The sequence below is a fragment of the Nonlabens sp. genome, assembly GCF_047636915.1.
Lineage (GTDB): Bacteria > Bacteroidota > Bacteroidia > Flavobacteriales > Flavobacteriaceae > Nonlabens.
Window position 1 is genome coordinate 1 of sequence record NZ_JBLIGN010000002.1, and the last position, 57,671, is coordinate 57,671.

At 36.1% G+C, this 57,671-nt stretch carries 57 protein-coding genes and 1 tRNA gene (1 of these 58 running past the window's edge); 26 read left to right on the forward strand and 32 right to left on the reverse strand.

What is annotated here, in order from left to right:
• On the reverse strand, positions 1–1,134 hold a 1,134-nt coding region (locus ACJAT0_RS00490; protein ID WP_415180067.1), incomplete at its 3' end, for a pyridoxal phosphate-dependent aminotransferase.
• Entirely contained in the window at positions 1,131–1,943 is an 813-nt protein-coding gene (locus ACJAT0_RS00495) for a prephenate dehydratase (RefSeq protein ID WP_415180068.1), read from the reverse strand. The genes ACJAT0_RS00490 and ACJAT0_RS00495, both read right to left, overlap by 4 nt.
• Positions 1,944–2,755: 812 nt before the next feature.
• On the opposite strand from ACJAT0_RS00495, the gene gldA reads away from it, so the two are divergent.
• Entirely contained in the window at positions 2,756–3,667 is a 912-nt protein-coding gene (gene gldA, locus ACJAT0_RS00500; protein WP_415180069.1) for a gliding motility-associated ABC transporter ATP-binding subunit GldA, read from the forward strand.
• A 37-nt stretch (positions 3,668–3,704) separates the two neighbouring features.
• Here gldA and ACJAT0_RS00505 read toward each other — a convergent pair whose 3' ends face one another.
• From ACJAT0_RS00505 to ACJAT0_RS00525, 5 genes are all read right to left on the reverse strand, one after another.
• The gene (locus tag ACJAT0_RS00505) at positions 3,705–4,109 is read right to left on the reverse strand and encodes a hypothetical protein (RefSeq protein ID WP_415180070.1); all 405 of its coding nucleotides are present in this window, start codon (positions 4,107–4,109) and stop codon (positions 3,705–3,707) included.
• A 28-nt stretch (positions 4,110–4,137) separates the two neighbouring features.
• Positions 4,138–4,389: a DUF6364 family protein gene (locus ACJAT0_RS00510; protein ID WP_415180071.1), complete on the reverse strand. Its 252-nt coding sequence runs from the start codon at positions 4,387–4,389 to the stop codon at positions 4,138–4,140.
• Between the two features lie 61 nt (positions 4,390–4,450).
• The gene (locus ACJAT0_RS00515) at positions 4,451–5,155 is read right to left on the reverse strand and encodes a TIGR04283 family arsenosugar biosynthesis glycosyltransferase (RefSeq protein ID WP_415180072.1); all 705 of its coding nucleotides are present in this window, start codon (positions 5,153–5,155) and stop codon (positions 4,451–4,453) included.
• A 253-nt stretch (positions 5,156–5,408) separates the two neighbouring features.
• The gene (locus ACJAT0_RS00520; protein WP_374002512.1) at positions 5,409–6,230 is read right to left on the reverse strand and encodes a purine-nucleoside phosphorylase; all 822 of its coding nucleotides are present in this window, start codon (positions 6,228–6,230) and stop codon (positions 5,409–5,411) included.
• Positions 6,227–6,844, reverse strand: coding sequence for a TIGR04282 family arsenosugar biosynthesis glycosyltransferase (locus ACJAT0_RS00525; RefSeq protein ID WP_415180073.1), 618 nt, complete (start codon positions 6,842–6,844; stop codon positions 6,227–6,229). Before ACJAT0_RS00525 ends, ACJAT0_RS00520 begins: the two co-directional genes overlap by 4 nt.
• Positions 6,845–7,189: 345 nt before the next feature.
• Here ACJAT0_RS00525 and ACJAT0_RS00530 point away from each other — a divergent pair, with 345 nt between their 5' ends.
• From ACJAT0_RS00530 to ACJAT0_RS00540, 3 genes are all read left to right on the forward strand, one after another.
• A complete protein-coding gene (locus ACJAT0_RS00530; RefSeq protein WP_415180074.1) occupies positions 7,190–7,603 on the forward strand; it encodes a hypothetical protein in 414 nt (137 codons plus the stop codon).
• 281 nt (positions 7,604–7,884) lie between these two features.
• Positions 7,885–8,154 (forward strand): 30S ribosomal protein S15, encoded by a 270-nt coding sequence (gene rpsO / locus ACJAT0_RS00535; RefSeq protein WP_374002514.1) that lies wholly within the window; start codon positions 7,885–7,887, stop codon positions 8,152–8,154.
• A 338-nt stretch (positions 8,155–8,492) separates the two neighbouring features.
• On the forward strand, positions 8,493–10,727 hold the full coding sequence (locus ACJAT0_RS00540) for a polyribonucleotide nucleotidyltransferase (protein ID WP_415180075.1): 2,235 nt from the start codon (positions 8,493–8,495) through the stop codon (positions 10,725–10,727).
• A gap of 305 nt (positions 10,728–11,032) precedes the next feature.
• Here the strand turns inward: ACJAT0_RS00540 and ACJAT0_RS00545 are convergent, their stop codons facing one another.
• Positions 11,033–11,194: a hypothetical protein gene (locus ACJAT0_RS00545; RefSeq protein ID WP_415180076.1), complete on the reverse strand. Its 162-nt coding sequence runs from the start codon at positions 11,192–11,194 to the stop codon at positions 11,033–11,035.
• Positions 11,195–11,242: 48 nt separating this feature from the next.
• A complete protein-coding gene (locus tag ACJAT0_RS00550) occupies positions 11,243–11,776 on the reverse strand; it encodes a hypothetical protein (RefSeq protein ID WP_415180077.1) in 534 nt (177 codons plus the stop codon).
• A 466-nt stretch (positions 11,777–12,242) separates the two neighbouring features.
• On the opposite strand from ACJAT0_RS00550, the gene rpe reads away from it, so the two are divergent.
• From rpe to ACJAT0_RS00565, 3 genes are all read left to right on the forward strand, one after another.
• Positions 12,243–12,905 carry a ribulose-phosphate 3-epimerase gene (gene rpe, locus ACJAT0_RS00555; RefSeq protein ID WP_415180129.1) on the forward strand — a complete coding sequence of 221 codons (663 nt, stop codon included), beginning with the start codon at positions 12,243–12,245 and terminating at the stop codon, positions 12,903–12,905.
• Positions 12,906–13,188: 283 nt separating this feature from the next.
• Positions 13,189–13,791 carry a MarC family protein gene (locus ACJAT0_RS00560; RefSeq protein WP_415180078.1) on the forward strand — a complete coding sequence of 201 codons (603 nt, stop codon included), beginning with the start codon at positions 13,189–13,191 and terminating at the stop codon, positions 13,789–13,791.
• A gap of 664 nt (positions 13,792–14,455) precedes the next feature.
• Positions 14,456–14,656: a hypothetical protein gene (locus ACJAT0_RS00565; RefSeq protein WP_374002518.1), complete on the forward strand. Its 201-nt coding sequence runs from the start codon at positions 14,456–14,458 to the stop codon at positions 14,654–14,656.
• A 219-nt stretch (positions 14,657–14,875) separates the two neighbouring features.
• Here the strand turns inward: ACJAT0_RS00565 and ACJAT0_RS00570 are convergent, their stop codons facing one another.
• The 3 genes from ACJAT0_RS00570 to ACJAT0_RS00580 form a co-directional block, all read right to left on the reverse strand.
• Positions 14,876–16,459 (reverse strand): S41 family peptidase, encoded by a 1,584-nt coding sequence (locus ACJAT0_RS00570; RefSeq protein WP_415180079.1) that lies wholly within the window; start codon positions 16,457–16,459, stop codon positions 14,876–14,878.
• Entirely contained in the window at positions 16,456–16,887 is a 432-nt protein-coding gene (locus ACJAT0_RS00575) for a deoxycytidylate deaminase (protein ID WP_415180080.1), read from the reverse strand. The genes ACJAT0_RS00570 and ACJAT0_RS00575 overlap by 4 nt, the downstream gene beginning before the upstream one ends.
• 166 nt (positions 16,888–17,053) lie before the next feature.
• Positions 17,054–17,644 (reverse strand): HupE/UreJ family protein, encoded by a 591-nt coding sequence (locus ACJAT0_RS00580; protein ID WP_415180081.1) that lies wholly within the window; start codon positions 17,642–17,644, stop codon positions 17,054–17,056.
• A gap of 481 nt (positions 17,645–18,125) precedes the next feature.
• On the opposite strand from ACJAT0_RS00580, the gene ACJAT0_RS00585 reads away from it, so the two are divergent.
• Positions 18,126–20,276: a response regulator gene (locus ACJAT0_RS00585; protein ID WP_415180082.1), complete on the forward strand. Its 2,151-nt coding sequence runs from the start codon at positions 18,126–18,128 to the stop codon at positions 20,274–20,276.
• Here ACJAT0_RS00585 and ACJAT0_RS00590 read toward each other — a convergent pair.
• Positions 20,273–20,737: a CBS domain-containing protein gene (locus ACJAT0_RS00590; protein WP_415180083.1), complete on the reverse strand. Its 465-nt coding sequence runs from the start codon at positions 20,735–20,737 to the stop codon at positions 20,273–20,275. The genes ACJAT0_RS00585 and ACJAT0_RS00590 overlap by 4 nt on opposite strands.
• Positions 20,738–21,148: 411 nt before the next feature.
• Between ACJAT0_RS00590 and ACJAT0_RS00595 the strand changes: the two genes are divergently transcribed.
• Together ACJAT0_RS00595 and ACJAT0_RS00600 are read left to right on the forward strand one after the other, a co-directional pair.
• The gene (locus ACJAT0_RS00595; RefSeq protein ID WP_415180084.1) at positions 21,149–21,625 is read left to right on the forward strand and encodes a ferritin-like domain-containing protein; all 477 of its coding nucleotides are present in this window, start codon (positions 21,149–21,151) and stop codon (positions 21,623–21,625) included.
• A gap of 156 nt (positions 21,626–21,781) precedes the next feature.
• Positions 21,782–22,195 carry a BLUF domain-containing protein gene (locus ACJAT0_RS00600; RefSeq protein ID WP_415180085.1) on the forward strand — a complete coding sequence of 138 codons (414 nt, stop codon included), beginning with the start codon at positions 21,782–21,784 and terminating at the stop codon, positions 22,193–22,195.
• A 769-nt stretch (positions 22,196–22,964) separates the two neighbouring features.
• On the opposite strand, the gene ACJAT0_RS00605 is transcribed toward ACJAT0_RS00600, so the two are convergent.
• The gene (locus tag ACJAT0_RS00605) at positions 22,965–24,137 is read right to left on the reverse strand and encodes a mechanosensitive ion channel family protein (protein ID WP_415180086.1); all 1,173 of its coding nucleotides are present in this window, start codon (positions 24,135–24,137) and stop codon (positions 22,965–22,967) included.
• An 818-nt stretch (positions 24,138–24,955) separates the two neighbouring features.
• On the opposite strand from ACJAT0_RS00605, the gene ACJAT0_RS00610 reads away from it, so the two are divergent.
• Complete coding sequence (locus ACJAT0_RS00610) at positions 24,956–26,071, forward strand: NAD(P)/FAD-dependent oxidoreductase (protein ID WP_415180087.1); 1,116 nt, start codon at positions 24,956–24,958, stop codon at positions 26,069–26,071.
• A gap of 38 nt (positions 26,072–26,109) precedes the next feature.
• On the opposite strand, the gene ACJAT0_RS00615 is transcribed toward ACJAT0_RS00610, so the two are convergent.
• Both ACJAT0_RS00615 and ACJAT0_RS00620 read right to left on the reverse strand, forming a co-directional pair.
• Positions 26,110–26,286, reverse strand: coding sequence for a hypothetical protein (locus tag ACJAT0_RS00615; protein WP_415180088.1), 177 nt, complete (start codon positions 26,284–26,286; stop codon positions 26,110–26,112).
• 643 nt (positions 26,287–26,929) lie between these two features.
• Entirely contained in the window at positions 26,930–27,445 is a 516-nt protein-coding gene (locus ACJAT0_RS00620; protein ID WP_374002338.1) for a DUF4402 domain-containing protein, read from the reverse strand.
• Positions 27,446–27,647: 202 nt separating this feature from the next.
• On the opposite strand from ACJAT0_RS00620, the gene ACJAT0_RS00625 reads away from it, so the two are divergent.
• Both ACJAT0_RS00625 and ACJAT0_RS00630 read left to right on the forward strand, forming a co-directional pair.
• Positions 27,648–28,052, forward strand: coding sequence for a hypothetical protein (locus ACJAT0_RS00625; RefSeq protein ID WP_415180089.1), 405 nt, complete (start codon positions 27,648–27,650; stop codon positions 28,050–28,052).
• Between the two features lie 206 nt (positions 28,053–28,258).
• Positions 28,259–28,480, forward strand: a complete 222-nt coding sequence (locus ACJAT0_RS00630) for an IS30 family transposase (RefSeq protein WP_415180090.1) — start codon at positions 28,259–28,261, stop codon at positions 28,478–28,480.
• 139 nt (positions 28,481–28,619) lie between these two features.
• Here ACJAT0_RS00630 and ACJAT0_RS00635 read toward each other — a convergent pair whose 3' ends face one another.
• The 8 genes from ACJAT0_RS00635 to ACJAT0_RS00670 all read right to left on the reverse strand — a co-directional run bounded on the left by ACJAT0_RS00635 (position 28,620) and on the right by ACJAT0_RS00670 (position 37,849).
• Positions 28,620–31,145 (reverse strand): hypothetical protein, encoded by a 2,526-nt coding sequence (locus ACJAT0_RS00635; RefSeq protein WP_415180091.1) that lies wholly within the window; start codon positions 31,143–31,145, stop codon positions 28,620–28,622.
• A gap of 79 nt (positions 31,146–31,224) precedes the next feature.
• A complete protein-coding gene (locus tag ACJAT0_RS00640; protein ID WP_415180092.1) occupies positions 31,225–31,698 on the reverse strand; it encodes a DUF4402 domain-containing protein in 474 nt (157 codons plus the stop codon).
• Between the two features lie 11 nt (positions 31,699–31,709).
• The gene (locus ACJAT0_RS00645; RefSeq protein WP_415180093.1) at positions 31,710–32,534 is read right to left on the reverse strand and encodes a molecular chaperone; all 825 of its coding nucleotides are present in this window, start codon (positions 32,532–32,534) and stop codon (positions 31,710–31,712) included.
• A 116-nt stretch (positions 32,535–32,650) separates the two neighbouring features.
• Complete coding sequence (locus tag ACJAT0_RS00650) at positions 32,651–33,160, reverse strand: DUF4402 domain-containing protein (protein WP_415180094.1); 510 nt, start codon at positions 33,158–33,160, stop codon at positions 32,651–32,653.
• Between the two features lie 1,363 nt (positions 33,161–34,523).
• Positions 34,524–34,608, reverse strand: a tRNA-Ser gene (locus ACJAT0_RS00655).
• A gap of 53 nt (positions 34,609–34,661) precedes the next feature.
• The gene (locus tag ACJAT0_RS00660; RefSeq protein WP_374003120.1) at positions 34,662–35,765 is read right to left on the reverse strand and encodes an asparaginase; all 1,104 of its coding nucleotides are present in this window, start codon (positions 35,763–35,765) and stop codon (positions 34,662–34,664) included.
• A gap of 148 nt (positions 35,766–35,913) precedes the next feature.
• A complete protein-coding gene (locus ACJAT0_RS00665; protein WP_415180095.1) occupies positions 35,914–37,041 on the reverse strand; it encodes a 1-acyl-sn-glycerol-3-phosphate acyltransferase in 1,128 nt (375 codons plus the stop codon).
• Between the two features lie 40 nt (positions 37,042–37,081).
• Positions 37,082–37,849, reverse strand: coding sequence for a TatD family hydrolase (locus tag ACJAT0_RS00670; RefSeq protein WP_415180130.1), 768 nt, complete (start codon positions 37,847–37,849; stop codon positions 37,082–37,084).
• Positions 37,850–38,001: 152 nt separating this feature from the next.
• Between ACJAT0_RS00670 and ACJAT0_RS00675 the strand changes: the two genes are divergently transcribed.
• A complete protein-coding gene (locus ACJAT0_RS00675; RefSeq protein WP_374003118.1) occupies positions 38,002–38,442 on the forward strand; it encodes a TIGR02281 family clan AA aspartic protease in 441 nt (146 codons plus the stop codon).
• 50 nt (positions 38,443–38,492) lie between these two features.
• On the opposite strand, the gene ACJAT0_RS00680 is transcribed toward ACJAT0_RS00675, so the two are convergent.
• Entirely contained in the window at positions 38,493–39,326 is an 834-nt protein-coding gene (locus ACJAT0_RS00680; protein ID WP_415180096.1) for a DUF6252 family protein, read from the reverse strand.
• Between the two features lie 126 nt (positions 39,327–39,452).
• Between ACJAT0_RS00680 and ACJAT0_RS00685 the strand changes: the two genes are divergently transcribed.
• The 6 genes from ACJAT0_RS00685 to ACJAT0_RS00710 all read left to right on the forward strand — a co-directional run bounded on the left by ACJAT0_RS00685 (position 39,453) and on the right by ACJAT0_RS00710 (position 44,183).
• The gene (locus ACJAT0_RS00685; RefSeq protein ID WP_374003116.1) at positions 39,453–39,956 is read left to right on the forward strand and encodes a 30S ribosomal protein S16; all 504 of its coding nucleotides are present in this window, start codon (positions 39,453–39,455) and stop codon (positions 39,954–39,956) included.
• A gap of 10 nt (positions 39,957–39,966) precedes the next feature.
• Positions 39,967–40,494 carry a ribosome maturation factor RimM gene (rimM, locus tag ACJAT0_RS00690; RefSeq protein WP_374003115.1) on the forward strand — a complete coding sequence of 176 codons (528 nt, stop codon included), beginning with the start codon at positions 39,967–39,969 and terminating at the stop codon, positions 40,492–40,494.
• Between the two features lie 24 nt (positions 40,495–40,518).
• Positions 40,519–41,259 (forward strand): tRNA1(Val) (adenine(37)-N6)-methyltransferase, encoded by a 741-nt coding sequence (locus ACJAT0_RS00695; protein WP_415180097.1) that lies wholly within the window; start codon positions 40,519–40,521, stop codon positions 41,257–41,259.
• A gap of 127 nt (positions 41,260–41,386) precedes the next feature.
• A complete protein-coding gene (locus ACJAT0_RS00700) occupies positions 41,387–42,571 on the forward strand; it encodes an acyl-CoA dehydrogenase family protein (protein WP_415180098.1) in 1,185 nt (394 codons plus the stop codon).
• Positions 42,572–42,752: 181 nt separating this feature from the next.
• A complete protein-coding gene (locus ACJAT0_RS00705; RefSeq protein WP_415180099.1) occupies positions 42,753–43,250 on the forward strand; it encodes a hypothetical protein in 498 nt (165 codons plus the stop codon).
• Between the two features lie 147 nt (positions 43,251–43,397).
• Positions 43,398–44,183: a DUF3050 domain-containing protein gene (locus ACJAT0_RS00710; protein WP_374003112.1), complete on the forward strand. Its 786-nt coding sequence runs from the start codon at positions 43,398–43,400 to the stop codon at positions 44,181–44,183.
• 249 nt (positions 44,184–44,432) lie between these two features.
• Here the strand turns inward: ACJAT0_RS00710 and ACJAT0_RS00715 are convergent, their stop codons facing one another.
• The 7 genes from ACJAT0_RS00715 to ACJAT0_RS00745 form a co-directional block, all read right to left on the reverse strand.
• Positions 44,433–44,714, reverse strand: a complete 282-nt coding sequence (locus tag ACJAT0_RS00715; RefSeq protein WP_415180100.1) for a NifU family protein — start codon at positions 44,712–44,714, stop codon at positions 44,433–44,435.
• A gap of 2 nt (positions 44,715–44,716) precedes the next feature.
• Entirely contained in the window at positions 44,717–45,859 is a 1,143-nt protein-coding gene (locus ACJAT0_RS00720) for a P-loop NTPase (protein WP_374003110.1), read from the reverse strand.
• 291 nt (positions 45,860–46,150) lie between these two features.
• A complete protein-coding gene (locus ACJAT0_RS00725) occupies positions 46,151–46,663 on the reverse strand; it encodes a GreA/GreB family elongation factor (RefSeq protein WP_415180101.1) in 513 nt (170 codons plus the stop codon).
• Positions 46,656–47,042, reverse strand: a complete 387-nt coding sequence (locus ACJAT0_RS00730) for a DUF2237 family protein (RefSeq protein WP_415180102.1) — start codon at positions 47,040–47,042, stop codon at positions 46,656–46,658. The genes ACJAT0_RS00725 and ACJAT0_RS00730 overlap by 8 nt, the downstream gene beginning before the upstream one ends.
• 150 nt (positions 47,043–47,192) lie before the next feature.
• On the reverse strand, positions 47,193–48,593 hold the full coding sequence (locus ACJAT0_RS00735) for an alpha/beta hydrolase family protein (RefSeq protein WP_415180103.1): 1,401 nt from the start codon (positions 48,591–48,593) through the stop codon (positions 47,193–47,195).
• 109 nt (positions 48,594–48,702) lie between these two features.
• Positions 48,703–48,996 carry a thioredoxin gene (trxA, locus tag ACJAT0_RS00740; protein WP_374003106.1) on the reverse strand — a complete coding sequence of 98 codons (294 nt, stop codon included), beginning with the start codon at positions 48,994–48,996 and terminating at the stop codon, positions 48,703–48,705.
• Between the two features lie 623 nt (positions 48,997–49,619).
• The gene (locus ACJAT0_RS00745; protein ID WP_415180104.1) at positions 49,620–50,591 is read right to left on the reverse strand and encodes a type I phosphomannose isomerase catalytic subunit; all 972 of its coding nucleotides are present in this window, start codon (positions 50,589–50,591) and stop codon (positions 49,620–49,622) included.
• Positions 50,592–51,005: 414 nt separating this feature from the next.
• On the opposite strand from ACJAT0_RS00745, the gene ACJAT0_RS00750 reads away from it, so the two are divergent.
• From ACJAT0_RS00750 to hppD, 6 genes are all read left to right on the forward strand, one after another.
• Positions 51,006–51,380: a hypothetical protein gene (locus ACJAT0_RS00750; RefSeq protein WP_415180105.1), complete on the forward strand. Its 375-nt coding sequence runs from the start codon at positions 51,006–51,008 to the stop codon at positions 51,378–51,380.
• Between the two features lie 112 nt (positions 51,381–51,492).
• Positions 51,493–53,292 (forward strand): excinuclease ABC subunit UvrC, encoded by a 1,800-nt coding sequence (gene uvrC / locus ACJAT0_RS00755; protein ID WP_374003216.1) that lies wholly within the window; start codon positions 51,493–51,495, stop codon positions 53,290–53,292.
• The gene (locus ACJAT0_RS00760) at positions 53,279–55,516 is read left to right on the forward strand and encodes a patatin-like phospholipase family protein (RefSeq protein ID WP_415180106.1); all 2,238 of its coding nucleotides are present in this window, start codon (positions 53,279–53,281) and stop codon (positions 55,514–55,516) included. Before uvrC ends, ACJAT0_RS00760 begins: the two co-directional genes overlap by 14 nt.
• A gap of 143 nt (positions 55,517–55,659) precedes the next feature.
• Entirely contained in the window at positions 55,660–56,817 is a 1,158-nt protein-coding gene (locus ACJAT0_RS00765; protein ID WP_374003214.1) for a homogentisate 1,2-dioxygenase, read from the forward strand.
• A 25-nt stretch (positions 56,818–56,842) separates the two neighbouring features.
• A complete protein-coding gene (locus ACJAT0_RS00770) occupies positions 56,843–57,439 on the forward strand; it encodes a CCC motif membrane protein (protein ID WP_415180107.1) in 597 nt (198 codons plus the stop codon).
• A 124-nt stretch (positions 57,440–57,563) separates the two neighbouring features.
• Positions 57,564–57,671: the start of a 4-hydroxyphenylpyruvate dioxygenase gene (gene hppD, locus ACJAT0_RS00775; RefSeq protein WP_415180108.1), read on the forward strand. Its footprint extends 1,056 nt past the window's final position; the window shows 108 of its 1,164 coding nt (coding positions 1–108); its start codon is at positions 57,564–57,566; the stop codon falls past the right edge of the window.

Sequence of the window (57,671 nt, forward strand, 5' to 3'; positions counted from 1 at the left end):
GATCATTTCTTTTATTTGCTCCTCATTCACACAAAGCGAAAACCGCACATATCCAGCTCCATTCTTACCAAAAATACTTCCTGGAGCAATGAATATATTCATCTCGTAAAGCAACCGATCCACAAATACTTCGTCGTCTTGCTGCCCTTCAGGCAATTTACACCAGACAAATAAACCACCGGTTTGTTCTTGTGGTTGGAGCCCTAAGCTCTTTGCTAATTCCACGATTAAGGTTCTACGCTTTTTATAGATGTTGTTTTGGCTTTCTAGCCAATTATTATTTGTTTCCAAAGCGGCAATCGCTCCTTTTTGTAACCCATAAAACATCCCGCTGTCCATATTGGTCTTTACTTTTAAAACTTCTTTCAATACCTCAGCCTTTCCTGTGAGCATTCCTACTCGCCAGCCCGCCATGTTATAAGTTTTACTTATGGAGTTCAATTCCAACGCCACCTCTTTTGATCCAGGTACTTGATGGATGCTTATTTTATTTTCATAACCTACACAACTGTAAGGATTATCATTGACAAGCAGTATCTGATGCTTCCTTGCAAATGCTATCAATTTTTCAAAAACATCCCTAGAGCCAGCAGCACCAGTGGGCATGTGCGGATAATTGGTCCACATAATTTTTACTTTGTTTAGATCTAGCTTTTCTAAAGCTTCAAAATCTGGCAACCATTCATTAGAAGCGGTTAGATCATAAGTTATAGGTATGGCTTCACATAAATCTGTCGCGCTTGCATAAGTTGGATAGCCAGGGTCTGGAATTAAAACTTGATCTCCTGGATTTAAAAAAGCCATGGAGATATGCAATATCCCTTCTTTACTTCCCATTAACGTAATAATCTCTGATTCTGAATTCAGAGCCACTTGATATTGCTTGTGATAAAACCTTGCCATGGCATTTCTCAATTCTGGCAATCCTAAATAACTTTGATATCCGTGGGCTTTAAGTTCTTGTAAAGCAGCAGCAAGAGCAGGCAATACATGATCTGGTGGCAATAAATCTGGATTTCCTATTCCAACATTAATAATAGGTTTCCCACTATTCAGGAGGTTTCTTACCTCACGCAGCTTTGTAGCAAAGTAATATTCTTGAACACTATCCAGTCTTCGAGCAGCTTGTATCATAACACATGTGATTTATAAACCCCTAAAACTTCTAAAGATTCTACCAGTATTCCTATTTCTAATTTTGCCAGTTCAAATTGTGATACGCTTTCAAATTCAAGATCTGCTACAAAAGAAAAAAGAAATGGCTTTTCTATAATTGGGACTGATTGAATTTTAGAAAGGTTGATGTTTAAACCTCCTAAAGTGGTCAGTATTTTTCCCAAACTTCCTGGTTGGTGTCCAGCTGTAAAGTTTATGGTTGCTTTATTTGCACCATCAATATTTCGACTTGTTTTTTCTACTACAACAAATCTGGTAGCGTTCTTTTTTACTTGCTGGATGTTATCACTAATTATTTTTAATCCATAAAGCTGCGCCGCCTGAGTAGAAGCTACAGCTGCAACTCCACGTTTTTTCTCTTTGGCTATTCTAAAGGCCGCGGCTGCGGTATCATCCGTTTCTACCAGTTTAATATGTTGGTGTTTTCTAAAAAAAGGCTTGCATTGCAGCAATGCCATAGGATGAGACTGTACCTCTTCAATATTTTTAATGCCCTGCCCGTGCAGCGCCATGAGTTGATGTTTTATATGAAGGTAAAACTCTCCTGTAATCGTTAAGCCTTGCTCCTTTATTAACGTATAATTAGGTAAAATACTTCCCGCTATAGAATTTCCTATGGCCATAATACCTGTGTCTGCATCAGCTTTTGCGACTGCTATGACCAGTTGATCAAAGGAATTACATTCTAATAATGCTACGTCACCATACAATTGACGTGCCACTTGATGGTGGTAAGAACCTTTAATACCTTGGATTGCTACTTTCATTCTTGAGTAAAAAAAAAGTCTTGATTAGATCAAGACTTTATAGTTAATTATATTTTTAAAATATTACCATACCGCCCTTGCTTCCATAAAATAGAAGTGAAATCCGTACCAGAAATAAGTTGTTGTTTTCATAATAATGGCTAATGTAGAATAGATTTTTATAAAACCCTTGTTTTTCAAGAACTTTTATGAAATATATACTACTCTATGGTTGTAGTAGGGTTGTTTGTGTTGTGTTGCTGAACTGTTATTTACTATTAAGACTAATTAATTGCGTTTTTGAAGTTTAAAATGAGATCCTGCCCCACTAAAAAGTAGGAGACCGTTAACTTACATACACACTAAGGTCGTTGACAGAATAAATACTTACTCTTCTCTAAGGATATTTCGATACTTCAACACATGTGCACTCATCACCCAGTAGAAAACTAACAATGAACTATCAATTTAGCTCACTACAAACAGAATGATTGATTACAAAACATTAGAAAAAGCAAGGTGTATGGTCTCCTAAATTTTGAAATACTACGATAGAAAAGACCTACAACCAGCACAGATAATTTCAACTACATGCCCATATTTAAAATCACTACTGGTATCTGGTAACGGATTAGGGATTAAACGATTGAGATTAAAAATCTTCATCTATATATATTAAAGGTATCGAATAATTATTCTGTATCAATTTATTGAAAATTTAAAAGATCTTCTAAAACTTTTGAAATTGCACCGCGCTGGATACAACTTCTTTTAAAAAATGATTTTACCATAGTTTTGTAAATAGGATTCACTTCATTTCATATCTTTACCTGATGTCGATAGAAGTAAGTAAAATTTCCAAATATTACGGACAGCAAAAAGCGCTGGACGAAGTTAGTTTTTCCATAAAATCTGGAGAAATAGTAGGCTTTTTAGGCCCTAATGGCGCTGGTAAGTCTACCATGATGCGTATTCTTACTACGTACCTCAATGCAAATGAAGGAACAGCAAGTGTCAACGGTCACGATGTTGTAACGGAACAACGCGAGGTTCAAAAATCAATAGGATATCTTCCAGAGAGCAATCCGCTGTATCCTGATATGTATGTAAAAGAGTACCTTTCTTTTAGTGCAAGCGTCTATAAACTAATAGATTCTAAAAGCCGAATAGACGAGGTTATTCAAGAAACGGGACTAACTTCCCACGTGGGTAAAAAAATCAACGAACTTTCTAAAGGGTATAAGCAACGAGTAGGACTGGCAAATGCGTTGCTGCACAGACCTAAAGTTCTTATTCTCGATGAACCAACAACGGGACTTGATCCTAATCAATTGGTAGAAATCCGGCAGCTGATTAGAAAAGTAGGTGAAAACACAACCATTTTACTCTCCACTCACATTATGCAGGAAGTAGAGGCCATGTGTGATCGGGTGATCATCATCAATAAAGGGAACATAGTCGCAGACGATTACCTAAAGAATTTAAAAAGTGATGCGGCTCAAGTCATCGAAGTAGAGTTTGATTACAAAGTAGAGCCAGAATTATTAAATCGGATTGATCGAGTAAGAGAAGTTACAGATCTTATACATCTACCAGGCTTTGTTTACAGCTTGCGATTTGAAACTAAACAGGACATGCGCAGCGCTGTTTTTGATTTTGCTCATGATAATGAATTGAAGATTCTATCCCTTAATAAAAGAAATAAGAACCTAGAAACGATGTTTACAGAGTTGACGAGTGATTGATATTTCAAGCTTGAGTCTTTGAGTCGAAATTAAAAATCTACTTCAAAAAGCCCTTCTTCCGGTGCAAAAATTGGAATCGTGGAGTATTTAATTTTTTTTTCCTTTTGATGATACCGTTTATTGCAGTAATAGTGATGGTACATTGAAATTGAACGGCATCTTCATAGTCTTTGAACTGGTTGCTAGTTGCGGCAAATAAAATACTTTTATTTGCCGCAACTAGCTCAACCTGATTTAGCAAAATTGCTGTTTTTTTTCTTGTTTCCAAATTTCCAAAATATCGGGCAGTACGACAGTTTAAAGTCACAATGGAGTGATCTGAAACGTAAAGAACCCAATTTTTACTCTTAACATTACTTAAATCCTCAACCGAAGCTTTGACAAATGGCTCCCTAGCAGCAAAGAGGTCTACTAGGATACTAGTAGCTACAAAGTATTTCATTTCAAATATTTTGCTTACCTAAATTCCCTCATTTTTTCTCGATCTTAACAGGATCAAAATCTATCGAGATGCAACCTACTATCTCCTTCAAATCTTCCGGAATTTTGAATTCCTCTTTTTTCCATTTCTGTTTCCCATAAACAGATGCTGATTCTACAGCATAACTACCATTGGTTATTTTATCCAAATATCTTTCCACGAACTCAGATAAGCTGCGCCCGCTTTCACTTGCATAGCTTTTTGCTCTCTTGACTATTTCCTCCTCTATTGTTAAAGTCAATCTTTTTTATCGCACATGTCTTTAATTCAATGCTACGTATTAAACCATAAACAACTATATATCAGTCACATTTACTCAGGTAATATTGATATAATTCTTCCATACTTGCACCGCGGTATTTTTTCCAATAAATAGTAAGATAAAACCACTGCAAACGCAATACTCCTTTTTCATGATAACGTCTTGCGCTGGTTTTAAGCCATTTGGGTATCACATGATAGTGACCACGGTTGTATAAGCTCGTAATAAGATCGTAATCTTCATAAATCGGAATCTGTGTATTGTAACCGCCTATCTCGTCATATAATTCTCGAGTAATGTATTGGGACTGATCGCCACCACGACTTACTTTCCATGAAAACCTAGTCAACCAACCTACAGCCATCAACCATGGATGCCTGCTTTTAAACTTCATTCTAAAACACCCGGCTGGATGTTCTTGCGCGACCGCATTTAAAATAAGTCGGTCATAATCCTTAGGCGGATAGGAGTCTGCATGAAGGAAATAGAGAATTTCTCCACTTGCAATAGTTGCTCCATAATGCATTTGTTTGCCTCGTCCTTTTGCCGCTGAAGCTGTTATGACTTGAAAACCATTTTTTATGGAAGCAAACGCATTTACTTTTAAAACCGTGTTGTCACGACTACCGCCATCCACAACAATAACCTCCAAACCAGTCGCATCAAAAGCAACCTCCATCAAATGATGCAATAAGCCTTCTATACTGGCTTCTTCGTTAAAAACAGGGATAATAATGCTGAGCATAGTCATTTAATGTAACAAATGTAGACCGTTTAAATTGAATTGATTTTATTGAGAGCTTAAGACATTTAACTATAGCTACGCCTCGTTTTTTTAGGCAAACACGCAACAAACAGTGTAATTTCCGGGGTTTCTGACAAGTTTGCTGTCGCGAAAGCGGAACTATAAGTCTTTTAACGGGCCAGTTGCTGCCCTAGTACGTTTATGCGTTTTCTTTAAGGCTTATATTCTACTAAAAATAATGTACGCATAACCGCTAGAGTACCTCTATCAATCCTTTAAAAAGCGCCACCATTTTAGGCTCTGCTTTTCCTGCAATTTCAATAATTTCATTAATATTTACCGCCGCTAAGTTTTCTGGATCACACTCATCTGTCAACACAGATATGGCACTTACGGGCAACTTCAAATGGTTGGCCACAATAATTTCTGGAACGGTACTCATTCCTACCGCATCAGCTCCCATGATTTTAAGCATCCTGTATTCTGCCCTGGTTTCTAGTTGTGGCCCTATCACACTTGCATAAACTCCTTCTTTTAGATCAATTCCCTGGTTGACAGCAAGAGTTTTCAGCTTTTCGTTCATGTCCTTGTCATACGGCGCACTCATATCTGTAAATCGCTCACCAAAATCACTCACTCCTTTAAACGCTAGTGGGCTACCGCCTTGCAAATTGATATGGTCATCAATGAGCATCAAATCGCCTTTTTTCATATCTAAATTAATCGCTCCAGCAGCATTTGACACCAAGAGGTTTTTAATTCCCAAGCCGGACATGACTCTGATAGGATACGTAATATCAGTAAAATCATAGCCTTCATACAGGTGAAAACGACCTTGCATTACCACCACTTTTTTACCGCCTAGATCTCCATAAATCAACTTTCCAGAATGAAACTCTACCGTCGCCAGGGGAAATGATGGGATTTGATTGTAATGAGCGATCTTTTGGTTTTCTATACTGTCCACTAATTTCCCTAAACCAGTACCTAGAACGATTCCTACTTCTGGAGCGTCAAAACCATGAGCCTTTAAATATTCTATAGATTGAGTAAGTTGTTTCTTGCTAAGCATCATATATGTTTTAAAAATTGTTGAAATACTGGAATGTCTTTTATATCTTCATAATAATCTACATCATTGCGCTCTTCCAGTACCGCATAATTTACATTTTTAAGATTACCCAGTGTTTTTTCCAAAACAGTAGCAGCTCCCCATTCTTTATCTTGAAAAACACCTTGAACTAATTTTTTAGTAAAACCCAAGAGGTAATAACCACCGTCTTCTGCAGGACCTATAACCGCATCATGAGATTCTAATTGCTCAAAAGCCTTTTCAAGATCTGCCTGATTCATATCTTGCAGGTCAGATCCTATAATAATCACATGATCGTGGTTTTTAAATGCCTCTTGAAAAGCGTGTTCCATACGTATCCCAAGATCAGCTCCTTCTTGAACATATTTATCGTAAAGCATGTGATCCCAAGCATCATTTTTATGCACTTGCTCACTGTACCAAACTTGTTTCGTGGCTTTAAGATCTTTAGTGATCTGTCGAGTATGCGCCAAAAGAAATTTATAAATTTCAAAAGCCGCCTCGTCACCTACCGTTTTGGCTAGACGCCGCTTCCCTACCCCTAATTCTGGGTTGCGCGTAAAGATGATAAGACAATTGGAATTTTCTGAAATCAAAAGAATTTATTTTATGGGGCAATATTAAGGAAAACAGATCACGATATTGTGACAGTCATTAATACTTTAACATTGACTTATTGATTACATTTAAATTTACCTAACTAAGATTTAAAATCGATTCTTAAGAACGCTAGCCGCTTTTTACTCAAGGTCAATATTATGAGCATAAAAATCGAGAAGCGTTATATAAGACGATAAGCAATGCTGGATTTTAAATCAGTTTATTTTTAGAATTACTAAGTGATATCAATAACTATTTCAAGTTTAAATTTATACTTAAAAGATTTCATAAAAAGTTTCGACATAGTACTTTTAACTCTATCTTCATGCGAAAATAAATTTATGAAAATTTTAAAAAGAGTTTTGTGTTTAGTCTTAATAATGAGCGTATTTGCTTGTTCTAGTGACGATGATTCTATAGACAACGGTCCCGCTAATGTTATATTTACTGCTGACGGCGTGGAATATAGATTTGGGAATGGGGTATTTGTTGTAGGAAGTGGATCTGACACTCTAGATGCTAGGCAAGATCAAACCAATCGAGCAAGCATCGTAGTTTCAGAAAACTCAATTGGTGATAATGCCATCAATCAGATTTTTATTACAATTGATGGCACTACCTACTTTGGTGACGAAGGCAATGTAGCAATTAACGATGATAACAGACTTGAAGGTACTTTTCAAGGTGACTACAGAAACGCAAATGGAAGTGTCATTATAGCGGTTACTAACGGGACATTTTTTGTTAACAAATAAAGAGGAGTGATTATCATTTTATATTAAAGGATATCTCTTTTGTATTGGTAAATTTTATAAATAATAAAGTTCGTGTTTTATCTGAACTTTTTGGAGCATTGAATCATTAGAATTATATTTAAGCCTGTGCTTTGGAAGTTACAGGCTTTTTTTGTAAGAATATCTTTTTCTAAATCATTGATTTAATAAATTGTGTATCTTTGCAGCCGCTTAGAGAAGGTATCTCAAGGCACCGTCAGAACGACTGACATACATAATATTCATTATAAAATAATTTTGGCATGTATTTAGCACCAGAAAAAAAAGCAGAGATCTTCTCCAAGTACGGAAAAGATACAAATGATACAGGTAACACTGATTCACAAATTGCGTTATTTACGTACCGCATCAACTATTTAACAGGACACCTTAAGAACAATCGCCACGACTACAACACAGAACGTAGTCTAGTGAAGCTAGTAGGAAAGCGTCGTTCTCTTCTTGATTACAAGATGAAGAAAGATGTAGTTGCTTACCGTGAGTTGATTAAAGACTTAGGTATCAGAAAATAATAAATTGGGGACCTCGTGTCCCCTTTTTTCTTTTTTGCGCATCGCGCGTTTGAATCGCATCGCATGCGCTTCACATAACACATTACCGCAGGATCTTGATTCTGTTTACGCTTTCGCGAAAGCGTACCAAAAATATAAATCGTGAAAAGCGCATGCATTGCGCTGTTAACGCCTAGCGTTACAAATCAAAGCTGGTTTCTCATAAAGTACCCAGAACACTAGTTCAAATGGAATCATGAACAGTTAGACTTTACTAGCCTTTAGAATTCGATTTTAACTTCCTGCTCAAAACACCTTCTCTACCGCACACAACTTGAGATTAATGTTTAACTATATTTATGAAACCACAAGTTTTTAAACAAGTGATAAAAATGGCCAATGGTCCTGATATCACTATCGAAACTGGAGCGCTTGCAAAACAAGCACATGGATCTGTTGTGATCACATGTGGAAAAGCAATGCTTCTAGGAACCGTAGTGTCCGGCTACAAATCAACCGGTCTAGATTTCCTACCACTTACGGTAGATTACCGTGAGAAATTTGCTGCTGCCGGTAAATATCCAGGCGGATTCTTCAAGCGTGAAGCACGTCCTAATGATGGAGAAGTACTTACTATGCGTCTTGTAGACCGTGTATTGCGTCCCTTATTCCCAAAAGATTACCATGCAGAAGTACAGGTGATGATTCAATTAATGTCTCATGATCCAGAAGTAATGCCAGACGCTATGGCTGGTCTTGCTGCAAGTGCGTGTTTACAATTATCTGACATTCCTTTTGAATGTGCGATTTCTGAAGTACGTGTAGCACGTGTAGATGGAGAATTTATCATAAACCCAAGTTATGCGCAGCTTGCTGAAGCAGACCTAGAAATGATGATAGGTGCCAGTGCTGACTCTGTAATGATGGTAGAAGGGGAAATGAGTGAAGTATCTGAAGAAGATATGATCGCTGCAATCAAAGCCGCGCACGAAGCTATTAAAGATCAATGTGCTGCTCAAATCGCTCTTGCTGAAGAAGTAGGTAGAAAAGAAGTGCGTGAATACGATGGTGAGGGTCAAGATGCTGATATCGAAGCTAAAATCGCCGATTTTACGTATGATAAAGTGTATGAAGTAGCTAAAAAAGGAAGCGAAAAGAGCGAACGTTCTAAAGCCTTTGGTGAGATCAAAGAAGCTTTGCTTGCCACTTTTGATGAAGAAACGCTAGCAAATCACGGAAAAATGATTTCTAAGTACTTCAACAAATCGCATAAAAAAGCCGTACGTGATGTTCTTCTTAATGAAGGAACACGTCTAGATGGTCGCAAGACTACAGACATACGTGATATATGGTGTGAAGTAGATTACCTTCCATCCACACACGGTAGTGCTATTTTCTCTCGCGGAGAAACTCAAGCACTAGCAACCGTTACTCTAGGAACTTCAAGAGATGCAAATGTAATAGACATGGCATCACAAGAAGGAGAAGAGCGTTTCTACTTACACTATAACTTCCCACCTTTCTGTACGGGAGAAGCTCGCCCATTACGTGGTACTTCTCGTCGTGAAATCGGTCACGGTAATCTTGCTCAACGCGCTTTAAAAAGAATGCTTCCAGACGACCTTCCTTACACCGTAAGAATTGTATCTGAAGTATTAGAATCTAACGGTTCTTCTTCTATGGCAACCGTTTGTGCTGGTACTATGGCTATGATGGATGCCGGTTTACCTATGAAGAAGCCAGTTTCTGGTATTGCGATGGGATTGATCACAGATGGTGATAAATATGCCGTTCTTTCTGACATTTTAGGTGATGAAGATCACTTAGGAGATATGGACTTTAAAGTAACGGGTACGGAAGATGGTATTACTGCTTGTCAAATGGATATTAAAGTAAAAGGCCTTTCTTATGAAATCCTTACCAATGCTTTAATGCAGGCTAGAGATGGTCGTTTGCACATACTAAGAAAACTGACAGAAACTATCGCTGTACCTAATACAGACGTGAAGTCACACGCTCCTAAGATGGAATCTATGGAGATTGAAGGCAAATTCATTGGTGGAATAATAGGACCCGGTGGAAAAGTGATTCAAGAAATGCAAAAGGAAACAGACACCGTAATCAACATCAAAGAAGATGGTGATATGGGTATTATTGAAATTGCAGGTACAGACCGTGCTAAAATTGAAGCCGCTCTAGAACGTATCAGAAACATCATTTTTGAACCAACAGTAGGCTCTGTATATGAGGTGAAGGTTGTGAAAATGCTGGACTTTGGTGCTGTTGTAGAATTAAAGCCTGGTAAAGAAACTTTACTTCACGTAAGTGAGTTTGATTACAAGCGTATTGAAGATCCATCTACGGTTCTTAAAGTAGGAGATATACTTGATGTAAAATACATGGGTATAGATCCACGTACTAAGAAGCAAAAAGTATCTCGTAAAGAATGTTTACCTAAGCCAGAAGGTTATGTGGAGCGTCCAGCTCGCGAGCGCGATGACCGTCCAAGACGTGATAATGACCGTCGTGCACCGCGTCGTGATGACCGTCCAAGACGTCCAAGTACTGACAGTTCTGACTCTAAGGCTGAGTAATTAGTTCTTTTATTCGCTTTGGCGGAAAGTTTATAAATTTAAAATGCCTCTTGAAATTTCAAGAGGCATTTTTTTGTTTTATAAAGAAAAAAATTAACTTGTATTTTTTTTTAAAATATTTTTTATAAAAAGAATCATAAATATGATATAAGTTGGCATCAACAATACCATCATATAAAAATAATCCTAGAATCATATACTATAGAATTAGGATATTTATAAAGTCCATAAAAAATACAAGCAAGTAAAAAACTAGTAATTGAATAAAATAAATATTTGTAAGTTCTCATAATTCTAAATCTAATTTAAACTTCACCTATCAAAACATCACACCTTCCACATTGAAATCCAGCAGCACCTTCTATATTTCCAGATATATAGGCTACGCTACATACAGCATATGCTATCGTATCACAAGGCAACCAATCACACGCAGCATTATCCTCGTCACTATTACTTCCTGTCATAAATTGAACGCATGCGTGATGAGTTGTCCAACAATAAAACTTATCACCTTAGGCGCTATTGCTTCCATCTTGTCCGCTAGGAATGTAAACATTTGGTTTTAACGTTTCATAAGCAGATATACTAATATTCAGCAATTTCCACGAAACAATTTCACTACTTAAAGGACTTACAACTTCCTTAATTACAATATTATCCTTTTCAAGAACACGTAGAATCATATTTCTACTAACTGGTAAACCTTCTTCAGTATTAGTTTTAATTTTAACAATTTTCGTAAAAGATGAGTAACTTAAGTCTTCTAGGGATGAATCATCCACTAATGCATCTAATATTTGATAATTTTGATTTTCAAAAGAAATAAACTTTGCCGTATTGTCTTTTAGTTTGAGAACTTCTCCTCTTTGATTGTGATTGTTAAATGAGTTTATCAAATCATTTAATTCAGTAAGTTCAATATCATTTTCTTGAATATTTTTTCCAATTAAACTATATCCGTTATATTCATAATTGACTAAACTAGTCTTTTTCGTTAGACGTAAACTCTGATCATCCTCTACTTTATCCCCACTACAAGAATTCAAAATTAAAAAAAAACTTAAAAGTAAAAATAAAAACAGTAAAATCTTAAATACTTTTTCAGTGCGTAAAAATTAAAGTTAATACCTGCTCGTAACGCTTTTCGGCTACCGCGTGTTTTTGTTATAACAATGTAAACATACTATAAAAGTGTTAACCTATTATAGCAAATGCGTACAACCATCCTGTGGGTTCCAATTTGATAGCAGTCTATTCCAATTCCAATTCAGTCAGGTCATCAACTCTTTTCAATTCATAGCATTCAAATCATCTATTCACATAAAAGGATGACAACATAAGTGAGATAACAATTGCGCACCTTATCCTGTTCAAGGATAGAGCAGAGTTTTCTTCTTTATTAAAATAATTATTTGCCTTCTCGCTTCCCCTCGAACTACCGCAGTATAAACTTCTATTAAAAAAGCAGAAAGCGAAACCAAAAACCTAAATTTGCCCAATCTTTAAAACCAACTGATGTCTAAATTGATCGCTCCTTCTATTCTCGCCGCAGATTTTGCTAACCTACAACGTGATGTAGAAATGATCAATAGATCTGAGGCTGACTGGTTTCACATCGATATTATGGACGGTGTTTTTGTGCCTAATATTTCCTTTGGGATGCCTGTATTACGCGACATCGTAAAACATGCGACCAAGACTATAGACTGTCATTTGATGATCGTAGATCCAGACCGTTATGTGGAGACTTTTGCGCAGCTAGGTTGTAACATTCTTACCGTGCATTATGAGGCTTGTACCCACTTGCATAGAACACTTCAATTGATCAAATCCCATGGCATGAAAGCTGGTGTGGCTTTGAACCCTCATACTTCAATAGATTTATTAAAAGACGTTATCCAAGATATAGACCTGGTTTGTTTGATGAGCGTCAACCCTGGGTTTGGTGGGCAAAGTTTTATTGAGAATACCTATAATAAAGTAGCTAGGCTTAAAGAATTGATAAATGCCAAAGGTTGTGACACGCTCATAGAAATAGACGGCGGTGTTACGGATAAAAATGCCAAGCAACTAACAGATGCTGGGGCAGACGTACTGGTAGCAGGTAGTTATGTATTCAAGTCTACTGATCAAGAAGCTACGGTAAAAAGTTTGAAAGCTCTGGCTAATAGTTAATAGTTATTGGTTATTGGTTATTGTAATTTTATTATTTCCCAAAAATGTGAGGTGTATTCCTTATTTTTTGATGATTTATTTACAGCTGCCTAACTCTTCTAATTAAATCAATTTAGATATTTTATCTCTTTTAAATTCAGCGTCTGTTTTACTCCTCTTTTCTGGAATATGAATCATTTTATCAGTAAAATAATTTACACAGATTTAATGATATAATAACCACTGTTACTAGCTACAGAATTGTTTATTAGAAGTATTTTTGCACGCTGAAAAAACAGGTGCTATGGACAATAATACTTTTTTAAAATTCTTTACTGACTTTAATTTCAAGGAAACTTTTACAGCTGGAATGATCCTTTTTGCGGTTATCGATATCATAGGCAGTATTCCTATTATTGTAGATCTACGACGTAAGGTAGGTCATGTACAAAGTGAAAAAGCTTCTATAGTTGCGGGTATTCTCATGATCGTATTTATGTTTGTAGGAGAAAGCATGTTGGGCCTTATAGGCATAGATGTAAACTCGTTTGCGGTTGCTGGAGCTTTTATTATTTTCTTTATTGCCCTAGAAATGATTTTAGGAATTCAACTGTACAAAGATGATGCTCCCGAAACTGCGGCTATCATTCCTATTGCTTTTCCACTTATTGCGGGAGCAGGAACTCTTACTTCTGTACTTTCTTTAAGATCTGAATATGCCGCGATTAATATCATCATTGCCATTATCTTCAACATTGTTTTTGTTTATATCGTATTAAAAAACTCTGGACGTTTAGAGAAACTATTTGGTAAACAAGGAATTAATGTGATTAGGAAAATATTTGGAGTTATTTTACTAGCTATTGCCGTAAAGTTATTTACTTCCAACATTAAGGAATTGTTTTAGAAAGAAAAAAATACAGGTGACGCTTTCTTTACTCTTGGACTACCTGCAAGCAAAAACGCTAAGAACGGGTAGATGTAATAATAGGACTCAAAGACATCAGGATTACTTTTTAAAAAGAGGTGTGAAAATTAGTCGTGCCCGACTAAAATAAAAGAGTTCTATCGCTAAAAAGCAAAGGTGAAAGATTTTATCATACCAACAAGACACCCATTTAATTTGATCTGAAGGATTCAACTTAATAGCAGGTGCTTGGTGGTTCTTTATTACCAATCAATTGGGCCATTTTTAACTGGCTTATACAGAATGGAACCTATCCTTATCTAAAGTTTAGACAAGCCAGCTGAACACCAATAAAACAGACGCATTTAAAATAATTTTATAATTTCTATTTTTTGAAAATATTGTTTTAAAAACAAGATTTCTTTAACTTCATATGAGTTTAAAATCTATAAATTGCAGGATATATTATTTGTACTTGTTTTCATCTCATACCAATTTTAATTTACTGTAAAAAAATGATCTCCGATACAGATTTTTATACGACGTATAAAAAATCACTATCTAATTACGGTTTTTTATTGCGCTGAAATAGAAAGGAAAAAGCATTGTTTTATTCCCGTAAATACAAATTATAAATGGTACAATTCCGATTATTATTATTATTATGAAATACGCATTTTACATTATCGCAGTTCTAGCTTTTGCCAGCATTGTTTTTAATATATTTAAGTTGGACTTTAATCACATACTTCGAGGAGACAGCCAAATTGCGGCCATCAGCATTATTGCAGCATTGTGCGTGGTTATTCTAATGGGCATCATGGTCGTTTCTAAAAAGATCAACGAGAAATATGGGGATCATTAAATGCAGCTGAAATTCAACCCATCTGTAATTAGTTATGATTTAAAATACGTCTAGTAATTTGTTTCTGTTTCGTCCTTATTGCAAATCAGAAATAAAACAATATTTGTAGCTAAGCATGGAATAATTTATAATTGGTTTGCCCCTTTTACTGCTTAAATTATTATCACATCATTGGAAGCTACAAATGGGACTCTTTGTAGAGTTAAGCAAACTTTCAAATCATTTTGCCTTACTCAACGCTACTAATTTCTTAATCATCACGTCTTCTTTATTCAACAATTTTACTTTAAGTTCTGTATTAAATAACTGCTCTGCCATAGAAGATTTAATGATTAAAGCGATCTCACGTCTATAACCTGGCAATTTCATACTGGTTTTATCCAGTTCTGCATATTGTATAAATTCTTTCATTATTTTTTCTGATACTTCATAGCTCCCTATGAAATCTGATTGAGACATGAATCTCATAGCACTTCCCTCTTCTTGCAGGAATTTATTCACAAACAAATCTGCAAAACCTGTTCTTCCAAAGTACTCCAGAGTTTGCAAGATATAGCCATCCGGACTAGGGACAAAAACATCTGGAATAATCCCGCCACCGCCATAGACTGTCTTTCCACCAGGCGTGACTCTTTTGAGAGAATCGTTCACCTCAATATTATCTTCACTTTGTAACTCACCATTATTATAGCGATCTATGTATTCCTTAAAATAATCTTCATTACCATTGTCATAAGGTCTTTGAATACTTCTACCAGTAGGCGTATAGTATCTAGCAATCGTTAATCGTACAGCACTGCCGTCGCCCAGTTTTATTTCTTGCTGTACCAATCCTTTACCAAAGCTTCTGCGACCAATAATCGTACCCGTATCGTTGTCCTGCAAAGCACCAGCAACTACCTCACTGGCACTGGCACTATTTTCATTTATAAGTATAAACACATCACTATTTTCATAAGAGCCACGATCTGTAGCATAGCTGTCTTTGCGTTTATTATTTCTATCTTTTTGAAAAAGAATAAGCGTATCATCTTCTAGAAATTCGTCTGCTATTTCTATTGCTGCACTTAAAATACCACCAGGATTATCTCTTAAGTCTAAGGCTATTTGTGTCGCACCGGCTCTCTTTAGACTTTTAATCGCTTTTTTAAACTCGGCTTCGGTGGTTTCAGAAAATCGATTAATTTTTATATACCCTAGTTTAGGGGTCAATAGGTACGCCGCATCGATACTTATAATAGCTACATTACCTCTAGTTACCGGAATGTTTATCACCTCTTCATTTCCAGGCCTTAAAATTCCCAAAACCACTTCAGTACCTTCTTCTCCTTTAAGTGCATTTGTAGAAACTGCATTTAAACCGAACAGCGGTTTCCCATCTGCATATAAAATCTTGTCACCTCCTTTAATTCCAGCCTTATCGCTAGGACCATTTTCTATAGATCGCAATACCGATATAGAGTCTTGATTTACAAAAAAGCGAACTCCGATACCTACAAAGTCACCTCGCAAACTATTTTCCAAATCTTCTGCTTGGTCACTAGAAATGTAAACTGAATGTGGATCTAGATTTTGCATGATCTCGTTTACCGTTGCATCTACTATACTATCCGTATTAATTTTATCTACATAACGCTGGTCGATAAGATCTATCAATCTGTTAAGTTTGCGTTTTTTGGCACCACTGTTAGAGAACACATAGTCGTTACCTATAGTATTTTCATTGAGAACACTTCCCAACCATATGCCTAAGGCAAAGAAAACCCCTAAAAACAATGGATAGTATACATAGCTTTTTTTCATGAATCGATCTGTTCTATTTGTTCTATAACAACACCTGCTTTCTCTAGAAACTGCAACCCACTGTCATCTTTATAGCCTTCTATATAGACGACACGTTTTATACCACTTTGATGTATCAATTTACTACAATCTTTACAAGGAGACATGGTAATGTATAACGTTGCATCACGGCAACTTTGAGTGGATCCCGCCACTTTTAATATGGCATTTGCCTCTGCGTGGAGCACATACCATTTGGTATAGCCTTTGTCATCTTCACAAAAGTTTTCAAAGCCGCTAGGCGTTCCATTGTATCCATCACTTATGATCATGCGATCCCTTACGATAAGAGCCCCTACCTGGCGTCTCTGGCAATGGGAAAGCTTTGCCCATTCTACAGCCATTCTTAAATAGGCGACATCATATCTATGTTGTTTTTCTTTTTTCACTTATCAGTATCAATTGAAGAAACACGCTGGTTTTGGTGCTTGTTTTCTGCTATTTAGTTCCTACGGTATACCTACTAGTTGCTATTTATAAATAACACCTCTTGAAGTGCTGAAGAATCTTATTATTGTCTCGCTTTCGCGAAAGCGAGATAAAAGAAACCCAACCTTAAAAAATCCATCTTACCATCAATAATGGCAGGACCATTCCTAAAATTATAGCAGATATTATTTGCACCCATTCCTTTTTATTAAAACGAAATAGTCCCGTAAAAATAAAATTAAATAAGAGCACTACAAATATAACAAGTAATTGCCCCAATTCTATTCCTAATGCAAATTCTAGAAGCATCAACAGCTTACTTTGTGCTCCCGCTGCGAGCATTTCAAAACCGCTTCCAAATCCAAAACCATGAATCAAACCAAAAAAAAGCGCTACCATTATGGTCATCCAGTTGTGGTTATCACGATGGCGATTTCCCGCTGTAAAAATATTATAAATTGCGGCAATAGCGATAGTAACAACTATCAAAAACTCTATATAAAAAGTGCTAAAAGTTAGCTTACCATAAATCACAAACAGCAATGATACTATATGTCCTGCAGTAAAGGAAAGGCTTAAACCTATAAGCCTTTTCCAGCTTTTGAAGAGAAAAGGAACCGCTATAAGTATAAAAAAGAGCAAATGGTCGTAGGCACCTATATTAAAATTCATGACGTGATTAAAACCTTCGGTCACGTATAAAATAAAATCATCCATTAGAACAGTAGTATTAGAGTAATATCAAAAATAAGGTTTAGAAATAGAGAATGAACATACATTTCAGTGAATTCCTCATAAAAATACTGTATACGGGTTCCATTACTTTTCACTCTTGTTTATAGGATCGACAAACTGCAAGGAAATATAAGAATCTATACCTCTAATAATAAGAATAATAACTAGTCGTGCTAACAAGAACGAAGGAAATAAATTACATAACGCACTCATTTAAAATCAGTTGTAATTACTATGTTTTGTATGAATAAGAATTGATATTTCATGAAGGAAAAAAACACTCCCCTATGAGCTTATAAAAAGTTGGTGTCTTTTATATTTATAGATATTTTTACCTCCCTTATAATTAGACAGATTGATTGATAGATGTAGATTGACAGATAAATCCCCCATATTTTTATTATTCCTTTTTCTGTTGCTCTTTTGCGATCAGCATGCAATAGCTCAAGAACAAGCTTTAGATATGGAAGAAAAGTACATGGATTCCTTATTATCGCTTTCTTACGATCTTGGGACCACAGGACAATATAAAGAAGCTTTTGAGCTTAATATAAAAACCTTGCAAATTGCATTAAATAAAGAAAATGATAACTATACAGGCATAGCTTACGGATATTTAGGATACGACCTTTTGGAACAAGGCGACACCATTGAAGCGATTAAAAAATTTAAACTGGCTCATAAATATGCCTTGCTAGCAGATGACCCAAAACTGATAGCACATACCTATTCAGATCTTGCCACCGTATACTACAATAGGCCGAAAATGAAATCTTTAAGTAGGTTATATACCGATAAGGCAGTCAAAACCTTTAAAGATGTTAAAGACACATTAGCCTTGCAACACTTATATTATAATTATGCTTATGCCCTAGGTGCGAATCATGAGTACGAAGAAATGAAAACTGTTTTAGATGATCTTAACGGCGCCATGTTTATTGATTATACAAACCACATATATCGCGCTATCATAGATAACCTTTCGGCAGAATATCACCTTCATCATGAGAACTACAGAATGGCAGACTCATTACTATTAAGTGTCATAGAGCTTAGTAAAAAAACAAGATTAAGTGGTGAACTTGAAATAGCTTATGAAGCTTATTCTAAAAGTCTCGCTGCTCAAGGAATTCATGAAAAAGCTTTTGAATACCGATTGAAATACGAAAAAGTACGAAATTTAAACCTTAAAGAAAAAAATGCTATAACCAAAAATAGAATAGCTGCAACGTTCCAGATTAACGAGTTCAAAAAAAACCTAGAACGTTCTGAGGTAGAAAATGTGCTACAAGAAAAGAAGATTTACAATAAGACGCTGTTTAACTATGCCCTTACTGCATTATCTATTATTGCCCTTTTAGGGTTTTACTTTAATTTTAACCTTTCTAGAAACAGAAAACAGCTCAATAGAGCTCTTAAGGAAAAGAACAAACTATATCTAGAAGAAAAAACTAAAGCAGAAAAACTAGCGCGTGTAAAAAGTGATTTTTTCAGTACGGTAAGTCATGAGTTACGCACACCTCTTTATGGCGTCATAGGTTTGAGCAATATTTTATTAGATAATAATAAAGACCCCTCCGTAACAGAAGACTTAAATTCATTAAAGTTCTCTGCAGACTATCTTCTGGCATTGATTAATGATGTATTACAAATTAATAAAATTGATTCAAATAAAATTGACGATGAGCAAATAGATTTTAATCTGGATCAATTGATACATAAGATCGTGTCGACTTTTGAATACATGCGCAGGCAAAACAAGAATGAAATTGAAACACACTTGCCACCTGACCTTCCTGAACTGATTCATGGAAATGCGACGAGATTGTCACAAATTCTTATGAATTTAATAGGCAACGCAAGTAAATTTACTGAAAACGGCGTCATACATATAAGCGTGGTCATTAAAAACGTTCGGGAAAATAAAATCACCTTAGGCTTTTCTATTAAAGATAACGGAGAAGGAATTGCTATAAGTAAACAAAATCAAATATTTGAAGAATTTGAACAAGGTGATTCTCTTAGTTATAATTATCAAGGAACTGGTCTAGGACTGCCCATCGTAAAAAGATTATTAACCTTATCAAATTCTCACATACACTTAGACACACAGGTAGGTAAAGGGTCTAATTTCACTTTTGATCTTGAGTATGATAAGGTTGCTTTTGACCCGCTTAATAATCACGCTTCTCAAAAACCATTGCTGTTAGAAACTAGTATCTTACATGGGAAACACATCCTTATTGCTGAAGATAACCGCATCAACCAGATGGTAACTAAAAAAATCCTTGAAAAGGATGGGGTTATTTGCACTGTGGTAGAAAATGGTAGAGACGCTGTAGCCGCCTCTAAAGTAGGTGGTTACGACCTCATTTTAATGGACGTTAACATGCCTATAATGAGCGGTATTGATGCCACAAAAATCATAAGACTAAATTGTAATATTCCCATTATTGCCCTTACTGCTGTTGAAATAGAAGAAATGAGACAAAGTATTCTGGACTCTGGCATGAATGACATAATCATTAAACCTTATGATGTAAATGCTTTTAAACGTGTTATTATCAAAAATATTCTTGATTATCAAAAGACAACGTCCTATCTAGAAAACTAACGCCACTCATCTCCTTTTACCCGGGTAGCTGCGATAATAACATCCATTCTAGAAATTTGACCTATTAACCGACCCGCACTAGTTACTGGAAAACGCCTGTGACCCGTTTTTAAAAATCTAGAGGCTGCTTCAAAAACATCTACTTCTTGATCTATAGTTTCTACTAGTAAGGACATATAATCACGCACCAATCTATTACCTACTGGCATGTTATGATAACTGCTATCGCTTATCACGTTCATTAAATCTGAATCGCTTATAATTCCTACAAGGTTGTTGTTATCATCTACAACTGGACCACCCGTAATTCTTTGCCTGAGCAGTATTTCCATAACCTCTGTAATTCCTTGATTTGGGGAAAAAGTTATCAATTTGCGAGTCATAAAATCCTTTACCTGAAATTTTTGAGGAGTGTTTTTAGAAATTTCCTGACGCTTACCCATAAAGTTTTTGATTCCCATAACAGCTTTTTTTTAATTGATACATATATTCCTTAAGAATTAGTTCTTAATCTAAAAGGTTCCTCTCCATAAAACGCAAGGCTTTTTGCTTGTGCCTTCCGTCTACATACCTCGGGGCAAAATGGAAAATAAGAAATAGTATAAGCTTATTGTTACCTTTAAATTCTTAAAATTTTTTTATAAAAACCCTTATTTAATGAAAATATAGGGCTTTTTATGGAATTATCACAATTTATTTGTCAAAACACCTGTTAAAAACTATTAAAATTACTAGGAGAACCTAGCTCATGCCGTACCTTTAAAAGGAACGCCAAATAGAATTTTAAGCGTTCCACAATTAGCTTTTAAAGCCTATAATTATTACTTACCTAGAATGAATCGGTCAATAATAATATAAACACTAAAACAACTATGGAAACCACCAGAGAAGGGGCAAAAAAAATAGCACATGACTCAACGGTACAGGCATTGAACCAACTATTAGAAAAAAATTATGATGCAGAAAACGGTTATAAAAATGCACTAATCGAAACAAAAAGTGCGCAGCTTAAACCTTATTTCACCAAACAAGCTGCTCGCAGAAGTCGAAATGCTAACGAACTTTACAAGGCCATCAGAAATCTTAATGCGACACCTGTAGAAAAAGGAAGTGCGAAAGCTGCTGTCCATAGAACATGGTTGGATTTAAAAACAGCTATTGTAGGCAAAAATGATGAAAGCATTCTAAAAGAATGTACTAGAGGCGATATAGCTGCTGTAAATGAGTATGAAAAAGTATTAAATGATCCGGAATACCTACTCGATAGTAAAGGCATTATACGCAAACAGCTGCATAGCATTCAACAAACTCTGAAAACTATCAAAAAATTAAAAGATATCGTGGATTAGCGGTCTGGTTCCACTTTCTTTGATAAAAAGACTCATTGATTTTTTATTGACATAATATTAACTTTTTGTTTTCTACCTTCTCCCCATAAATGTTTAAGTTTAGTCTAAATTTCTATTTATTTTACTGAGATAGATTTGAGATCCAACCCATTACATATGAAACAACTATACACTATTTGCTATGTAAGTAAGGCTTCAACAGCTCTTACTAATTCTCAAATAGAAGATTTGTTTGAATACACTGCAGCATGGAATAATAAACACGGTGTCAGTGGTATATTATTACATTCTATTGGGAACTTCTTTCAAGTTTTAGAAGGCACAGAAAAAGTCTTACTTTCTTTATTTACACGAATTAAAGAAGACTCTAGACATGGTGAACTATATGAAATTTTCAATAAGCGTACCTCCCATCCTGTTTTTGAGAACTACAAATCCACTTTTGATATAGTAAAAACTAACGGTGATTTGAAAATGCTCATTACTTATCTCAACCAGGATAATTCTAACAGCACCAATCTCAAATTAAAAAGACTACTCAAACCTTTTGATATACTTGGGGACTTTTAAAAGAATACACCCCAAAAACAAGTCGATTTTCGACCTTTTGAGTCATTCATAGAGCTAGCATTTTAAATAATAGCCGTTATTAAGATTAAAAGTTGTGCCTCAATTAAAAACTCCAAACCTTCAATAAAAACTACATCCATGGAGTCTTTGTATCTCTTTTAGTTATTTAAAGCCCTTTTGAAGCATCCCTTTTTTACAACCGCTGGTAACTGTTTTATTTTTAAACTTAAGCCACAATTAAATTTAAGGCAGCTATTTAAAATAAAAAAAATAGGTGTTTCTTTACATGCTTTGTTTCAAGGAATTGCAAAAAGATGGCAAAGAGCAATGTTTTTATTGAAATAATAAACGATACAATAGGTTATAGTACTGCCAAATAGGGCCTTTTTATTTTCAATTACCTTTATCATTTCATGGAACTGAGATTGGAACTCTTCCTACCTTTTCAAGTTCAGAAAATAGGTCTAACAAGATAAAAATCTTATATATTTATTTAAATAATGGGAATATCACCTTAGTTGATACATGTAAATTATCAAAACAGAAGCCCAATTCTGTCCGGCAGTTTACCACTATTTTTAAACCAAAACTAAGCACGAACTATAAATAGAAGTTAGAAGATCACCATTCTCAATTTTCATTTTAAACAGTTCTTATTATTTGTTTGAAAAGCAAGCTTCATCCGTCTTGTTATTGAAAATGGAGCCAACGTTACAATGACTTATCCTAAATAGGAAGAAGCTCCAAAAGGAAGATATATATATGGAAATTAAAACAAACCAAGTGATTCAATAGTTACTTTTTTTGGTTGCTGTTCTGCTTTTTCGAAAGCGGTCATATGACTTTCTTCTTTTTTTATATAAACAGTACGCGTGGGGTAAGCAAGCACTATTCCAGCAGCATCAAATCGTTCTTTTATGCTCTCATTTACGTCTAACCTGAGTTGAAAAGAATCCAGAAAATCTTTACTCCATGCCCAAGCTCTTATGGTAAGAGTAGAGTCATTGATCTTAGTCAAGGCTGTTTTTACCATAGGCAAGCCATCCTTTAATTCAATCTCTGAGCGGTCGTCAATAATTAGTGGGTGATTTTCACAGACTTCCTGCATAATTTGTTTGGCTTGTTTCACATTGCTGTCATACGAGATACCCATTTCTATATGTTCACAACATTTGCGGTCGCCTAAGTCAAAATTGATCAGCTTTTCCTTATTCATGATAGAATTAGGAATAACGATCATTTTATTTTCAAAATTACGTATCACGGTATGCCGCAGTGTAATATCAGCTACGATTCCTACCATCCCATCAGATAATCTTATAATATCGCCGGTTTTAAAGGGTTTAAACGTAATAATAAATAGGCCTCCTATAATGTTTGAAAGTGCTTCTTGAGATGCGATACCTGCCACTATAGCGATAATACCAGCACCTCCTAATGCCGTTTGTGCGACACCTCGTAAGGATGGAAAAATAAGCAAGCCGAATAAGGTTCCCATAAAATAAATAGCAAATATGGACACATAACGCAAAAACTTATAACTAGTAGGGTCTTCTTGATTTAAAATTTTCCTTTTTACGCTTTGTTTGAACCACATATTAACACTAGCGGCAGTGACTATGGTACTGACCGCTACCATACCTAAATAAAAAACAAGTTTAAAGTTATCGATAATTAAGGGGTCTTGATCTCGTTCAACAAATAAAGAACTTAAACAGATAATTCCCAACACTACCCATAGTGCATTAAGAACACGTTTCACAAGGTTAATAGAAGTAGGCTTATCCTCTGGAAATCTTTGATATTCCTTTTTAACAAACCACTTATGCAATTGGTTCGTTAAGAAACGCAATAACAACACTGAAGCAGTTACCGTTATAATCCAAGTTACTTGGAGGTTGTAGGCATTAAAAATATCTTGAATCATATAGCGTTGTCCCAAACTAGGGATTTAAAAGGATGGTCAAAACAAAAAGAGCAAATTCCCTTACCCAATGCATTGTTTAATACGTCTCTATGCTATTCAAAAAAAGCAATCGATAAGCACATGATTCGTGACGCACCTACTTTACTGACTCGTAACGTTCTGAAACTAACCTCAAACAATAACCAATCTGTTAAAACATTAGGTAAGTTACAAATTTACACAACTGATATCTATAAAGTAAAATTATAAATCTCGCTTTTGGCTTTTTTTCATAATACTACCATTGAATAATCTTATGAACACTGCGCCCATAAACTTGCTTTTCTTCGTGAAGACTTTTAAGATATGCATGCCGAACTACCTAAAATTGTTATCTAACCTATTTTATTTCTTAATTTGCGCCGGCGCGCTTTTTTTTATTACAGATAGCAGCTATAAGCTTTTACTGCATCGCATGATTACATTGGTCGTTCAGTTTTTTAGTTATCAATGTTCTAAAAAAACAATAGCCGTTAAAAGCAGTGCTGTTTTCAAACATTTCATCCTAGCAGGCTATTTGATTTTAAGAAAGCTGCTCACTAATGGAGGATCCTTTACTTAAAATCTCTATCTACATGTATGACACATGCCTGATTAAAAAATAATACATCATGACTAATTCGTTGTAAAAAATTAATGAACTTCTAACAGCAATAAAATAAACATATTAGATCAGGATGTAAACATTAAAAACAAAGGATGAGTAGCGTTTTATACAGCAGTTATAGGGTCACAATATTCATTAACTTTGATTTATTAAGATAAAAATCTTCTTTAAACTCAAAACTCACGCTATGAACTTCTCTTACTGGGAAATTAAGTCTTGGCTTACCAACGTAGATTTTACGATCGTTGGCAGCGGTATTGTAGGTCTTACTTGTGGCTTAGAACTACGAAAAAGGTTTCCGAAAGCTAAAATTTTAATTCTAGAAAAGGGTGTTTTACCTCAAGGCGCAAGCACTAAAAATGCTGGCTTTGCTTGTTTTGGGAGTTTAAGTGAGCTTATAGATGATCTGCAAAATCACAGTCCAAAAGAGGTGTTGCAACTAGTAAAACAGCGCCTCGAAGGTTTGCAATTGTTGCGTTCCACATTAGGAGATAGGGCTATAGATTACCAACAATTAGGAGGCTATGAGCTTTTTTTAAAATCAGATGAAGAGCTGTATGCCACTTGTAAAAGTAATAGAGATGCTGTCAATAAATTATTACACCCCGTTTTTAATGCTCCCGTATTTGCATTAAAGGAAAATAGCTTTCATTTTAAAAAAATTAAAGACAATTACAGCTTTAACCCTTTTGAAGGTCAGATTGATACCGGTAAAATGATGACAGCGCTACTACAGCTGGTGTTGAAGAAGAATATAAAAATTTTAAATAACATCAGTGTTAAGGACATTTCTGAAACCGCCTCTCATGCAAAAATCAAAACCAATCTCTTTGAAATGGATACATCAAAAGTATTTGTAGCGACCAATGGTTTTGCTTCCCAACTTTTAAATGAAAACGTCCAACCAGCTAGAGCGCAGGTACTAATCACCAAACCCATAGAAAACTTATCTATTAAAGGGACCTTTCATCTGGATAAAGGCTACTATTATTTTAGAAATATTGATAATAGGATCTTATTAGGTGGTGGTAGAAATTTGGATTTTAAAGGAGAAGAGACAACAGACTTGAATCAAAGTACACTTATACAAAATAAGCTAGAAGAACTATTAAGAACCATTATTTTACCCAATACTCCTTTAGAAATAGACCACCGATGGTCTGGCATTATGGGAATAGGAAATACTAAAAACCCTGTTGTAAAACAGCTTGGTAATCACATGTTTTGCGGCGTGCGATTAGGTGGTATGGGCGTTGCTATAGGTAGTTTAATAGGAAAAGATCTAGCAGGTCTTTTAGATTGAAAAATAAAGCCAAAAAACTTCTTTAATAAGAAGAAACATCACGGTACTTCCGTTCCACAAAAAAAGGAAGGCCGTGAATGACTTTCCTTTTTATGATGATCATTCTCTTTGCTAATTGCGTACAACGCAAGCGCACCGGTCCCACCAGCGGTATCACCTTGTGCATCTTCTTTTAAAAATTTTGGAATTCCTATACCTTGAAAAGCTGCTCGCATCCCTCATTCACTATAGGATTCTTATAGAAACGGTAAATTTCCTCCAACCGATTTAAAAAACGTGCTAACAACTCATGGGAATCGTACTAATATCAAACTCTTGTGTGTCATGAGTTTCCTTTTTTTAGTCACTTTTAGTTGTAAAAACCGCCTTAAAATATAAATAGGAACGATATTCTTCGGGTTGGAGCTTATTAGTTTTAGTGAGTTATACCTTCACTGCCTGTTCTTCAATAGGAGCAAGAGTAATGTTAGGTGAATAAAACCTCAATTAGGATGAAGCAAATCTCTTATCAGTATCTGGTCATTTGATGGTTTCAAATTGACCCTTAGAGCCCATACGAATCTCCAGATAAGATATTCTATAGGTTTCTATGTCCTTGACGTTGTTACTTAAGTAAAGAGTTTGAGCCATTTTTTTAGTGTCTTCAAAAACAAGGCGTTTTGGAAAAATCATTAAATTTACAAGAGCAAAGGAATTGACAAAAAAAATAATCGACAAAACGACCGTGAATAGCAACCTCATTTTAGTGCCTATCTGAGGATGTTTAAACTTATAAAGCCGTTTTATAAGAGTGAGCAAAAAGATTAAAAAACATGGGTCACAAGAGGGGTGGCAATTGTTTATAAAACGACTAACTTCCTAATTGTAGTTCACCGTAACTGTTAAACCACCACTGTTTCTATAGACTCCGGCGGCTTGTCCATCTGCTACGTTTAGCGTAGCACCCATGTTGATTGTCTGTACGCCACTAGTCAAAGCTCCTGTAGCATCAGGATTGCTGACAAAATTATCAACAGTCATCTGGTTTTGGGTTCCCGCATCATCTTGAAGGATAATTGCACCAATAGTTAGCTCGATAGTATACGTGTAATTTGCTTCACCAGTCACCTCAAAGGCCGCTGCAGTAATTGTTCCTGTATTTGCTGGTAAGGTCAGTCCTCCTGTAATACTGGTGGAACCACCTGTTGTTAAAACGACAGTCCCTCCGATACTATTAGTGGCAACATTTCCAAAATTCATATCGACAGATTGTGCGATTCCAATTGGGGCAACAATCGTTGCTGAAGAACTAGCTGTAGCAGTTTCTTGTGCAACAGCACCAGTAATAACTGCGTTCATAATAATAATCATAAAAAGAGATTTGATCTTTTTCATAATTGTTAATTTTTAGTGTTCTTGAATTCAAGTAATCAATGCAACTTTTAGATTTCCTTTTTAGAGCTGTTTTTCAAAACAAAAAGAGGAAACACCTCCTTCTTCTTTTTTTGACGGGCAACTTATCTTTACGGATTTAAATCGCCAAAAGAATTGGCAAATCAGTCACTCAACCAGTGAACAAAGGTACACAATTATCAGAATGCTGCAAGAAAATTACAAGCAAAGCGCCATGGCAAAAGCCATAGGCAAAGACACATCTGTTATCTATCGTGAGATTAAACCTAACGGCTCTCATCGCAGTGGTGCCTATCGATGTGATCTAGCCATAAAAAAATATCATAACCCTCATAAAGTCAAGCCTAAGTATATAACTTTTATAAGGGAGATTAATCCTGAGGTTGATAAACTCATAAGACTAGATTACAGCACAAAACAAGCAGGTGGAGGTATGAGAAATAAAGGTTTAACTTCGGTAGGAGCAACGTGTATGTACCAACACATATGGAATAACAAGAAAACAGGTGAAAATCTACATAGTCACTTAAGAAATAAAGGTAGACGACCACGCAAGCGCGGCGCACTTAACGACACAAGAGGAATATAATGGACAGAATAGGTATTGAAAAAAGGCGTAGAGAGGTCGATTTAAGAAAGGAGTTTGGAGACCTAGAAGTCGATTAAAGTATAGGAAAAAAATAATTAGTCAATCCTTGCGATAAACGATGGAGCATCTGGGGTGGTGAAAATGAGTAAAGTAACCTCCAAGGAGGCAGATGTAGTTAGTACTGCCCTAATGGAATGCCTAGATGATTGGATACCACACACAAAGCCATCACAGCAGACAATGGTAAAGAATTTGCTGGTCGTAAAATACTTGCTGAAAACCTAGAAATAGACTACTATGTTGCAAGACCGTATCGCTCATGGGAAAGAGATTCTAACGAGAATTTGAATGGATGGATAAGAACGCATTTACCCAAGAAAACAGACTTCACTAAAATAACTAAAGATCACGTTAGAAGTATCAAATAAAAATGAAACACAAGACCTAGAAAGAGATGGGTTTCAAAATCCTATGTTTGTAAGGAACCAATTATTATTTAACTCAGAAGTTGCATTTATGAGTTGAATCCTGCTCATAGATAGCGGGCCCTTCCTCTAAAAGCCAAGTTTATTTTCTAGGCATATCATTTTCGCCTATGGCTCGAAGAGAAAATTCCAAATTATCCACATAATCGCCATTCTTAGTATTTACGATATTAAAATTATAAAAAATATTTGTGCTCTCCAATTGAAGTTCCCTAAGTTGATTTGAATCCACTTGTGCGGTATAAGCTCCGGATTTTAAACCCAAGAAACTAAAATAACCGTCAGGCTCCGATATTAAACTTGTAATGGTTTGCTGTTTATCATCCTTGATAATAATTTTTATGTTCCCTACACCATTCTCTGATGTATACACATAACCTGCCACTTCTCCCACGACACTAATAGGGATTTCGATTACTTTTAATTGATTTGGATTAACAAAAATATTCAGGCTTTTGTTTTCAAGCCTCCAATCAATACGCTCCAGACTGATCGTATTCAGTTTAAAATGATTGCTTACAAAGGGTTCTAGCCCAGTGTATAGGGTAGAGCCATCAATAGTTACCTCTTTAGTTCCACCTTTAGAAGAACGTACATCGACACCTTCTATTTGAGGCTCTGACATGTCTTTTTTTCCATTTTGATTGGTGTCTAAAAAAGGAATAAATTGGATACTGCCTTGTCCTAGGAATGATCTACTATTAAATTTTACACGCTTTTGATCAGGGACAAAAACCATGGATCCTCCCATAGCCTCAGAAAAGGAGGTTCCAGATTTACTTGTGTTGCTAGAAAACCTACCTCTTGTAAAGCCTAATTCAAAATTTAATCCAATATTTAAATTAAACTGATTGTATTTAAAATTTTGATCATAAGAAGCCTGTATGTCAACATTTTTAAATATAGTCTTTCTGAAATTCCCTCTGATGGAATTCACTGTCCCGTCCTTATAATCATACTGAATCTCAGGAGAAAAAACAATACCTGTTGGTAAATTGACAGTGGTAGACAATCTACTGAAAACTTTTGGTTCATTTAAGGAGGTGCTTACATATGCATTGGTGATAAGGTTGAGATTAACTCCAAAAGCTCTTCCAGCTAAAAGCCATTCCGCATTGGTATATCTCATGTTACGAAGAAGATTCTGACGCCATACCAAACGTGAAAATCCAGAAAATTTTCCAAAATGCAACTGCTTGGAAAGAATCACACTGCGCTCCTCGTTGCCGTTAAAAAGAACGGCCTGCTGATCTTTCCTATATTTGACATAATTTACTTCCAGTTGAAAATTGGAAACCGATCTGTAACTGAGGTTTCCTGTGTACCCTACTTGATGTAGATATTCACTAGAAAAGATCATATTATAGGGCAATCGTATAGATGTCTTTGCAAAAGGAATTACAGGGGTTTTCTCAACTGCCGTATTTAATTCAAAGCCACCTTCTAATGTGATTCTAGGGGAGAGTCCGTAATTTAATTGTGCTTGGGCAAAAATATTTTTTTGGCTGTCTTCGATAACACCCGCGTCGATATTGTATTCGAGTTTACCAGCAGGTAAAAAATTGTAGGGTATGTTTAAATGTTCAGTTGTAACCTCTTCCTCACCCCAAGGACCATAATATTTAAGACGCACAGAGGTGTTTCCATAAACAAGCGGGATATCAAACGAAAAAAAGCCCGTAGAATCTGCTTTTGTATAATCTACCAGTACATTATTGATATAAACTTCTACTGTCCAATTAGGCTTTGTGTAATCACTTAACAAATAGGTGCCGAATGAATTTTTAAGGTACGTCGTGCGATTGGAAAGCTGAATACCAACCACCGGACGGAATATGGAAGAAATAGACTGGTTTCCAAGTTTGCCAACTGTAACCTGTTTTACTACATTATTTTCATTGTTTACATAACGCCATTGATAAAATTGATTTCTGAGTGATAGTGATTGTGTGTCATTGTAGTTGAGATTAGCGGTAAATTCTCCACCAGCAACTAAGCCACCCAACCCCAAAGAAGCCCTATTATTTCCAAATCCGTTAGTGTTTTGTTGAGAATTAATATCCCAAGTTGCTACACCTAAGTCCAGTAAAGGCCGTTCCCTAATAATTGTGGTGTCTGCTGTAAAATTCTTTTTTAACCCTTCAATATTGAGCCGCATTTTTTCCCGCCTTGCAGCTTTTACAGCAGGTAGTTCCATATCAGATATACAGGAAACAGATAGGTTTCGGAAGTTAAATGTACATTGAAGACCAAAAATTAAACCAAAGTAATCTTCTTTTAAATACAGATTGTTGGTTGTGGAGATAAGGTCCTTTTCTTTTAACTGAATCTTCTTACCCTTATAGATGATATGATGGAGAGATTGATCCATACTATATGTGTTTTCTTGATTTATAAAAAACCCTTCTATTCCCTTAAAGTCACTCGTAGAAACATTTTGAATTTTTAGATAATCAAAGATTTCAGAAACAGATAAATAAATGTCACCGCCGCATATAACAGAATTAATTTCCGTGGTACCTATTTCGTCAACGTAAAAAGAGATCGATACCTCATCGCATATCGAATCCTGAAAGGCATAGACATCGTTAACAATTAGTAAAAACAAAGGAGAAATAAAAAGTATAAGGGTTTTTGACAGCAACTTGCATGTGGGTAGTTGCTTTTTAGAATGCATTCTTTTACACCTACTCACTATAGACAGTAGCTGTGATAGAAATGCTTCCTTTATAATTCCCCTGATAATTTTTATTTTTTGGTGTTATTCTTAAAGTTCCACCGATGGAAATAGTTTCAGGAAACCCTCTTTTAACTTTATAAAATTGGATTCCAGAATCTTCTGGATGAAGAGAAATAGCATATCCATTTTCATTACTCAAATTTCCTGTTATAACTTCAACTCTAACAGTAACGGGAGTTTTACTTTTGGTTGAAATATTAAAAATCGCTGGTTGCTGATTTGATAATAACTGATGAATATTTCCTGTAGAGCTCCATTCTCCATTATTGGAAAGAGATACCGTTCCACTATCCGTTCCACTAGAAAGGTAGAAATCTCCAAAAAATAAATTCTGTTCTACAGCTATATGAATCTTTTGTGACTGCGCAACAGCACCATCAAGGAATAGTAAAACAAACAGCAATGGCTTTAATAGGTTCAAATCATAAAATTTTATGGATTCTTCAAATTCAATACTGCCGTAGCGTATATGTTTTCATCTTTTTGAGAGGTATAAGTGACTTTCAATATTCCTGAACTATAATCCACCTCTTTGCTATTATTAAGTTCAACACGAACCTTTCTTATGGTACTTGGAAGATAGACTGCAAATCCTTTCATTAGAGCCACCTCTGTTTCTTTCCCTTCTTTGGAGGTATGTTGAATCCTAAAATCCCCGTAAACGGAATAGTTACCCTGACGATTAAAATTCATAGAAATAATCGGGATGCTATCCTGTAAGCCTTCAAAATTGAGATCAGATAGAGATACATCCACCTCAGGCTTTCCTATTTTAATAATATTTGCAATACTAATTCCATACACTGGAGTCAGACTGATATCAAACTCTTGTGCGTCATTAGTTTCTTTGTTTTTTTTGTCACTTTTAGTCTTGGGAACCGCCCTAAAATATAAATGGGAACGATATTCTCCAGGTTGGAGCTCATTAGTTTTGGTGAGCTGTACTTTCACTACCTGTGCCTCATTAGGTGCGAGAGTAACGGTACGCGGATAAAACCTCAAATAAGGTGACGCAAATCTCTGACCGGGATCTGGTTCTTTTATGGTTTCAAATTGACCGTTAGAACCCATACGAATCTCCAGATAAGATATTCTATAGGTTTCTATTTCCTTGCCGTTGTTACTTAAATAAAGGGTTTGAGCTCTTTTTTGAGTGCCTTCAAAAACAAGGCGTTTTGGAAAAATCATCAAATCTCCCTGAGCAAAGGAATTGACAAAAAAAATAATCGAGAAAATGACCGTGAATAGTAATCTCATTTTTGTGTCTATCTAGGGGTTTTAAACTTAGAAAAAGCGTTTTATAAGAGTTGGTAACAAATTAAAAAACATGTGCCACATAATGTGTGACACATGTTTATAAAATAATTAACTTCCTAGTTGTAGTTCACCGTAACTGTTAAGTCAGTAGTATTTGTATATACTCCCGGTTCTTGACCACCTGCTACGGTTAGAGTAGCACCCACGTTTACTGTCTGTGCTCCACTAACCAAAGTTCCTGTAGTGGCAGGATCGCTGACAAAAGTACCAACAGACATTGTATTTGGGGTTCCCGCACCGTCCGAAAGGTTAAAAGTACCTGGTAACGTAATAGTGTACGTATAAGCTCCTTCACCACTTACATCAAAGGCGGCTGCGGTAACTGTTCCAGTTTGTGCTGGTAAGGTAACTCCACCTGAAGGAGTGGTAGTACCATCTGTTGCTATAACAACAGTACCTCCTGCGCCATTAGTTGCCACATTTCCAAAATTCATATCGGCAGATTGTGCGATTCCAATTGGGGCAACAATAGTTGCTGAAGAACTAGCAGTAGCACTTTCTTGTGCCATTGCACCAGTAGTAGCAGCAATCATTATCATCATAATAAGTGATTTAATCTTTTTCATAATAGTTAAATTTTAAGGTTATTTATATTTTCTTTCATGACAAAACTATAGATTACATATAAATAAATCGATAAAAGAATACCTTTAATCGATGTAACGCATCTTTTTTTAACAGAATCTGATTAAAGTGTTTATAAACAGAGCTTTGCGTTTCCTATCCTGTTAAAGAAAATTACCGTTTAACTTTTATGCCTTTCCTACGCCGGATTCATGCGTTTAGTACACCTACTTCTTAGAACTTCAAAAGGGTTATTATACCTGAACCTATTTCTATTATTTTCTTGATTAAAAATTTACTTATATCGGTTTTTTGAAGTGTGCCTGCCGTTTAAGACCACCAATTAAGTTGCGAGGTTTAGAATTAAAAACTCAACCTAAAATCATAAAAAAATGAAAGTTTATATTTTTAAAAAGAGATCGTGTATTTTAACCATGCACGAAGTAGTTTTAATCAACCATGTAGAACCTTAGATCTTCTCATATAATCCCTTACTCGTTTGCTAACCGCATTAAAAAGTATAGGGGACAATTTTTCATAAGAAGAAAAGCCATACTGAACAGAGCAACAAGAAGAAATAGACTCTTTAAAAAACAATCAAAAAGATATGTCAGAAAAACGGGAGGTATTAAAATAGGGAGTGAACATAATAAGAGCAGCAAGTAAGGTTTAAATGCGTCCTACATCGTAAACTTAAATTGTCAGTTGATAATATGTGTACCCCATTAAAATGAATCTTCACCCATATTTAGGCCATGACATAACTTGAGAATCTGGCTATTGCATAGGGCTGTTCTTACCTTCTCATTTAAAGGTTTTTTAATAGCTATTTAATTGCTTTTTATTACTTCTAAATCTACACAGAATTATCCTGCAAAAGGTACAGCTCTTTTTTAGAAAGTTCTTTTACGATGAGCTAAACAGATGGTGCAGTCAACATATGTTCTTACCTTTTGTTTCTTAATCAATTAATAGATTCTTTTCCTATAGTTGTTTATCGCTATGACCAAGACCATTCATTAAGAATGCTTTAAAGGTGATTTTATAAATTTGTCTAACTGGCCAGGTTACCCAGTGATCAAATAGCTGTTGTACAGCTTGTATTTTTAGTTCAATAAAAAATATTTACGCCCCTAAAAAAATAAAACCTCTATCCTCAAGTGATTATAGGGGTAAAAGCATAGAGGAAGGATCATTTGCAATGATCCCGATAGACAAGTCTCCGACAAGCATGTAAATCTTCCTACTGCTGAAAAGCAGGATGCAGTTCTTCAAAAAAAAAAAGAGCCATCAAGCTAATCGCTTGTGACTCTTTTTTTTTGAAGAGCTAAAACTACCGAAAAGGCGGTTTTAGATTCACTTTTGTAGAGAGGAAGGGATTCGAACCCTCGAAACGTTGCCGTTTACACGCTTTCCAGGCGTGCGCCTTCGACCACTCGGCCACCTCTCTAGTTATTTACATAAATGGAATTTATGCCACTGCAAAAATAAGTCAATATCTCGCTACTGGCAATCTTTTTCATTCAAACTCTCTTCGGTTATTTCTCCTCTTAAGGAGGTCTCAAAATACTTTCTAAAACTTGCAAGGCTATCGGTATGTTGCAACAAGTACATCATTTTTGCAATTGCTGCCTCTGTAGTAATATCTTTACCAGAAACCAGACCAATTTTCTTTAGTTGGATACTGGTCTCGTATTTACCCATCGCCACAGCACCTCCTATACATTGTGTTACATTTACTATTCTAATATTATTCTCCAATGCTTCTTTTAAGGTGTTTACAAACCATTTTTTTGTGGGTGCATTTCCACTTCCATAAGTCTCTAGAATGATTCCTTTTAAACCAGGGATAGTACATATCGCTCGCACCACTTCCTTTGTGATTCCTGGAAATAATTTTAAAACCAATACATCATCTATCAGTTGCGGTCGATACCTCATCTGATTCGTATTTGGGACAGATGATTTTTGCTGTTCCGCTTTCGCGAAAGCGGGATCATTAACTGGCCCTTTCCACAGTAAATTTTGATCTATATTCAAATGGACACCACTAATAGCCAGTGACGGATAATTAGGAGAGCTAAATGCCTCAAAACGCTCTGCATTCATTTTTGCAGTTCTATTAGCTCGATACAGCTGGTACTCAAAATAAATACACACTTCCTTTATGATAGGAGTTCCTTCCTTACTCTGTATAGCGAGCTGTAAACTAGTAATCAAATTCTCCTTTGCGTCGGTACGTAAATCACCAATAGGTAATTGGGACCCCGTAAGAATTATAGGTTTAGTTAGGTTTTCAAACATAAAACTAAGCGTGCTGCCTGTATAGGACATTGTGTCGCTACCGTGAAGCACTACAAAACCCTCATAATCATCATAATTCTCATTAATAACGTCACCTAATTTGCGCCATTCTTTTAGATTCATATCAGAAGAATCCATGGGGTTATCAAATGAATAAGTAGCTATCTCACAATCCAATTGTTTTATCTCTGGGATGTGAACCAGCAGCTTAGAAAAATCAAAAGCCCTTAAAGCTTTGGTTTCAGGATCTTTCATCATACCAATGGTTCCACCGGTGTAAATCAATAGTATTTTAGGCTTCATTCGGTATACCGGTTTGGTTTTGAGATATCACATTGATACATGGGATCGTTTTAAAATATTTTTAATAAAATACAGAATCGTATCTAGAGTTAACATTCTATTTAACGACAAAAAGGAAAGGAGACGATTTACAATGGGTGATTTAGTATTAAATAGGTATGCTTGCTAGCTTCTCTTTATTTAACACAGGTCTGGCATACATATTCAAAAAACTTTCCACCGCCTTGCGATCTTCCACATTAACACGCATACGCAACCTTCGTTCAAATTGTTGCCTATCGTGATCTGAATAATGTGCCTTGTATTTAGAACTGTTCGTGAATAGGTCATGCGCCACATAATTAGTGGGCCATAACTTGTAATTCGTCTGGATTTCTCTATCTAAATGCGCCACAATGCGCTGCAGGACTTGATTGGTACTTTGTTCTTCTACGGTTTCTATGTGAAATGGCTGTGCAGCATGTATATGAATGTGCTTTTTTTGACCCAAGGCTCCTTTGAGAATGCTATTAAAATCTTCGTTTTCAGATTTTATATATTCTTCATCGGCTTGTTTTGCAAGAAGTTCAGGAACTTTTAAAATATCTGTAGGGTCGTATTCGTAAGAAATAGAAACTGGCACGATGCACAAGTTATTTAAATAGCTCTCTAATCCTTCTTTACCAGCGGCAAGAGCTATCATTTTAAGCACTCCTTGTTCTGTAACGTCATTTCCATCCTTCGTACGACCTTGGCGTTGAGCTACCCATACGCTTCTATTCTCATCGTGAATTAAGAAACTTATATACTCACTAAGATTCTTACTACTCATTAAAATTTCTCTCGGACTAGCTCCTCTTCTGACTATAAAATTACGAGTGAGCCTGCTCAATGCATTAACAAATGGGCGCTCCACTAGGTTATCACCTATGGCACTGGCTGTTCTTATAAGGCCTTTATTAAAAAGCGTGAGATTAATTAAAGACGTGTCCAGAACTATATCTCGATGATTTGAAATATATAGATAACTGTGTTTTGGATCTAATTGATCAAAACCTGAAGTGGTAAGCCCAGCACTAGATTCTTCCAGTACTCTCTCTACCGTTCTGCGAACCACATCACGTTGAAAGTCATTAATAGATTTACAAGAGAGCACAATTTTTTTGGCCTCTTCATAATCCATGCCTTTAAACGTGTACTGAAAAAGTGCTTTTATCATGGGATGACGCACCGCACTTTTGAGCGCTATCTGAACCTCAGCATCATTAAAAAATCGTATGTCGTCGTATCTGTTCAAATTGTAAAGTATATAGAAAACAAATGTAATGATCTCCTTTTTATATACCGAAGACTTCACGGGAATTTAAGGTGGTAATTTCTGCGATCTCTTTTACATCTCTTTTATAAATGGTCGCTAACTTCTCTGCCACTTGAAGGAGATACGCACTTTCATTGCGCTTACCACGGTAAGGAACTGGCGCTAGGTAGGGAGCATCAGTTTCTAACACGATCTGAGAAAGCGGTATCTGATCTAGGAATTGATCTATTTTACCGTTTTTAAAAGTTACAACGCCACCTATTCCCAATTTCATTTTGAGGTCTATGGCTCTTTGAGCTTGCTCTAGATTGCCTGTAAAACAATGAAAAATGCCGTAAAGTGGTGTTCCTTTATAATCATCCAACACTTCAAAAACTTCATCAAAAGCTTCTCGACAGTGAATGGCAATGGGTATTTTTTTTTCTATTGACCATTTGATTTGTCTGTGAAAGGCTTCCTGCTGTTGGGCTTTAAAACTTTTATCCAAATACAGGTCCATCCCTATTTCACCTACAGCCACATAGTTTTCTTTTCCTAACATTTCCTGAACATGAGCCAGCTCTTCTTCATAATTTTCTTTTACATGCGTAGGATGCAGCCCACACATTAAATGAACCTGCACTGGATATTTTTTTTTAAGTTCTAGCATAGACTGGGTATAACTCGCATCTATGGCAGGAACAAAAAAGCGTTCCACTCCAGCATCTAATGCTCTTTGTATCATTGCCTCTTGATCTCCATCAAAAGCCTCGCTGTATAAATGTGTATGTGTATCTGTTAAAATCATGCTGCAAAAATAAGGATTGATACTAGCACACATTCTTTTTTTTTAAGGAAGTTTATGCTGACGTTGACCCAGCATACTTTTTTTAAAAGAAATTCCTGCAGCACTTGTTGCGCTACAAAAGCAGAATTATATTTACCTCTCAAACATTTTACATGGCTTCTTTTAAAAAACTACTTCTATCTCAAGGTTATATTGCTCATAATTTGAGAATTGCTTCAAAAAGCGGTCATATAGTTACAAAAGCGTCTATTAATGGTTATTTAGGGAGATTTATTGTAGATACCGGAGCAAGCGCTACTTGCGTCAATCAAGCTATGTACAAAGAATTCCAATTAGAAACAGAGTTTATGGATCGACAAATAGGTACTGCAAGTGGCTCATTAAGGCCACGTATATCTCATAAAAATACACTAGAATTGGGCGATTGGTCAGATCAGGATGTAACTTTGCTCAGTATGGATATGAGCTTTATCAATACAGCTCTTAAGACTGAAGGCATGCGTTCTATCCAAGGACTGCTAGGCGCAGATTTCCTTATTGGATCCGAGGCGATCATAGATTATAAAGGCAAAAAAATATACCTAAAACCATAAAAAAAGCCTTGGTCATTAGATCAAGGCTTTGTATATAAAAATGAATCGTATTAGTATGAAATACTAAAGCTTCCGTCTGTAACGTCAAAGTTATTAGGTGGTCCTGTCATAAAACTAAAAGTTCCTGTCACCGTATTTGCAGCCGCATCTGCTGCAGTAACCGTTAAAGTGCCACTAACCGCTTGTGCAATGTTACTACCCAATACATACAAAGCAGAATAAGTAGCTCCAGTACCAGAAAGAGTATAGGTACCAGGAGTAACCACATCTGGCATGGTAAGAACAATGGAGCCATTACCGTTACTTCCCGTAATTAATACAATCCCACCATTAGCAACACCATTTATTGATGTGGGGTTCAGACTACTTCCATCAATATTTGCATTGAACGAATTGGAAGCTGGGCTACCAGTATCAGTACCTAACGATGCACCAAATGGAACCTGGTAAATAACTCCTCTTCTCATATAAAGAGAGTCGGCATTATTTGCTAGATAACTCACAAAACTAAAAGTTCCTGTCACACCACTTTGTGTATTGACAGAGGTTAGACGTACTTCACCATTTCCATTTCCTACGTTAGAAGAGAACTGCTCCGCACCAGCATACGTATAAATGGCCTCACTTGGAGAACCCACACCTAATATGTAAACGCCTATCCCATCATCTTCTAGATTAAATTCTAAGGTCTCCATAGGATTCTGACCGACTAAGGAAAGAGTCCCGTCTGCATTTAAAGTAGCACTCATCTGATCTGATTTAAAAAACTCTCCATTGCGCACAGCTTGTATCGCAGGAGTGTTATCATCCTCTAAATTTTCGGAGCAAGATGAAAATGAAAAAACGGCCGTAAGGATCAATAAGAATTTAATGTACAGTTTCATAGAATAAATATGTGTTCCAGCAAATGTAAATAAAATATAAAGATATGATGGATATAATTAAATAAATGATATTTTTGCAGATTCAAATTAATAATCAGGGTCGGGCACCCATAAACTTTAATAGTTATGCCAGTAAAAATTAGATTACAGAGACACGGTAAAAAAGGAAAACCATTTTATTGGATCGTTGCGGCTGATGCACGATCAAAAAGAGATGGTAAATATCTTGAAAAATTAGGTACTTATAACCCTAACACCAACCCAGCAACAGTAAATCTTGACTTAGAGGGAACTGTAACTTGGTTAGAGAATGGCGCACAACCTACAGACACGGCACGCAACTTGTTAAGTTACAAAGGAGTGATGATGAAAAAACACCTTAACGGTGGTGTAAAGAAAGGCGCTTTCACAGAAGAACAAGCTGTTGAAAAATTCAACGCTTGGATGGCTACAAAAGAAGGTACCATTGCTGGAAAAGCATCTGGACTGCAAGCAAGCGCTGATGCAATTGCTGCAAAAGCACTAGAAGCTGAAAAAGCGGTAAACGAGGCGCGTATCATTGCAAACGCTCCAGAAGTAGTTGAAGAGCCAGCTGTAGAAAGTACGGATGCAACAGGTGAAGAAGAGTAAAAATTAAGTCATGCGTAAAGAAAATTGTTTTTACGTGGGTACCGTAGTTAATAAATTTAGCTTTAAAGGGGAGTTACTAGTTAAACTAGATACAGACGAGCCAGAGCTTTTTATAGAAATGGAATCAGTTTTTATCGAAATCGGTAAAAATTTGGTTCCATTTTTTATTGAAAAAAGTCAACTGCACAAATCATTACTTCTTAGAATAAAAATTGAAGATATTGATGATGAACCTTCTGCAGACGCATTGATGAAGCGAGATCTTTATCTGCCTCTTTCTTTCCTTCCGGCTTTAGAAGGAAATAAGTTTTACTTCCATGAAGTCATCAATTATAAGATGATAGATACTCATCATGGAGAAATAGGGACCATTACAGGAATAAACGACATGACTACCCAAGCACTTTTTGTTGTAAATAATGGTGGAGCCGAAATCCTCATACCTCTTAATGATCATTTTATCGATAACGTCGATCGGAAAAATAAAACCATAACTGTTACCACACCAGAGGGTTTGATAGATCTTTATCTCACTTAATATTTTTTTAATTATTCTTTATTCATGAGTCTCTTTAAATTCAAAGAATTCTCTATAGCTCAAGATCGTTGCGCTCAAAAGATAGGCACAGATGGAGTTCTATTAGGCGCTTGGACATCTTCAGATCAAGAACCACGCACTATTCTAGACATAGGAGCTGGTACTGGAGTTATTTCTTTAATGCTAGCACAACGATATACTCATGCAACTGTTGAAGCAGTTGAAATAGATGCTGACTCTTTTGAACAAGCCACAGAGAACTTTGAAGACAGTCCTTGGGGCGATCGCTTATTTTGTTTTCACGCAGAATTTCAAGAATTCTATAAGGAAGTAGAACAACGCTACGACCTCATCGTAAGCAATCCACCATTCTATAATTCTGACAGTATTAAAGGAGAAGACCAGATCGAAGATCAACGCCAGCAAGCGCGATTTGATGGCGCCTTACCTTTTGAAGAGTTGATTTATGGCGTTTATCAATTACTGGAAACTAACGGCACCTTTGCCTGCATCATCCCTAAAGATAGAGAAGCGCGCTTCTTGGAAATTACATCTCATTTTCAATTGCTCCCCGTACGCACCACTTACGTTCAAGGCACAGAAGATAGTAAAGTAAAGAGGTGTTTGATGGAGTTTCGCTTTCGCGAAAGCTTTCAAAATACCAACACAACACATAAAACAGATATTCTTGTGATCGAAAAATCAAGACATACCTATACAGAGGACTACATACAGCTGACCCAAGACTTTTATTTAAAAATGTAAAAGGAATTGGTAAAAAATCTAACTCTTTTTATCAAATAACAATTTCTAGATCGTTATTTTTACGACCTACTAAGAAACAGCCTTGAAATTACGCTATCGATGTAGTTTCTAATTTAAAAGATATAGAATGAAACCAGATTTATTTGAAGCTCCGGATTACTATAATTTAGACGACCTTTTAACTGACGAGCATAAAATGATACGCGACGCGGCCCGCACCTGGGTAAAGCGAGACGTATCACCAATAATAGAGCAGGCAGCGCAAGACGCAAAGTTTCCTCATAGCATTATCCCTGGACTCGCTTCCATAGGTGCTTTCGGCCCGTACATTCCAGAAGAATACGGTGGTGCTGGACTGGATCATATCTCCTATGGATTAATCATGCAAGAAATTGAGCGCGGTGATAGTGGTGTACGTTCTACCGCATCTGTTCAATCTTCTCTTGTTATGTATCCTATCTGGAAATATGGAAGTGAAGAACAACGTATGAAGTTTCTTCCCAAACTAGCGAGTGGTGAGTTTATGGGGTCCTTTGGACTTACAGAGCCAGACCATGGATCTAACCCTAGTGGCATGACTACTAATTTCAAAGACGCTGGTGATGGAGAGCATATTATACTTAACGGTGCAAAACTCTGGATTTCTAACAGTCCTTTTTGTGATGTAGCGGTGGTATGGGCTAAAAACGAAGAAGGTCGCATTCATGGTGTTATTGTGGAACGCGGTATGGAAGGTTTTTCTACTCCAGAAACGCATAACAAATGGTCTTTAAGAGCTAGCGCAACAGGAGAGTTGATCTTTCAAGATGTAAAAATACCGAAAACTAATATTTTACCTAATAAATCTGGATTAGGAGCACCACTAGGCTGTTTAGACTCTGCTCGGTTTGGAATCGCATGGGGAGCAATAGGAGCTGCAATGGATTGTTATGATACAGCATTGCGTTATGCAAAGCAACGTATACAGTTCGGTAAACCAATTGCTGCTTTTCAATTACAACAAAAGAAACTGGCAGAAATGATTACAGAAATCACAAAGGCACAGTTGCTAGCTTTGCGTTTAGGTCAACTAAAGAATGAAGGTCGCGCCACATCAGCACAGATTTCTATGGCAAAACGCAACAATGTGGAAATGGCCATCAATATAGCTCGTGAAGCCAGACAGATTTTAGGCGGTATGGGAATTACTGGAGAATACAGTATCATGCGTCACATGATGAACTTAGAAAGTGTCATTACGTATGAAGGAACACACGACATTCACTTATTAATTACTGGGCTGGACATTACCGGCGAGAATGCTTTTAAATAGCATATACTCAAAACAGTTAATTAGCATTAAGAACAAATCCTTTTATTCATTTAAAAGGATTTTTTTATGGGACGCAACCTTCTTGACTTAACGGCATCCATATAAAAACTGCAGAATTAAAAGACAAACATAATCCTGTATTTTAAAAAACAGTTACTACATCCAAAAAGCTAGGAAAACCATGAATATTTTAAGCTTTACCCCACCATCCCTTTTCATGTTCTCTTGTGAGTCTGATGATGATAATGCACCGGATTTAACAAATGCTAATCTTGCTGGTACTTATGATATAACTGCGTTTAATGGAATGGCTTCAGAAACCGATAGTACTGGCGGCGTGACCAATATTTCTACCACTACTTTCTCTTCTAGCAACTTTAATAATGCCACCATCACATTTACTGAGGATGGAACAATTAGCTCAACAGGAAGTTTCACTTTTACTGCGGTCATTACCGAGAATGGTATGACTGAGACAGAGGTAGAAATTACAGATGTTGATATAAATGGAACGTATACAATTAATGCAAACTCTTTGATAGTTAGTGATCTAGATGACGTATCAGTAACTGTAAGAAACTTTTCTAATAATGGCTTACAATTATTTTTACAAAAAACGGAGACGGACACTGATTATACATTTGGAGCAGAAGTAACCTATACCTTAGTAAGACAGTAGATACATCCTATTTGAAGGCTTGGAGATATAACTTTTATACACCTTTTTTATGTTTTTAAACCACTTATGAGTTAATCATATACTAATTCAACACAAGTGTTTTGTTATAAGTAAGACAGAGTCTATTTTTGTGCAAAATTGATGGCAATGAAAGAAAATACCATTTTAAAAGAGATCAGTGACGTAAGAGCACGACTCTTAAATCATGAGCTCTACCTTGAAATAAAAACCGATGAAGATTTAAAAACATTCATGTTTTCTCATGTCTACGCCGTTTGGGACTTTATGTCGCTCTTAAAAGCCTTACAAAACTCCCTTACTTGTACCACTACTCCTTGGATACCTAAAGGAAATCCTGATTTAAGATACCTCATCAATGAGATAGTCCTTGCAGAGGAAACAGACATAGATCAGAATGGAAATCGATTAAGCCATTACGAGATGTACCTCAACGCAATGCGCGCTGTAGGAATTTCTACAGAAAACATTCAAAATGATGTCATCAAATTATCTCAGTCAGACCAAATTATTAAAGAAATTGAAAGCTCACAATTGCCTTTGTATATCAAACAGTTTCTTACGTCCACATTTTCTGTCATCAACAGAAGAAAAGATCACGAGATAGCTGCTGCGTTTACATACGGTCGCGAGGACCTTATTCCAGAAATGTTTACTGAGATTCTAGACGGTTTATCTGCCACTAACATAAAAACAGACTTAGGACCTATTACCTACTATTTTAACAGACATATAGAACTGGACGGCGACGAACACGGTCCTATGGCTCATAAAATGGTCGCTATGCTTTGTGGAAATGACCCTGTTAAATGGCAAGAAGCTGCTCAGGTTTCTAAGGAAGCACTTGAATCAAGAATTGCTTTATTTGATGGTATTTTAAATGAAATTAGGGTTTTCAAACCTGAATTAGTTTGATTCCAGTAAAACATTCCAACGCTATGTATACTTTATCTTTTATAGGTTTATTTGCACGTACAAAGCACCGCTCATACGACCAGTAAAAGCGTATCAGCATTAATTTAATGTTTGCTAGATTTCATTCTTAAATCGGACTAGATATAGCAGAAATTATTAGTACAAACCCAAACTTAATTTGATCTATTTCCATTTAATAAAAAATGCCGATTCTCGTGAATCGGCATTTTTATTGATAGCATTCTTTACTTATAACTCAATAGTATCGCGATAATCTTCTTCTAATTTCTCGCCAGATATATCGACTACGGTTTCTATTTGTGGAGCATGTTTCTTTATTGTAAGCTCTACGCCAGATTTTAAGGTCATTTGATTGACATGACAGCCTACACAGCTGCCTAATAAGCGTACTTTTACAAACTTATCATCTTCTATGGATACGAGTTCAATATCTCCTTTATCTCTTTGCAAAAAAGGTCTGATCTCTTGTAACCCTGCTTCTACCGCGTCTATTAAATCTGCTCCAGTCATAATTATTTTTTATTTACAGCACTACAACCTGCCATAGTTGTAATTTTGATTGCTTGTGTAGGTGGCAATGCATCATTTCTAAGTACCGTTTCTGAAACTACTTTTTTCGTGATTTCAATAAACGCTTTTTCTATGTCTGTTCCTTCCTGCATAGCTGCAGGTCTTCCTACATCTCCAGCTTCTCTAATAGACTGCTGCAATGGCAGCTCCCCTAAAAAGGGGATGTTTAAATCCTCAGCAAGGTTTCTCGCACCGTCCTTACCAAAGATATGATACCTATTCTCTGGATAATCTGGCGGGGAAAAATAAGCCATGTTTTCAATAATTCCTAAAACAGGCACGTTGATACTTTCTTGTTGGAACATCGCTACTCCTTTGCGAGCGTCAGCTAATGCGACAGTTTGAGGTGTAGATACAACTACCGCGCCAGTTAACGGCAACGACTGCATAATGCTTAAATGAATATCTCCAGTCCCTGGCGGCAAGTCCACCACTAAAAAATCAAGATCTCCCCAAGCCGCATCAAAGATCATTTGATTCAATGCTTTTGAAGCCATAGGACCACGCCACACGACTGCTTGGTCTGGTTGCGTGAAGAAACCTATAGAAAGTATCTTTACCCCATAACTTTCTACGGGTTTCATCTTTGATTTACCATCGACATTTACCGATAATGGCTTTTCATTAACGATATCAAACATAATAGTCGAACTCGGACCATAAATATCTGCATCTAGAAGACCCACTTTAAAGCCCATTTTTGCAAGGGTTACAGCGAGGTTTGCAGTTACCGTAGATTTACCTACGCCACCTTTTCCTGAGGCTACTGCAATAATATTATCAATACCTGGAATAGATTTACCTTTAATCTCAGGCTTCTTATCGGCTGTTTCTAGAACTTCAACTTTAAGATTCACTTTAATTTGTGCCTTTTCATACACTTCTTTACGAATGGCTTGTAAGATCGAGTCTTCTGTTTTTTTCTTTGCCTGTAGACTGTGGTTGTTGATCGTCACATCAACTATTACCTCGTCTCCAAAAACAAGCACATTTTTAATCGCACCGCTTTCTACCATGTTTTGTCCTTCACCTGGAACCGATATGGTTTCCAATGCTTTAAAAACGTCTTTCTTTTCTATTTTCATTTTGAATTTTAGAGAATTATACCAATTAGTACTCCAAAGGAATCTTATAATTAGTTGTTGCCTTACCTATATTTAATCTGCCAAAAATTACATTAAATCAATTCCTGTACGTCTGTTTTCTATTTTATTTGGTGGCATATAATTTAAATTAGCATCGGCTGTTTTCTTATACCACCCAGTATTACAAAGATACAGCTCAGAGTTGGTAATTAAAAATCATTCTAAATAAAAGAGATAGATTCTTGTTATTCCGCTTTCGCGAAAGCAAATGAATAATACTTCTTTATAAACTTAAACAAGGTTCCCATAATCAATAGCTTCGATAGATAAAATACTCCGGTTAGCTCCTAATTTAAAGTGTATCACATCGCCCACTTTTGCACCTGTAATAGCCCTAACAATAGGCGTGGTAAAAGCTATTTTTTGCATCGCTACGTTTGCTTCATCTACACCCGTAATGGTCAGCACTTGATTTGTTTTTAAACTTAAATTTTTGAAACTTACCGTTGCTCCAAAACGTATTTCATCTTTTGGCTGATCCTCTAAATGAATGAGGCGCGCAGCGTTCATGCGCTCTTGGAGTAATTTTATCTTTCCTAACGCTAAAGTTTGCTCGCGTCTCCTTTCCTTCTCATCCTCTACGGATACTCCTGCAAAGTCATTTTCTAAGCGCTCCAGCTCCTCTCGTAATTCTCGCATCCCATTGACCGTGACATAATTGATCACGTTATCAGGTAATACAGCTCGCTGTGGAATGACTACTGGTTCTTCTTGATCTCCTTCTCTTACAAAGCCTCTACTCATCTATTGCATACCTCTTTAATAACTCCAGAGTGGTATAATCAAGTGCTTTATCATCTGTAGAAGCGAGCGCAATAGGAGGAGCGACACCAGCTTTCTCTGCGTCTAGCCATCTTAAAATACACAAACACCACTTATCGCCAGCCTTTAACCCAGGGAATTGATAAGCAGGAATAGCTCGAGTGAGATCGTTTCCTTTAGATTTAGTGTACTCCAGAAATTCTTGCGTCATTACAGCACAAACTACATGAGTTCCCTGATCTTCGTTTGCTGTGCGACAGAAACCATCTCTCCAATAACCGGTGATGGGATCATTACAGCAAGATTCTAATGCAGTGCCGAGTACGTTTAAAGCGGTTGATTTTTTAGTAGTTTGTGCCATAGTGCAAATTGGTATTGAGCATATAAGAATGAATATATAGTTAAGCATTATTGTGTTTTTAGTTGAGTCTCTATTCCTATTCAAAAATGACATGAACTCCTCATAAAGCTGCTTACAACGATTATAAAAAACATCAAGACCCTTATAGAATTAATTAAATCGGTCCTTAATCCAGCTCCCTATAAGCTGTAAAGTTACTGGGTCAAAGGTCTCTTCTATCTGCCCATATTCCTCACCGCTTCCAGTTTTAGCATTTTGAAATAAATGATTCAAACCCGGCAAATTTTTTAGAGTCACGTCTTCATTTTTTACTTTCAAAAAAGCAGATTCCATACCAGATAAGTTGCTATCGGAGAGCACTTGATAATCTAACGAACCATTGATTGCTAAAACTGGACAGGTCACTTTTTGCAGATTAATAGCTGGATCATAGGTTAAGAAAAAACGCATCCAGTTGTTCGAGAACTCTTTAGTCATTGCAGTGATAAACGATGGAGAGTATTTAGGTTGTAATGCAGCAGGCGCTTTTGTGGCAGCAGCAGTCATCATTATTTGGAGCTCCTTTTGAAGAGCTTCGTTGCTACTATCAGTAGAAGCAATAATCTTCTTAAAGAGTTGGTCCATAAGGTTCATTTCAAAATCTAGCTCATTCTCTGGAGCACCTGATAACTCTGCTCCTTTTCTCATTTGAGACAATAATACTTGATCACCTCTCAAACCCGGTCCAGCAAGAGACACAAAAAACGCTACATCCTTTTGATTGTTTGCAATAACTATAGGGGCGATCAATCCTCCTTCACTATGACCTATAAGACCTATTTGTTTTTTGTTGATATCCTTACGTGTTTTAAGGTAAGCGATCGCTGCAGCTACATCAGTAGCAAAATCTGCACTGGTGGCTCCTTTTTGTGTTCCCTCTGACGCGGCAACGCCGCGATCATCATAGCGTAGAACGGCGACTCCATTTTTAGTTAAATAATCTGCAAGTACTAAAAAAGGTTTGTGATCAAATAGTTCTTCATTGCGATCTTGAGGTCCTGATCCAGAAATCAAAATAAGCACAGGCGGCCTCTTTACATCCCTAGGAATCGTTAAGGTTCCAGCTAGTTGGATGTTATTTGCTTTCGGATTTGTAAAAAAAACTTCTTCTACTTGGTATGGAAAAGGCGCTTTAGGCTCTTGTGGCCGGTTAGGTGTTAGTTCCTCACGAGCTTTTTTCTCCAGATTCATTTCTGCAGAACCAACACCTTGAGAAAAGGTACCCATAATTTTACCATCTATAAACTCCCCTTCGTATTTAATTTTGTAGGCATGGAGAACTAACGTGATTTTATTACCTTCTACGGTTGCAGTATCCATAGGAAGAAAACTTTTAGATTGCGAAGGGCTTTGCATCTTTGCGGTGTAATTACCTTCTGTATTAGATATTTCAAATACAAGTGGCATTCCTTGAATTCCTCCAGTCCAAGAGCCTTCAAATTCTTGAGAGCATAATCCTATAGAGCAGAATAAAACTATGATATGAATAGTACTGTTTAATATCTTTTTCATAAGGTAGGTATATTTTACAATTCAAAGCTAACGCAATCCAACTAGTCTTCAAGGAATACTACAACAAAGATACTTCCTTCAGTGGTTCTAGTTAATGGAAGCTCCCTTATTATGCTTTCATAATTTGCGCTTTCAACTCGTGTAGTGGTTGCACTCCAGCACCTTTCCATACTTGTTTGCCATTTTTAAAAATCAAAAAAGCAGGCACTCCTCTGATGGAAAATTTAGTTGCTAAAGCCTTGTTTTTATCCACGTCTATTTTCAAAATACGAACCTCCTCTCCCAGGTCCTCTTTTAATTTCTCCAAGACTGGCATCATGGTCTGGCAGGGACCACACCAAGTAGCAAAAAAGTCGATTAACACTGGGATATTACTTTTGGTAAGTTCTTTAAAGCTGGACATAAAATGAATTTGAACTATTAAATTAAAATGGAAATGGATTTCACGAAATTTTCATTGCTTTTACAAAGATAAAAAGGATCAGAAACTTAAATCAAAATGTAGACTTAAATTTAAACTCAAAAACACAACGCTCCGATTTCTGCGATGCAAAAAATGTTGCTAATAAGAAAAAGCCAGCCATAGCGTAAAGGGTTCGGGTAATGTTGCCCGTTTGCTTGTTTTTTAATACCGTTAAAATTAAAATTTAATTAATAAAAGTGGCACGATACCTGTAAAAGTAATTCCTGCAAGAAAGTTAAATAAACATCTAGAAATACATTTAAAAAACCTCAAATATGCTGGGTAATTCCAACCGCATAATTTTCAATAATATTTCCATAGTTCTCCAAGGGATTTCGATTTTCACTAAATAAAACCTTGCAAAAGGACTTTTATTTTGGCAACATGTTGATCAAGAAACGAAAACCCCTAAAGACTTAAACTAAAAGCCGTACTTAAAACTCAGACTTTTGAACTCTTTTAATAATAAAAAAGGTATTGGTCTTTTACAAAATAAATGCTTTTCTGACAATCTACACCTCATTTATTTTTGAATTTAATTCTTTTAAGCACCTTAAAAATCCCTATAAATAAACCTCAATTAGCTGCGCAGTTTTTGCCTTAAAAGAAACCGCTTCAATTCCAGCAGGTAGTAAAAGACATTCTCCTTGAGTCATGGAGTACGTCTGTTTTTCATAAATCAAGGAGGCAGCACCTTTCACACACATATAGATTACAAAAGAGTTCATTTGAGAAAGATCTCTTTGTTGTTTCCCTTTTATCTTTAAGAAATTAGTCTTAAAATAAGGGGAATTAATAAGTTCGTTAGCTTGGTTCTTTGTTCTACTGTAGTCCGTATGATAGGTATCGTGCAGCTCAAAGTCTATAGCTTCTAAGGCCATTTCTGTATGAAGCTCTCTTTTTTTACCGGTTTTTACATCTTTACGATCATAGTCATAAATGCGATAAGTCACATCAGAAGATTGCTGGATCTCTGCAAGAACAACACCTGCTCCTATGGCATGGACACGGCCAGTGGGAATATAAAATGCATCTCCTGCTTTTACTGGAAATTCATTTAAAACATCTGTAATAGTATTATTATCTAAATGTTTTTGATACGAATTCTTATCAATTTGTTCCTTAAAACCTACGGTTATAGTCGCGTCTTCAAAAGAAGGCATGATATACCACATCTCATTTTTACCAAAAGAATCGTGTCGTTCTCTCGCTAGTTTATTATTAGGATGCACTTGTATGGAAAGCGGTTTTTTTGCATCTATAAATTTAATAAGCAAAGGAAACGCTCCACCATACTGCTGGTAAGTGTCTTCTCCAAGAAAATCTGCTTTAAAATCTTTTATTAAATCATTAATTGTTTTCCCTTTATATATTCCATGCTCCACGACAGTTTCACTTTCCGGCACAGCGCTGATTTCCCAAGATTCTCCTATAGAATCCTGATCATAAACTTTATGAAGATCTGTTCGTAATTTATCCCCACCCCATATGCGGTAGTGGAAAACAGGTTTAAATTTTAGGGGATAAAATTTCATTAATGACTTGCTAACTGCATTAACCTGCAATTTAACATATAGGCATCGATATAACTATTGTATGGTCAAAACATATAGCTTTTCGGTTTTTTTTAGCCTTTATATTACACTTTTCGTAGGTTAAGCCTTTACATATTCCAAAAAAGACACCTACAAAAGAGTAACATGATTTTAAATTCCTGGTTTAAGCATAATTTAGCGCAACCATTTCGGAATTTTGCATCTAGAGCATATATACTCAAAACACCTAGGTTTCCGAATTTTCTGCTCTTTCTTTTTCCTTTTCTCTGCGTTAAAATTTACAAGCATAACATAAGCTATGCTAGAAAATTTATGCCTTAACAAAAGAAAAAATAAATCTGCTAAATTCTCTGAAAACCTAAATACGTTGAGTATCACTCAAAACAAAAACCTATGAAAATCAAGACTTTGAATTTATTACTACTAATAACAATAGTGTTTATAACAAGTTGTAATAAGGATGATGATAGCGTAGAAACCAACGATTCTTTTAATGTGACTGTATTAAGAGAAGGAAACAAATGTGGAATGGTCGATGATATTCCTGGCACTCTTGACTATTTAATTGAGTTTGACCAAAACACTACTGATTTACCAATTAGCAATCAAACAATATATTATGCGGCTCATCTACCTGAAAATTATAGAACTGAGAATCTTCAGATTACTATAACTTTTAGGGAACTAAATGAAAATGAAGAGGTTAATTGCGATTCAGCTATAGGTGGAGACGACTATCCTTTCATTTATATTTTAAGTGCCCCTTAATTAAGAGGGGTATCATTTTTAAAACGAACTGCGTCATTGAATCGGTTAAGAATTGTTAATTATTGCGCTTTCGCGAAAGCGAGATAACCATAAGCCTTACCTTTACTCTGCTATGGAATTACCACCTTTAGAAGTTCAAATCAAAACCTTGCCACTTTCTCCAGGAGTCTATTTGTACTTTGATAAAAAAGACAGGTTGCTCTATGTAGGAAAGGCAAAGACACTAAAAAAACGAGTCTCTTCTTACTTCAATAAAAACCACGACAGCTTCCGTATAAAAACGATGGTGAAGAATATTCACCGCATCGAGCATATAGTGGTAGATACAGAAAGCGATGCGCTTTTACTAGAAAACAGCTTGATTAAAAGTCGCAACCCGCGGTATAACATCATGCTGCGCGATGATAAAACCTACCCGTGGCTGGTGATTAAAAAAGAGCGTTTCCCCAGGGTTTTCCTCACTCGTAAAATGATCAAAGATGGCAGCGAATATTATGGCCCCTATACCAGTGTAAGAACCGTTAGAACTTTACTAGAGTTAGTAAAAACTTTATATCCCATACGTACTTGCACCTATGATTTACAGCAGGATAAGATTAATGAAGGCAAATTTAAATTGTGCTTAGAATACCACATCGGTAATTGCAAGGGTCCTTGCACGGGCTTGCAACATGAAGTGCAATACAACAGAAGTATAGAAGCGATAAGAGGCATTGTAAAAGGAGATTTTAAGGAGGCTGTTTCTTATTTTACAGAGTTGATGCAACAGCACGCTGTGGACATGGAGTTTGAAGAGGCGCAACAATTAAAAGAAAAACTTGAAATTCTTACGAGGTACCAAGCTAAATCCACCGTTGTAAACCCTAACATTTCCAATGTAGATATCTTCACCATTGTAAGTGATGAAGCAGCTGGTTATGTGAATTATATTCAAATCAACCATGGATCTATTACTCGTTCACACACTATGGAGCTTAAAAAGCAGCTGGATGAGAGCGATAAAGAACTTTTAGAACTCGCCATAGTAGAATTGCGCAACCGGTTTGACTCACAATCTACAGAAATCTACACACAGTTTGAAGTAGACCTAGGAGAAAAACTTAAGGTGACTGTCCCTAAACTAGGTGATAAAAAAAGAGTGGTAGACTTGTCAGAACGCAATGCAAAATTCTTTAGACAAGAACAGTTCAAAACGATCAAAATTGTAGATCCAGACCGACATACCAATAGGCTCATGATTCAAATGAAAGCCGATTTACATCTGGATGAAGAACCTAGACACATGGAATGTTTTGATAACTCAAACATTCAAGGAACCAATCCTGTTGCGGCCTGCGTAGTTTTTAAAAACGGCAAACCCAGCAAAAAAGAGTACCGAAATTTCAATATAAAAACGGTTGAAGGACCTGATGACTTTGCCAGTATGGAAGAAGTTGTTTACAGACGTTACAGAAGATTGCTAGAAGAAGACCAACCCTTGCCGCAACTAGTCATCGTAGACGGTGGAAAAGGACAACTTTCTAGCGGTGTTACCGCACTGGAAAGATTAGGGTTAAGAGGTAAAATTCCTATTATAGGTATTGCAAAAAGACTGGAAGAACTGTTTTACCCGGATGATTCTGTACCTTTATACCTTGACAAACGTTCTGAATCCTTAAAAATCATTCAGCAAATGCGTAACGAGGCACACCGTTTTGGTATCACACACCATAGAAATAAACGCAGCAAACAGGCTATTGAAACAGAGCTGGATGAAATCCCTGGTGTAGGAGAAAAAACGGTTGTCGATTTGCTAAAGCACTTTAGAAGCGTCAAACGCGTTAAAACAGCAACCAAAAAAGAGTTAATCGAAATAGTTGGAGTTTCTAAAACTCAAAAGATTTTGGATTTTTATAAAAATGAAGAAAAATAGCATCTTATTATTTTTATTTGTTCTCGCGTTAGTAAAGACAAATTACCTAGAAGCGCAAGAAAAGGAACCTTCTTCACTACCTAAAATAGGACTGGTGCTCTCTGGTGGTGGTGCAAAAGGACTGGCTCACATAGGCACATTAAAAGTTATTGATTCCCTTGGTATTAAAGTGGATTATATTGCAGGCACCAGTATGGGCGCGATAATAGGATCTCTTTATGCATCAGGGTATACAGGAAAGCAACTCGACTCCATATTTAAAACCGTGGATTTTGATAAAATTATATCTGACGAGATCCCGCGCAGTTCAAAAACCTATTATGAACGCAGAAACAACGAGCGCTACGCCGTGACTTTACCTTTCAAAGATTTCAAGGTTAGATTACCATCTTCTTTAAGTAAAGGACAAAATATTTATGACTTCCTTTCTAGATTACTATTTCATGTAAAAGATACCGACAATTTTAAGCTCCTACCTATTCCGTTTCTCTGTATTGCCACAGATATTACGACAGGAAAAGAGGTTGTTCTAGAGAGTGGCTACTTGCCTAAAGCTGTAAATGCTAGTGGTGCATTACCATCTCTTTTTGCTCCTGTACAGATAGATGGCAGGTTACTTATCGATGGTGGTGTTACTGATAATTACCCGATTGATAAATTAAAAGAACGCGGTATGGACATTATCATAGGTGTGGATGTTCAAGACGATTTAAAGTCTCTTAAAGAATTAAATAGTGCCCTAGACATTTTAACGCAAATCAATAATTTTCATACGATCAACGACATGAAGGTTAAAGCTCCTCAAACCGATGTTTATATCGTTCCTGATATAACTACTTTTAACGTCGTATCTTTTGATCAAGGAGAACAACTTATTAAGGAAGGTGAAATTGCGGCTCAGAATAAATCAAAACAGCTGCAGCCTTTAAGCACTCGTAATTACCAAAAACCCGATTTAAAGATAAGTCCTAATGACACTATTTATATTGATCGAATCGATGTATATGGAAATAAAGACTATACAAGATCTTATGTAATTGGAAGGTTTAAAGTCAAAATTCCTGGACTAGTTTCTTACCAAGATTTGAGAAATGGCATCAGCAACCTTCAAGCGACAGATAATTTTGCCAAAATTAATTATGAAGTTTTTACTGATGATAATGGCTCTACTCTAGAAATAGACCTGGTGGAGAGTCAAGTGCGCAACTATTTACGTTTAGGCGTTCATTATGATGAATTGGTGGGCAGTGCAGCGCTGATTAATCTATCCCGGAAGAATTTTCTTTTAGATAACGATATTATTTCGGTAGACTTTATAATCGGAGATAAACTTAGATACAATTTTGACTATTATATTGATAAAGGAAGGTATTGGTCCATAGGATTGCACAGTGAGCACATTGAAGTTGAACACGATGTGAGTGCTTCTTTTGTACAGGAAGTAGGCAACTCTGGCCCTATAGGAGTAAACAGCCTCGAGATCAAATACAACGACTGGACGCAGCAGTTTTTTGTACAAACTAGACTCTACAAATCAATAAACTTCATTGTTGGCGCAGAAATAAAGGCACTCAACATCTTTACAGAAACATTAGAAACCACAGATCCTGATAATAATATTACCGAGTATTCAAACGGCACATTTGGAAGTATATACGGTAAAGTTTTAGTAGATTCCTATGATAACGCACAATTCCCTTCTTCCGGATGGAAAGTAGACGGTGATTTTCATTTGTATCTTTTTAATTCAGAATTTGGAGAACGATTTAGAGAATTCTCCATAGCACAATTAGAAGTAGGTCATGCGCATAGTCTTGGGAATCTAACTCTGAGAGGTAACGCTCATGTTGGAATTACCATCGGCGATGCAGACAACTCTGCTTTAGACTTTACCTTAGGTGGTTACGGTTCTCGTAGAATAAATAACCTGATCTCTTTTTATGGTTATGATTTTATAAGTATCAGCGGTGACACCATGATAAAATTTTTACTAGAAGCAGATTATGAAATTTTTAAAAAGAATCATCTCATTTTCAGTGCTAATATTGCTAATGCTCAAGACGATTTATTTGACCGAAATGACTGGTTTAGTAATGCCCGTTACACAGGTTATGCCATAGGTTATGGTATAGAAACTTTCTTAGGACCAATAGAATTAAAATACAGCTTTACGCCACAAGATAGTGATGGACAAATATTTGTCAACTTAGGCTTTAAATTTTAAAAGCTCTGTTTTCCCGAAAACCATACTATTACCCTTTTCACTGCTTTTTTTGAGACTTTTAACTATTGATCAGTCAAATAAACCGATTAAATCATGGAATGATCTAAAGAATTTACGAAATTTGAATGATTTAACTTTTAACTATGCCTTTCTACCATAAATTGGGTACCATACCGCCCAAAAGACATACACAATTCAGAAAGCCTGATGGCTCGCTTTATTCAGAACAACTGTTTGGAACTATAGGTTTTGACGGTATGTCCACCAACTCTTATCATGTTTATAGACCTACCATGGTTAAAGAGATTAAAGGCCAGTATAGTGTCAAACCAGAAATAGCACTTGAAAATCACATTAAATCCTACCGGCTAAAAGGTTTTCAAATCAAACCGGAAGCAGATTATCTAAAAAGCCGTAAGACCGTATTGATCAATAGTGATGTAGCTATTATTCTTGCAGCGCCACAAGAGTCTACTAAAGACTATTTCTATAAAAATAGTGATGCAGACGAGTTGCTTTTTATCCACAAAGGAACAGGTACTTTGCGCACTCATTTAGGAAATCTAGAATTTAAATACGGTGACTACCTATTGATTCCAAGGGGTATTATTTATAAAATTGACTTTGACACGGCAGATAATAGGCTGTTTATAGTAGAAAGTAGACGTCCTATTTACACTCCTAAAAAATATAGAAACTACTTTGGCCAATTGCTAGAACATTCGCCGTATTGTGAGCGGGACCTGAGAAGACCAGAAACTCTAGAAACACATGATGAGAAAGGTGATTTTTTAATTAAAGTTAAAAAACAAGATGATATTTTTGATATGGTATACGCCTCACATCCATTTGATGTAGTGGGATATGATGGTTATAATTTTCCTTATGCCTTTTCTATTCATGATTTTGAACCTATAACTGGTCGCATCCACCAGCCGCCACCAGTGCATCAAACTTTTGAGACGGATGCTTTTGTGGTATGTAGTTTTGTTCCTAGATTATACGATTATCATCCTAATAGCATTCCCGCACCATATAACCACAGTAATATAGATAGCGATGAGGTTCTTTATTATGTAGACGGTGATTTTATGAGCCGAACGGATATAGAAGCTGGACATATAAGTTTGCATCCCTCAGGAATCCCGCACGGTCCGCATCCAGGTTCTGTTGAAAAAAGCATAGGAAAAACAAAAACTGGAGAACTCGCTGTAATGGTAGATACCTTTAAACCTTTAATGGTTACAAAAGAAGGACTTGAAATTGCTGATGACAGTTACCATAAAAGCTGGTTAGAATAATTTAATAGTGCTCTAAAATTTAACCTTGGAACAAAACAATCCCAATTATAAAAATCAAACGCGGCCGCCCGGAAATTCTGGACAGCAGCAAAATCAAGGGAATTACCAATTCCCCTATCAAGGAGAGAAATTACCAGGAGACCCTAGTGCTATAAGCTTAGGAATTGTTTCCTTGGTTTTACTCTTTATCGGGTGTTTATGTTATGGAATTCCAGCCGTAATTACTTTAATTTTTAGTATCATAGGCTTAGTCATCGCAAATAAAAACCTTAAAACGTATCATGCAGATCCTACTAAATACAGTCAAAGTAGTTTGAAAAGCATTAACATTGGAAAGATTCTAAGCATTATAGGTGTTGCGCTATCTAGTGTAGTCTGTTTGATACTCCTCATAATTGCCCTGTTCTTTGGCAGTATTTTGGCTGCTGCAATGGATGGCGAATTTGATACTTTTAAAGGTTTTGAAAATCAACAAAATGAATCCATTTCTAGTGATAAAGAATCCCCCTCTGAAGAGGAGTGGAAATACGATGATGAAGAAGAACTAGATTCCTTAGAAACAGAAACTGATTCCGTTTTACAAATAGAAGAAATTTCCATTGAAAACGTCATTGAAAAATAAAAGTCGCATGCTATTTAAAAGGATAGATATAACGCCTCATTTACGAGCCATGTGGTAGTATAGGTTAGCCTCACTATTACAATTGCTCGTATTGCTATTCTTTAATTATTCTAAAAAAAACATTATGTCCACCGAAATCAAAAAACTAAAAGACCTACAAAATACAGAATATTCACTTAAAAAACTTTTTAAAGAAGCCGAGGACTTTCTTCCACTTCTAGGAACGGATCAT

Coding starts and splice junctions, on each gene's coding strand:
- ACJAT0_RS00495 (WP_415180068.1), bottom strand. CDS start 1,943: ATGAAAGTAGCAATCCAAGGTATTAAAGGTTCTTACCACCATCAAGTG.
- gldA (WP_415180069.1), top strand. CDS start 2,756: ATGTCGATAGAAGTAAGTAAAATTTCCAAATATTACGGACAGCAAAAA.
- ACJAT0_RS00505 (WP_415180070.1), bottom strand. CDS start 4,109: ATGAAATACTTTGTAGCTACTAGTATCCTAGTAGACCTCTTTGCTGCT.
- ACJAT0_RS00515 (WP_415180072.1), bottom strand. CDS start 5,155: ATGCTCAGCATTATTATCCCTGTTTTTAACGAAGAAGCCAGTATAGAA.
- ACJAT0_RS00520 (WP_374002512.1), bottom strand. CDS start 6,230: ATGATGCTTAGCAAGAAACAACTTACTCAATCTATAGAATATTTAAAG.
- ACJAT0_RS00530 (WP_415180074.1), top strand. CDS start 7,190: ATGAAAATTTTAAAAAGAGTTTTGTGTTTAGTCTTAATAATGAGCGTA.
- rpsO (WP_374002514.1), top strand. CDS start 7,885: ATGTATTTAGCACCAGAAAAAAAAGCAGAGATCTTCTCCAAGTACGGA.
- ACJAT0_RS00540 (WP_415180075.1), top strand. CDS start 8,493: ATGAAACCACAAGTTTTTAAACAAGTGATAAAAATGGCCAATGGTCCT.
- ACJAT0_RS00545 (WP_415180076.1), bottom strand. CDS start 11,194: ATGACAGGAAGTAATAGTGACGAGGATAATGCTGCGTGTGATTGGTTG.
- ACJAT0_RS00560 (WP_415180078.1), top strand. CDS start 13,189: ATGGACAATAATACTTTTTTAAAATTCTTTACTGACTTTAATTTCAAG.
- ACJAT0_RS00565 (WP_374002518.1), top strand. CDS start 14,456: ATGAAATACGCATTTTACATTATCGCAGTTCTAGCTTTTGCCAGCATT.
- ACJAT0_RS00570 (WP_415180079.1), bottom strand. CDS start 16,459: ATGAAAAAAAGCTATGTATACTATCCATTGTTTTTAGGGGTTTTCTTT.
- ACJAT0_RS00580 (WP_415180081.1), bottom strand. CDS start 17,644: ATGGATGATTTTATTTTATACGTGACCGAAGGTTTTAATCACGTCATG.
- ACJAT0_RS00585 (WP_415180082.1), top strand. CDS start 18,126: ATGGAAGAAAAGTACATGGATTCCTTATTATCGCTTTCTTACGATCTT.
- ACJAT0_RS00590 (WP_415180083.1), bottom strand. CDS start 20,737: ATGGGAATCAAAAACTTTATGGGTAAGCGTCAGGAAATTTCTAAAAAC.
- ACJAT0_RS00595 (WP_415180084.1), top strand. CDS start 21,149: ATGGAAACCACCAGAGAAGGGGCAAAAAAAATAGCACATGACTCAACG.
- ACJAT0_RS00600 (WP_415180085.1), top strand. CDS start 21,782: ATGAAACAACTATACACTATTTGCTATGTAAGTAAGGCTTCAACAGCT.
- ACJAT0_RS00610 (WP_415180087.1), top strand. CDS start 24,956: ATGAACTTCTCTTACTGGGAAATTAAGTCTTGGCTTACCAACGTAGAT.
- ACJAT0_RS00615 (WP_415180088.1), bottom strand. CDS start 26,286: ATGCGAGCAGCTTTTCAAGGTATAGGAATTCCAAAATTTTTAAAAGAA.
- ACJAT0_RS00620 (WP_374002338.1), bottom strand. CDS start 27,445: ATGAAAAAGATCAAATCTCTTTTTATGATTATTATTATGAACGCAGTT.
- ACJAT0_RS00625 (WP_415180089.1), top strand. CDS start 27,648: ATGCTGCAAGAAAATTACAAGCAAAGCGCCATGGCAAAAGCCATAGGC.
- ACJAT0_RS00645 (WP_415180093.1), bottom strand. CDS start 32,534: ATGAGATTACTATTCACGGTCATTTTCTCGATTATTTTTTTTGTCAAT.
- ACJAT0_RS00650 (WP_415180094.1), bottom strand. CDS start 33,160: ATGAAAAAGATTAAATCACTTATTATGATGATAATGATTGCTGCTACT.
- ACJAT0_RS00660 (WP_374003120.1), bottom strand. CDS start 35,765: ATGAAGCCTAAAATACTATTGATTTACACCGGTGGAACCATTGGTATG.
- ACJAT0_RS00670 (WP_415180130.1), bottom strand. CDS start 37,849: ATGATTTTAACAGATACACATACACATTTATACAGCGAGGCTTTTGAT.
- ACJAT0_RS00675 (WP_374003118.1), top strand. CDS start 38,002: ATGGCTTCTTTTAAAAAACTACTTCTATCTCAAGGTTATATTGCTCAT.
- ACJAT0_RS00680 (WP_415180096.1), bottom strand. CDS start 39,326: ATGAAACTGTACATTAAATTCTTATTGATCCTTACGGCCGTTTTTTCA.
- ACJAT0_RS00685 (WP_374003116.1), top strand. CDS start 39,453: ATGCCAGTAAAAATTAGATTACAGAGACACGGTAAAAAAGGAAAACCA.
- rimM (WP_374003115.1), top strand. CDS start 39,967: ATGCGTAAAGAAAATTGTTTTTACGTGGGTACCGTAGTTAATAAATTT.
- ACJAT0_RS00695 (WP_415180097.1), top strand. CDS start 40,519: ATGAGTCTCTTTAAATTCAAAGAATTCTCTATAGCTCAAGATCGTTGC.
- ACJAT0_RS00700 (WP_415180098.1), top strand. CDS start 41,387: ATGAAACCAGATTTATTTGAAGCTCCGGATTACTATAATTTAGACGAC.
- ACJAT0_RS00705 (WP_415180099.1), top strand. CDS start 42,753: ATGAATATTTTAAGCTTTACCCCACCATCCCTTTTCATGTTCTCTTGT.
- ACJAT0_RS00710 (WP_374003112.1), top strand. CDS start 43,398: ATGAAAGAAAATACCATTTTAAAAGAGATCAGTGACGTAAGAGCACGA.
- ACJAT0_RS00715 (WP_415180100.1), bottom strand. CDS start 44,714: ATGACTGGAGCAGATTTAATAGACGCGGTAGAAGCAGGGTTACAAGAG.
- ACJAT0_RS00720 (WP_374003110.1), bottom strand. CDS start 45,859: ATGAAAATAGAAAAGAAAGACGTTTTTAAAGCATTGGAAACCATATCG.
- ACJAT0_RS00725 (WP_415180101.1), bottom strand. CDS start 46,663: ATGAGTAGAGGCTTTGTAAGAGAAGGAGATCAAGAAGAACCAGTAGTC.
- ACJAT0_RS00730 (WP_415180102.1), bottom strand. CDS start 47,042: ATGGCACAAACTACTAAAAAATCAACCGCTTTAAACGTACTCGGCACT.
- ACJAT0_RS00735 (WP_415180103.1), bottom strand. CDS start 48,593: ATGAAAAAGATATTAAACAGTACTATTCATATCATAGTTTTATTCTGC.
- trxA (WP_374003106.1), bottom strand. CDS start 48,996: ATGTCCAGCTTTAAAGAACTTACCAAAAGTAATATCCCAGTGTTAATC.
- ACJAT0_RS00745 (WP_415180104.1), bottom strand. CDS start 50,591: ATGAAATTTTATCCCCTAAAATTTAAACCTGTTTTCCACTACCGCATA.
- ACJAT0_RS00750 (WP_415180105.1), top strand. CDS start 51,006: ATGAAAATCAAGACTTTGAATTTATTACTACTAATAACAATAGTGTTT.
- uvrC (WP_374003216.1), top strand. CDS start 51,493: ATGGAATTACCACCTTTAGAAGTTCAAATCAAAACCTTGCCACTTTCT.
- ACJAT0_RS00760 (WP_415180106.1), top strand. CDS start 53,279: ATGAAGAAAAATAGCATCTTATTATTTTTATTTGTTCTCGCGTTAGTA.
- ACJAT0_RS00765 (WP_374003214.1), top strand. CDS start 55,660: ATGCCTTTCTACCATAAATTGGGTACCATACCGCCCAAAAGACATACA.